This window comes from Methylobacterium oryzihabitans, assembly GCF_004004555.2.
GTDB lineage: Bacteria > Pseudomonadota > Alphaproteobacteria > Rhizobiales > Beijerinckiaceae > Methylobacterium > Methylobacterium oryzihabitans.
In genome coordinates, this window is the sequence record NZ_SACP01000038.1 from 1 (window position 1) to 56,975 (window position 56,975).

Annotated in this window: 46 protein-coding genes, 3 tRNA genes, 3 pseudogenes, 1 CRISPR repeat array and 1 other annotated feature; of the genes and pseudogenes, 31 read left to right on the forward strand and 21 right to left on the reverse strand. The window is 71.7% G+C overall.

Annotation, left to right across the window (positions count from 1 at the left end):
• A partial coding sequence (locus EOE48_RS25205; RefSeq protein ID WP_127733644.1) for an RsmB/NOP family class I SAM-dependent RNA methyltransferase occupies positions 1-862 on the reverse strand: 862 nt, incomplete at its 3' end.
• Positions 863-973: 111 nt separating this feature from the next.
• Here EOE48_RS25205 and EOE48_RS29365 point away from each other — a divergent pair.
• Positions 974-1,138 (forward strand): hypothetical protein, encoded by a 165-nt coding sequence (locus EOE48_RS29365; RefSeq protein ID WP_187371542.1) that lies wholly within the window; start codon positions 974-976, stop codon positions 1,136-1,138.
• Positions 1,139-2,420: 1,282 nt separating this feature from the next.
• On the opposite strand, the gene EOE48_RS25210 is transcribed toward EOE48_RS29365, so the two are convergent.
• The gene (locus EOE48_RS25210) at positions 2,421-3,230 is read right to left on the reverse strand and encodes an alpha/beta hydrolase (RefSeq protein WP_127733645.1); all 810 of its coding nucleotides are present in this window, start codon (positions 3,228-3,230) and stop codon (positions 2,421-2,423) included.
• A gap of 157 nt (positions 3,231-3,387) precedes the next feature.
• On the opposite strand from EOE48_RS25210, the gene EOE48_RS25215 reads away from it, so the two are divergent.
• From EOE48_RS25215 to cas2, 9 genes and pseudogenes are all read left to right on the forward strand, one after another.
• Entirely contained in the window at positions 3,388-3,633 is a 246-nt protein-coding gene (locus EOE48_RS25215) for a hypothetical protein (RefSeq protein ID WP_187371543.1), read from the forward strand.
• Entirely contained in the window at positions 3,630-4,700 is a 1,071-nt protein-coding gene (locus tag EOE48_RS25220) for a DHH family phosphoesterase (protein WP_127733646.1), read from the forward strand. The genes EOE48_RS25215 and EOE48_RS25220 overlap by 4 nt, the downstream gene beginning before the upstream one ends.
• A gap of 149 nt (positions 4,701-4,849) precedes the next feature.
• Positions 4,850-4,987: pseudogene (locus EOE48_RS25225) on the forward strand (DNA polymerase ligase N-terminal domain-containing protein); the annotation flags it as partial.
• Between the two features lie 54 nt (positions 4,988-5,041).
• Positions 5,042-6,269 (forward strand): annotated as a pseudogene (locus tag EOE48_RS25230) (IS3 family transposase).
• Positions 5,323-5,439 (forward strand) — a sequence feature (AL1L pseudoknot). Its footprint overlaps the pseudogene before it by 117 nt.
• A gap of 116 nt (positions 6,270-6,385) precedes the next feature.
• Complete coding sequence (cas5c, locus tag EOE48_RS25235; RefSeq protein WP_127733647.1) at positions 6,386-7,093, forward strand: type I-C CRISPR-associated protein Cas5c; 708 nt, start codon at positions 6,386-6,388, stop codon at positions 7,091-7,093.
• Positions 7,090-8,922 (forward strand): type I-C CRISPR-associated protein Cas8c/Csd1, encoded by a 1,833-nt coding sequence (gene cas8c, locus EOE48_RS25240; RefSeq protein ID WP_127733648.1) that lies wholly within the window; start codon positions 7,090-7,092, stop codon positions 8,920-8,922. Before cas5c ends, cas8c begins: the two co-directional genes overlap by 4 nt.
• The gene (gene cas7c / locus EOE48_RS25245) at positions 8,912-9,847 is read left to right on the forward strand and encodes a type I-C CRISPR-associated protein Cas7/Csd2 (RefSeq protein WP_127733649.1); all 936 of its coding nucleotides are present in this window, start codon (positions 8,912-8,914) and stop codon (positions 9,845-9,847) included. Before cas8c ends, cas7c begins: the two co-directional genes overlap by 11 nt.
• Positions 9,848-9,883: 36 nt before the next feature.
• Positions 9,884-10,312 (forward strand): CRISPR-associated endonuclease Cas1, encoded by a 429-nt coding sequence (cas1, locus tag EOE48_RS25250; protein WP_281292800.1) that lies wholly within the window; start codon positions 9,884-9,886, stop codon positions 10,310-10,312.
• Positions 10,313-10,383: 71 nt separating this feature from the next.
• Complete coding sequence (cas2, locus tag EOE48_RS25255; protein WP_246154869.1) at positions 10,384-10,617, forward strand: CRISPR-associated endonuclease Cas2; 234 nt, start codon at positions 10,384-10,386, stop codon at positions 10,615-10,617.
• Positions 10,618-10,801: 184 nt separating this feature from the next.
• A CRISPR array of direct repeats spans positions 10,802-11,096; the repeat unit is 32 nt; unit sequence GGTCGCCCCCTCACGGGGGCGCGGATCGAAAC.
• A gap of 136 nt (positions 11,097-11,232) precedes the next feature.
• Here the strand turns inward: cas2 and EOE48_RS25260 are convergent.
• Positions 11,233-13,572 (reverse strand): CRISPR-associated endonuclease Cas3'', encoded by a 2,340-nt coding sequence (locus tag EOE48_RS25260; protein ID WP_210249600.1) that lies wholly within the window; start codon positions 13,570-13,572, stop codon positions 11,233-11,235.
• 189 nt (positions 13,573-13,761) lie between these two features.
• Between EOE48_RS25260 and EOE48_RS25265 the strand changes: the two genes are divergently transcribed.
• Positions 13,762-13,838 (forward strand) — tRNA-Arg (locus EOE48_RS25265).
• A 350-nt stretch (positions 13,839-14,188) separates the two neighbouring features.
• Here EOE48_RS25265 and EOE48_RS25270 read toward each other — a convergent pair.
• Together EOE48_RS25270 and EOE48_RS25275 are read right to left on the reverse strand one after the other, a co-directional pair.
• On the reverse strand, positions 14,189-14,737 hold the full coding sequence (locus tag EOE48_RS25270; RefSeq protein ID WP_127733651.1) for a protein phosphatase CheZ: 549 nt from the start codon (positions 14,735-14,737) through the stop codon (positions 14,189-14,191).
• 520 nt (positions 14,738-15,257) lie between these two features.
• Positions 15,258-15,458 carry a hypothetical protein gene (locus EOE48_RS25275; RefSeq protein WP_127733652.1) on the reverse strand — a complete coding sequence of 67 codons (201 nt, stop codon included), beginning with the start codon at positions 15,456-15,458 and terminating at the stop codon, positions 15,258-15,260.
• Positions 15,459-15,665: 207 nt separating this feature from the next.
• On the opposite strand from EOE48_RS25275, the gene EOE48_RS25280 reads away from it, so the two are divergent.
• Positions 15,666-15,842 (forward strand): DUF1328 domain-containing protein, encoded by a 177-nt coding sequence (locus EOE48_RS25280; protein WP_127733682.1) that lies wholly within the window; start codon positions 15,666-15,668, stop codon positions 15,840-15,842.
• Between the two features lie 46 nt (positions 15,843-15,888).
• On the opposite strand, the gene EOE48_RS25285 is transcribed toward EOE48_RS25280, so the two are convergent.
• Positions 15,889-16,119, reverse strand: a complete 231-nt coding sequence (locus tag EOE48_RS25285) for a NepR family anti-sigma factor (protein ID WP_127733653.1) — start codon at positions 16,117-16,119, stop codon at positions 15,889-15,891.
• A 203-nt stretch (positions 16,120-16,322) separates the two neighbouring features.
• On the opposite strand from EOE48_RS25285, the gene EOE48_RS25290 reads away from it, so the two are divergent.
• The 3 genes from EOE48_RS25290 (at position 16,323) to EOE48_RS25300 (ending at position 18,286) form a co-directional block, all read left to right on the forward strand.
• A complete protein-coding gene (locus tag EOE48_RS25290) occupies positions 16,323-17,126 on the forward strand; it encodes a response regulator (RefSeq protein ID WP_127733654.1) in 804 nt (267 codons plus the stop codon).
• A gap of 419 nt (positions 17,127-17,545) precedes the next feature.
• Entirely contained in the window at positions 17,546-18,043 is a 498-nt protein-coding gene (locus EOE48_RS25295; RefSeq protein ID WP_127733655.1) for a hypothetical protein, read from the forward strand.
• Positions 18,044-18,082: 39 nt separating this feature from the next.
• The gene (locus tag EOE48_RS25300) at positions 18,083-18,286 is read left to right on the forward strand and encodes a hypothetical protein (protein WP_127733656.1); all 204 of its coding nucleotides are present in this window, start codon (positions 18,083-18,085) and stop codon (positions 18,284-18,286) included.
• Here the strand turns inward: EOE48_RS25300 and EOE48_RS30410 are convergent.
• Positions 18,283-18,402: pseudogene (locus EOE48_RS30410) on the reverse strand (KGG domain-containing protein); the annotation flags it as partial. The gene EOE48_RS25300 and the pseudogene EOE48_RS30410 overlap by 4 nt on opposite strands.
• Before the next feature lie 224 nt (positions 18,403-18,626).
• Between EOE48_RS30410 and EOE48_RS25310 the strand changes: the two are divergent.
• The 6 genes from EOE48_RS25310 to EOE48_RS25330 all read left to right on the forward strand — a co-directional run bounded on the left by EOE48_RS25310 (position 18,627) and on the right by EOE48_RS25330 (position 27,073).
• Positions 18,627-18,851 (forward strand): hypothetical protein, encoded by a 225-nt coding sequence (locus EOE48_RS25310; RefSeq protein WP_127733657.1) that lies wholly within the window; start codon positions 18,627-18,629, stop codon positions 18,849-18,851.
• An 82-nt stretch (positions 18,852-18,933) separates the two neighbouring features.
• Positions 18,934-21,906: an ABC transporter transmembrane domain-containing protein gene (locus EOE48_RS25315; protein WP_127733658.1), complete on the forward strand. Its 2,973-nt coding sequence runs from the start codon at positions 18,934-18,936 to the stop codon at positions 21,904-21,906.
• Entirely contained in the window at positions 21,903-22,349 is a 447-nt protein-coding gene (locus tag EOE48_RS25320; RefSeq protein WP_127733659.1) for a Crp/Fnr family transcriptional regulator, read from the forward strand. The genes EOE48_RS25315 and EOE48_RS25320 overlap by 4 nt, the downstream gene beginning before the upstream one ends.
• A gap of 51 nt (positions 22,350-22,400) precedes the next feature.
• Positions 22,401-23,162, forward strand: a complete 762-nt coding sequence (locus tag EOE48_RS25325) for an SDR family NAD(P)-dependent oxidoreductase (protein WP_127733660.1) — start codon at positions 22,401-22,403, stop codon at positions 23,160-23,162.
• An 804-nt stretch (positions 23,163-23,966) separates the two neighbouring features.
• Complete coding sequence (locus EOE48_RS29370) at positions 23,967-24,662, forward strand: hypothetical protein (protein ID WP_187371544.1); 696 nt, start codon at positions 23,967-23,969, stop codon at positions 24,660-24,662.
• On the forward strand, positions 24,659-27,073 hold the full coding sequence (locus EOE48_RS25330; RefSeq protein WP_187371545.1) for a hypothetical protein: 2,415 nt from the start codon (positions 24,659-24,661) through the stop codon (positions 27,071-27,073). The genes EOE48_RS29370 and EOE48_RS25330 overlap by 4 nt, the downstream gene beginning before the upstream one ends.
• Positions 27,074-27,083: 10 nt before the next feature.
• Here the strand turns inward: EOE48_RS25330 and EOE48_RS25335 are convergent, their stop codons facing one another.
• Complete coding sequence (locus EOE48_RS25335; RefSeq protein WP_127733661.1) at positions 27,084-28,280, reverse strand: sensor histidine kinase; 1,197 nt, start codon at positions 28,278-28,280, stop codon at positions 27,084-27,086.
• Positions 28,281-28,510: 230 nt separating this feature from the next.
• On the opposite strand from EOE48_RS25335, the gene EOE48_RS25340 reads away from it, so the two are divergent.
• Positions 28,511-30,901 (forward strand): EAL domain-containing protein, encoded by a 2,391-nt coding sequence (locus tag EOE48_RS25340; protein WP_127733683.1) that lies wholly within the window; start codon positions 28,511-28,513, stop codon positions 30,899-30,901.
• Between the two features lie 761 nt (positions 30,902-31,662).
• Here the strand turns inward: EOE48_RS25340 and EOE48_RS25345 are convergent.
• From EOE48_RS25345 to EOE48_RS25355, 3 genes are all read right to left on the reverse strand, one after another.
• Positions 31,663-33,615 (reverse strand): calcium-binding protein, encoded by a 1,953-nt coding sequence (locus tag EOE48_RS25345; RefSeq protein WP_187371546.1) that lies wholly within the window; start codon positions 33,613-33,615, stop codon positions 31,663-31,665.
• 605 nt (positions 33,616-34,220) lie between these two features.
• Positions 34,221-34,296 (reverse strand) — tRNA-Glu (locus tag EOE48_RS25350).
• Between the two features lie 169 nt (positions 34,297-34,465).
• Positions 34,466-35,509, reverse strand: a complete 1,044-nt coding sequence (locus EOE48_RS25355; RefSeq protein ID WP_127733663.1) for a glutamine synthetase beta-grasp domain-containing protein — start codon at positions 35,507-35,509, stop codon at positions 34,466-34,468.
• A gap of 447 nt (positions 35,510-35,956) precedes the next feature.
• Between EOE48_RS25355 and EOE48_RS25360 the strand changes: the two genes are divergently transcribed.
• Positions 35,957-36,142, forward strand: a complete 186-nt coding sequence (locus EOE48_RS25360; RefSeq protein WP_127733664.1) for a DUF2735 domain-containing protein — start codon at positions 35,957-35,959, stop codon at positions 36,140-36,142.
• 12 nt (positions 36,143-36,154) lie between these two features.
• Here EOE48_RS25360 and EOE48_RS25365 read toward each other — a convergent pair whose 3' ends face one another.
• Positions 36,155-37,084, reverse strand: a complete 930-nt coding sequence (locus EOE48_RS25365) for a glutaminase (protein ID WP_127733665.1) — start codon at positions 37,082-37,084, stop codon at positions 36,155-36,157.
• Positions 37,085-37,241: 157 nt separating this feature from the next.
• Between EOE48_RS25365 and EOE48_RS25370 the strand changes: the two genes are divergently transcribed.
• Positions 37,242-37,772, forward strand: a complete 531-nt coding sequence (locus tag EOE48_RS25370; protein ID WP_127733666.1) for a (2Fe-2S)-binding protein — start codon at positions 37,242-37,244, stop codon at positions 37,770-37,772.
• On the forward strand, positions 37,769-41,281 hold the full coding sequence (locus tag EOE48_RS25375) for a molybdopterin cofactor-binding domain-containing protein (protein ID WP_127733667.1): 3,513 nt from the start codon (positions 37,769-37,771) through the stop codon (positions 41,279-41,281). The genes EOE48_RS25370 and EOE48_RS25375 overlap by 4 nt, the downstream gene beginning before the upstream one ends.
• Positions 41,282-41,291: 10 nt before the next feature.
• Here the strand turns inward: EOE48_RS25375 and uraH are convergent, their stop codons facing one another.
• The 5 genes from uraH to EOE48_RS25400 all read right to left on the reverse strand — a co-directional run bounded on the left by uraH (position 41,292) and on the right by EOE48_RS25400 (position 46,314).
• Positions 41,292-42,128: a hydroxyisourate hydrolase gene (gene uraH, locus EOE48_RS25380; RefSeq protein ID WP_127733668.1), complete on the reverse strand. Its 837-nt coding sequence runs from the start codon at positions 42,126-42,128 to the stop codon at positions 41,292-41,294.
• Positions 42,125-42,961, reverse strand: coding sequence for a factor-independent urate hydroxylase (pucL, locus tag EOE48_RS25385; RefSeq protein ID WP_127733669.1), 837 nt, complete (start codon positions 42,959-42,961; stop codon positions 42,125-42,127). The genes uraH and pucL overlap by 4 nt, the downstream gene beginning before the upstream one ends.
• A 16-nt stretch (positions 42,962-42,977) precedes the next feature.
• Entirely contained in the window at positions 42,978-44,378 is a 1,401-nt protein-coding gene (locus EOE48_RS25390; protein WP_127733670.1) for a nucleobase:cation symporter-2 family protein, read from the reverse strand.
• A gap of 117 nt (positions 44,379-44,495) precedes the next feature.
• On the reverse strand, positions 44,496-45,617 hold the full coding sequence (locus EOE48_RS25395) for an NADH:flavin oxidoreductase/NADH oxidase (protein WP_127733671.1): 1,122 nt from the start codon (positions 45,615-45,617) through the stop codon (positions 44,496-44,498).
• A 623-nt stretch (positions 45,618-46,240) separates the two neighbouring features.
• A tRNA-Gly gene (locus tag EOE48_RS25400) sits at positions 46,241-46,314 on the reverse strand.
• Between the two features lie 204 nt (positions 46,315-46,518).
• Between EOE48_RS25400 and EOE48_RS25405 the strand changes: the two genes are divergently transcribed.
• The gene (locus tag EOE48_RS25405; protein WP_187371547.1) at positions 46,519-46,704 is read left to right on the forward strand and encodes a YdcH family protein; all 186 of its coding nucleotides are present in this window, start codon (positions 46,519-46,521) and stop codon (positions 46,702-46,704) included.
• A gap of 193 nt (positions 46,705-46,897) precedes the next feature.
• On the opposite strand, the gene EOE48_RS25410 is transcribed toward EOE48_RS25405, so the two are convergent.
• Positions 46,898-48,535 (reverse strand): acyl-CoA synthetase, encoded by a 1,638-nt coding sequence (locus tag EOE48_RS25410; RefSeq protein ID WP_127733673.1) that lies wholly within the window; start codon positions 48,533-48,535, stop codon positions 46,898-46,900.
• A 170-nt stretch (positions 48,536-48,705) separates the two neighbouring features.
• Here EOE48_RS25410 and EOE48_RS25415 point away from each other — a divergent pair, with 170 nt between their 5' ends.
• Positions 48,706-50,388: a dihydroxyacetone kinase family protein gene (locus EOE48_RS25415; RefSeq protein WP_127733674.1), complete on the forward strand. Its 1,683-nt coding sequence runs from the start codon at positions 48,706-48,708 to the stop codon at positions 50,386-50,388.
• Positions 50,389-50,403: 15 nt separating this feature from the next.
• On the opposite strand, the gene EOE48_RS25420 is transcribed toward EOE48_RS25415, so the two are convergent.
• Positions 50,404-50,904: a GNAT family N-acetyltransferase gene (locus EOE48_RS25420; protein ID WP_127733675.1), complete on the reverse strand. Its 501-nt coding sequence runs from the start codon at positions 50,902-50,904 to the stop codon at positions 50,404-50,406.
• The gene (locus EOE48_RS25425; RefSeq protein ID WP_127733676.1) at positions 50,892-51,176 is read right to left on the reverse strand and encodes a type II toxin-antitoxin system TacA family antitoxin; all 285 of its coding nucleotides are present in this window, start codon (positions 51,174-51,176) and stop codon (positions 50,892-50,894) included. Before EOE48_RS25425 ends, EOE48_RS25420 begins: the two co-directional genes overlap by 13 nt.
• Positions 51,177-51,455: 279 nt before the next feature.
• Between EOE48_RS25425 and EOE48_RS25430 the strand changes: the two genes are divergently transcribed.
• Entirely contained in the window at positions 51,456-53,372 is a 1,917-nt protein-coding gene (locus EOE48_RS25430) for a propionyl-CoA synthetase (protein ID WP_127733677.1), read from the forward strand.
• 205 nt (positions 53,373-53,577) lie between these two features.
• Here the strand turns inward: EOE48_RS25430 and EOE48_RS25435 are convergent, their stop codons facing one another.
• Complete coding sequence (locus tag EOE48_RS25435; RefSeq protein WP_127733684.1) at positions 53,578-54,558, reverse strand: LysR family transcriptional regulator; 981 nt, start codon at positions 54,556-54,558, stop codon at positions 53,578-53,580.
• 106 nt (positions 54,559-54,664) lie between these two features.
• On the opposite strand from EOE48_RS25435, the gene EOE48_RS25440 reads away from it, so the two are divergent.
• The 3 genes from EOE48_RS25440 (at position 54,665) to EOE48_RS25450 (ending at position 56,912) form a co-directional block, all read left to right on the forward strand.
• Positions 54,665-54,868 carry an SDR family NAD(P)-dependent oxidoreductase gene (locus EOE48_RS25440; RefSeq protein WP_342791889.1) on the forward strand — a complete coding sequence of 68 codons (204 nt, stop codon included), beginning with the start codon at positions 54,665-54,667 and terminating at the stop codon, positions 54,866-54,868.
• A 375-nt stretch (positions 54,869-55,243) separates the two neighbouring features.
• Entirely contained in the window at positions 55,244-55,777 is a 534-nt protein-coding gene (gene tssJ / locus EOE48_RS25445; RefSeq protein WP_187371548.1) for a type VI secretion system lipoprotein TssJ, read from the forward strand.
• 22 nt (positions 55,778-55,799) lie between these two features.
• Entirely contained in the window at positions 55,800-56,912 is a 1,113-nt protein-coding gene (locus tag EOE48_RS25450) for a serine/threonine-protein kinase (RefSeq protein WP_127733679.1), read from the forward strand.
• Positions 56,913-56,975: the final 63 nt, after the last annotated feature.

Consider the following 56,975-nt stretch of genomic DNA (forward strand, 5'->3'; position numbering starts at 1 on the left):
GGGGCGTGCGCACCTCGGCGGCGGCACCGGCCCGGCGCAGGCGCTCGTGGATCGGCGCGAGCCGCCGCGGGTCGCCGTCGCTGGCGACGAGGCGGCCGCGGTTCTGCATCATCGCGGCGAGCGCCAGGGTCTTGCCGCCGCCGCCGGCGCAGAGGTCGACCACCGTCTCGCCCGGCCGGGCGCCCGACAGCAGGGCGGCGAGCTGCGAGCCCTCGTCCTGGATCTCGAACCAGCCGTCGAGGAATTCCGGCTCGACATGCAGGGCCGGGCCGCGGCCGTCGTCGCCGACCGGCACCCGCAGGCCGTGCGGCGCGTGCGGCGTCGCCGCGGCGCCGAGATGCGGCAGGGCCGCCAGCACCGCGTCGCGGTCGGTCTTCAGGGTGTTGACCCGCAAATCCAGCGGCGCCCGGCGGGCCAGCGCCCTCAGCTCGGGCAGCAGGTCGTCGCCGAGGGCGGTCTTCAGGGAGGGCAGCACCCAGTCCGGCACGTCGCCGGCGACGTGGACCGGCGCGTCGGCGAGCGACCCGGCGTCGAGCCGGGCGCGCTCGGCCCCGGTGAGGGGAGGGGGCGCGAAGCGCTCGCCGCTGAACAGCTCGGCGATGGTCGGGGCGGCCAGGCCCCGCTGGAGCCGCAGCATGCCGACGAGGACGGCGCGGGAGGTGTCCTCTCCCATGATCCAGGCGGCGGAGGCGCGCCGGCGCAGGGCGTCGTAGACGAGGCTGGCGATCGCGGCGCGGTCGCCCGAGCCGGCGAAGCGGTGGGCGAGACCCCAATCCTTGAGCGCGTCGGCGGCCGGGCGGCGGCGGCCGGCGACGTCGTCCAGCACCTCGATGGCGGCGGAGAGGCGGGCGGCCGGCGTCACCGCGAAACCGCCACGCTCGCGCCGGGATGGCGGCCCGATACGGCCAAGCTTTCGGCCCGCGCAGCGGCGAAACCGTCACGGTGCATCCCGCACCACCGGAGCCCTGAACCCATGTTCCCTGCCTTACACCTCGCCCTGGCCGGCCTGATCCTCGCGGTGGTCGCAGCCTGCGCCACCTCGCCGGCCTCGACGCCGGACTTCGCTCCCCCGCCGCCCCGGGCCCCCGACGCCAAGACCCAGCTCGAATACGGCACGCCGGCGCCCCGGCGCTCCTGACCATCGCTCACCGCGCGAGCAGGATCCGTCCCGCGAGGACGAGCCCCGCCGCCATCGGCACCCCGGTGAGAACGGCCCGGAGGCTCGTGAGAGGCATGGCAGATCGGCGTGGCGGACGTCCGGCGGGACCTCATCCGCCAGCCGGCGCCGGAACGCAAGCGAAACGGCCCGGCGCCCCCCTTAGGCGCCGGGCCGCGATGTCGTCCTCGGGATCCGGTACGGCTCCGGCGACGAATTGCAGGTCGGTGTTGCCGGCGCCCGCCGACAGGTCGAGGTCTCCGTCACGAGATCCTCGCCGGCCTCGGCGCTGATCAAGGGGCGCAGCTCGACCGGGCATGGCAACTGGATCCGGATCACGGATCGCAAGCGGCTCGGCGATGTGCTGCGCGAGCGCGACGTTTTGGGTGATGGGGGAGGGCTCGTGCAGCAAGCTGGCCCGTGAGCGCGGTTCCGATGTGGCATGATCCACGCCGATCACATCAAGGGGCGGACCTCCTGCAGGGCACGCCCGTCGCACGGCTCCGACGAGTTCGCAGGCAGAGCGGCACAGGCGCAGCCGGCACATCAACGGCACTCGGGATCGACCGCGCCACACGCCATCCGCATCCGAGGCGCACTCTAACCGCCCACCGACTCGGCCAAGCCTGCGCCCGGCGCGCGCGACACGATCCGACCGTGTGACCTTTGCCGCAGGAGCCTTCGCCCGGATCCCTTTGAGCCGACTCCCTGATCCGAACCCGGTTGCGCCGCCCGTCGACCTGCGCTGGTGAGATCCCGCGGTCAGCACCCGTAGCTCAGCTGAATAGAGCGTTGCCCTCCGAAGGTCAATGACCCGCTCAGCTGACGTATAATCTGCTCCGCGTAGCCTCAACAACTTAGCGAGTCAGCTAGTCGAGCTTGGGGCCGGCGGAAAGCGCCCGCGGCGCAACTGGGCCACATCGGGCCTGTCTCGTCGATCCGTATGAGAGCGGCCCTGGAGCGCGGCTGTCCGCAATAGCTTTGAGCTTGCGTGGCAGCATTTTCGCTGCCGGAGTGGCACATAGACCACAGAGGGAGCACGAAGTCCCAGAAAATTCGCATTGTCGCCTGGGGGATGCATCCAGGACCCATGAGGATATCGTGTTCATCCTTGGCAGGCTTGACCCGTCACGGAGACAGCAAGGGCCGTGTCGCCTCCGGATAGCGGTATCTGCCACTCGCTGCCTCGACACACGCCTTTCCCGGATGAGGCAGATGCATCTGCCCCATCGCGAGCGGCCAGAGAGCTGACCCAGGGGCCTCTCTATCCGATGCCCACCAACAGCTCGACGACCTTCTCGGGCATCGGCACCTCGACGTCGTGCGGCACGGCCAGCTCCCGGTAGTCCCAGCCGGTCTTGGCCCTGGCGCGCTGTCGGCTCGGCTCGATCGAAGCCAGGGCGGGGTTCGTGTAGGCGACGTAGGTCACCGGCAGACCGGCGCCCGCGGGCTTCGACAGGCGCACCGGACTCTCGTAGGTGCCGATCGGGTGCGGCCGCAGGCGCTGCATGAACCAGTCCTTGGCGGGACCTGCCGGGATCGGAAACGCATCCGGGCCCGGCACCGGCAGCCCGACGCCGGCGCCCTGGTCGAGGGCTGCCTTGCGGCGCGCATCGGCCATCCCGGCCGGCAGGATCGTGAAGGCGGTGTCGCCATTCTCCGGGATCAGGGCGTCGAGGTAGACGATGTGCCGGATCCGGTCGGTCAGGCGATCGGCGACCCCGGTGACCGCCATGCCGCCGTAGGAATGCCCGACCAGGATGACGTCGCGGAGTTCGTCCATCTCGAAGACGGCGGCCACATCCTGGATGTGGGTCTCGACGGTGATCTGGCGCGACAGCAGGTGGCTACGTTCGCCGAGGCCCGTCTGGGTGGGCGTCCAGACCCGATGCCCCTGCTGGCGCAGCCCTGCCGCGACGTCCCGCCAGATCCAGCCGCCGCCATAGGCTCCGTGCACCAGCACGTAGGTCTTCGAGGCACCCGGCGCCGATTGGGCGCGGGCGGCCGTGCCCGAGAGCGCCGCGGCTCCGAGTGCCGAGAGGCCGGCGAGTGCCGCTCTGCGATCGACCGTCATGGTCACCTCCCTCCGTCGTCGATTGTTTCTGGGAAGCGATGTAGAGGCAGATTGCCTCCGTTCCACTACAGGGTGTCGGCTGCACGGCCTGAAAGCGGTGCGTCCCCGTGCCTCGCTTGGAGTGAGAACCGCCGACGAGGGCGGGTGTTGTGCCGGCATGACTGACCCACACACCCCATCGGCCACAGCGACGCAGGCCCGCAAGCGAGAGATCGCCGTCGAGCACTTGCTGTTCACCACCATCCGCTTCGTCGCCGAGCGGCATCCCGAACTGCTGGACGTGCTCGAACGCAGCGTCGATCGCCTCGGGGATCCTGCTGACGACGCGACCCAGGACAATGAGGCAGTCCGCGACATCGCACGCCGGTTCGTTGCAAGCCTTCGAGCCGAGACGCGATCGTGACGTCCGGCGGCTCCGGGGGCTTTCTGCCGACGTTGGCTCGCTTCGGCGCCGGCGCGCCGGTGGTGCTGTGCCACGACGACGCCGACGGCCTCTCGGCTGGGGCGATCTTCGCTCGGGCTTGCTCGCAGGCACCCCACGGCCCAGCGCGGGTGCGAGTCATCGGGCGCGGCGAGAGCGCTTGGTCCGACGCGATTCGAGCCGAGCTCGCTGCCGGCCCGCCGGTCGGCGGCTTGATCGTCACCGATCTCGGCGTGCAGGCGGAGCCGATCCTGCCCGGCGTGCCGACGATCATCGTCGATCATCACGTGCCGCGCAGCGAGCCGGCTTCAAAAGTCGCGACCGTCGTGTCCGGCTTCGGTGCGGAGCCGACGCCGACCTCCAGCCTCCTCGCCCAAAGCTGCGCGGCAGCGTTGCTCGGCGAGGCGGGCGCCGACGACCTCGTCTGGCTCGCTGCTCTCGGGGCCGTGGGCGATCTCGGGGAGCGCGCGAGCGCGGCGCGGTTTCCCAACGTGATGACCGGTGCCCGACGCTTCGGAACCGTGAAGGCCCTGCGCGAGGCAGTGAGCCTCGTCAACGCCCCGCGCCGCTCCAGCCGCGGCGACGCCTCGCCCGCCTTGCGCCTGCTGCTGCGAGCGGACAGCCCTAGCGACGTGGTGTCGGATGTCTCGCCCGACGGTGAGGCGTTGCGCTCCGCTCGCGCTGAGGTGAAGGAGGCACTCGACGCTGCCCGCACGGTGCCGCCGCTCTTCGCGGGCCCGGTCGCACTGATCCGCTGCGATTCGCCCTGCCAGATCCACGCCCTCATCGCCCAATCATGGACCCATCGCCTGCGCCGACAGGTGGTGATCGGCGCCAATGCAGGCTTCCGGGAGGGCTTCGTCCACTTCGCCGCACGCAGCGCCTCGGTGCCGGACCTGATCGCCTTTCTGCAGGACCGCGCCCCGACCCTTGGCCCCAAAGACCACTTCGCTCAAGGCCACCAGCGCGCGACAGGCGGGCAGGTGACGCGGGAGACCTGGAACCGCTTCGTCGCCGGGCTCGGGTTCGGACAAGAGGCCCTGGCTTGACGTCATCCGCCGGACCCCGAGCACGACCTCGCACCTCGGGTTGAGGTTCTCTGGAGAAGCAACCTGAGGATCGATTCGTCGTTGCGCCTGTAAGGGGCAACGCTGACTGGAGGCGCTGCCAGACCGGATTGATTGCCGTTCACATGCCGTCCTTCGTCGTCCAGAAGCACGCTGCCCGTCGGCTCCACTACGACTTCCGGCTGGAGGTCGACGGTGTGCTGAAGAGCTGGGCGATCACCCGCGGTCCGAGTCTGATTGCCGGCGAGAGACGACTTGCCATCGAGGTCGGGGTGAATCGCCCCGGGTTTCCCGGAGGCTCCCCCTTCTGAGAGGATGGAGCCATGACGAAGCGAACAGCCCCGTTTTCCCCCGAGGTGCGCGAACGCGCCGTGCGGATGGTGCGCGAGCACGAGGGCGAGCACGGCTCGCAGTGGTCGGCGATCCAGTCGATCGCGGCTAAGATCGGCTGCTCGGGCGAGACGCTGAGGAACTGGATGCGCCAGTCCGAGCGGGATCAGGGTGTACGTCCTGGCCAGACGACGGACGAACGCGAGCGGATCAAAGCACCCGAGCGGGAGAACCGCGAGTTGCGCCAGGCCAACGAGATCCTGCGCAAGGCGAGCGCGTATTTCGCCATGGCGGAGCTCGACCGCCGGTTTCGGCCATGATCCGCTTCATCGACGATCATCGAGAGGTCTACGGGGTCGAGCCGATCTGCAGGGTGCTGCCGATCGCCCCGTCGACCTACTACGTGCACGCTGCCCGACGTGCTGACCCCGACAAGCAACCAGTTCGTGCTCGCAGCGACGCCGTGTTGATGATCGAGATCAAGCGCGTGTTCGAGGCGAGTTTCTGCGTCCACGGCGTGCGTAAGATCTGGCGGCAACTGGCCCGTGAGGGGATCGTGGTCGCTCGATGCACGGTGCGCGGTTGATGCGCCGATTGGGCTTGGCGGGGGTGGTGCGGGGCAGGACCGTGCGCACCACGATCCCCGACCCGGCCGCAGCTTGCCCCCTCGACCGCGTCAACCGTCAGTTCAAGGCTCCACGGTCGAATGCCTTGTGGGTCAGCGACTTCACGGACGTGGCGACGTGGTCGGGCTTCGTCTATGTGGCGTTCGTCATCGATGTGTTCGCCCGGCGCATCGTCGGCTGGCGAGCCTCACGCAGCGCTCATGCAAGCTTCGTGCTGGATGCTCTGGAACAGGCGCTGCACGAGCGTCGTCCCGTTCAGGGCAGCGGGCTGGTGCATCACTCGGACCGCGGCTCGCAAGACTTGGCTTTGCGCTACACCGAGCGTCTGGCCGGAGCCGGTATCGAGCCGTCGGTCGGCAGCGTCGGCGACTCTTACGACAACGCCTTGGCGGAGACGATCAACGGCCTGTTCAAGGCAGAGGTGATCCACCGACGCGGACCCTGGCGTTCCTTCGAGGCCGTCGAGTCCGCCACCCTGGAGTGGGTCGACTGGTACAACCACCGTCGCCTCCTCGCGCCCATCGGCAACGTCCCTCCCGCCGAGGCCGAAGCGCGCTATCATGCCCACGTCGACGACCAAGCCCTGGCCGCCTGACGCAAGTCAATCAGCCTCCGAAAAACCCGGAGCGGTTCAATTGTTTTTCGGAAATTATTCATGGAAGATCTTAATAGTAACGACTGTTTCTTTGTAGACTTTTAGAAATTTGAATAATGCCGCACCATCGGGTTCGTTGGAGGCCAAGCGTGGGATACGGTATCAAGCTACACGTTTGGGGTGACCGGGCCTGCTTCACGCGACCGGAAATGAAGGTCGAGCGTGTCTCCTACGACGTCATGACGCCCTCTGCGGCCCGCGGCATCCTCGACGCCATTCTCTGGAAGCCGCAGATGCGCTGGATCGTCGAGCGCATCCACGTGCTCAGGCCGATCCGCTTCCAATCGCTGCGGCGCAACGAGGTCGGGGACAAGGCGTCGTCGGCGCTGACGGAGCGCGCCATGCAGACGGGCTCCACGGCGGGGCTCGGCCTCGTCGTCGAGGAGAAGCGCCAGCAGCGGGCCGCGACCCTGCTCACGAACGTCGCCTACGTCATCGAGGCGCGGTTCGAGCTCACCGACAAGGCGGGCCGCGACGACACGCCGGCCAAGTATCTGAGCATGTTCAACCGCCGCGCGGCGTCGGGGCAGTGCTTCCATCGGCCCTGTCTCGGCACGCGCGAGTTCCCGGCCGATTTCGCCCTGCTGACCGAGGACGCCCCGCTGCCCGCGAGCACGCTACCCGCCGAGCACCGCGACCGCGATCTCGGCTGGATGCTCCACGACATCATGGGGCCGGGGCGGGTGTCGCAGTTCTTCCGCGCCCGCCTCACGGGCGGGGTGCTCGACGTGCGGGCCTGCCTCGCCGAGGGGACGGTGACGTGACCGTCCTGCAGGCCCTCGACCGCTACTACGACCGCATGGCGGCGCGGGGCGAGGCGGAGGCGCCGGGCTTCTCCCGCGAGAAAATCGGCTACTGCCTCGTGCTCGCGCCGGACGGTTCCGTCGTCGAGATGCAGGACATGCACGAGATGGTGCGCCGCAAGCGCCAGCCCCGCCTCGTGGAGGTGCCGGCCGCTGTCAAGCGCACCGCAGGCATCCTGCCCAACCGGCTGTGGGACAAGACCGCCTACGTTCTCGGCCGCACCGCCGGCCCGGGCCGACGAACGGCGGAGGAGCACGCCGCCTTCAAGACCCTGCACCGCGACCTGCTGGCGGGGACCGACGATCCGGGCCTGCTAGCGCTCGCCCGCTTCCTCGAAACCTGGGACCCGGCCGCCTTCGACGCTGCCCCGTTCGAGCCGGAGATGCTCGACGCCAACGTCGTCTTCGCCCTGGCCGGCGAGCGCCGCTGCCTCCACGAGCGGCCGGCGGCCCGGCTCCTCGTGGCAAGCGGTCCCGCCGCGGAGGCGACCGGCCCGGTCTGCCTCGTCACCGGCAAACCCGCCGCCCCGTTGCGACTGCACCCGACGATCAAGGGCGTGGAGGGCGCGCAATCCTCCGGCGCCGCCCTCGTCTCGTTTAACAAGGACGCCTTCACCTCCTATGGCAAGTTGCAGGGCGACAACGCGCCGGTCTCGGCAGAGGCGGGGTTCCGCTATGGGGCGGCCCTCAACCGGCTGCTTGACCGCCACAGCCGCAACCGCCTGCGCCGTCCGCTCGGCGACGCCACTGTGGTGTTCTGGGCCGACACGTCTGCGACGGTCGGCGAGGACGCGGCCTTGGCCGCGGAAGACACCTTCGCCTCGTGGTTCGATCCCGCCCCCGGCCCAGCGCCCGACCAGGATGCGGCCGAAGCCGCGCTGATCCGCGACGTCCTCGCGGCCCTGGCCGCCGGCCGGCCGGTCGAATCGGTGGCGCCGAAGGTCGCGCCCGGCACCCGCTTCCATGTGCTTGGCCTCGCGCCCAACGCCGCGCGTCTGTCGGTGCGGTTCTGGCTGGAGGATTCCTTCGAGGTCCTCGCCCGGCGGCTGGCGCAGCACCATGCCGACCTCGCGCTCTCGCCCCGCCCGCGCCACTGGGGCAAGCCGCCCTCGATCGCCCGCCTGCTCGTCAAGACCACGGCGTTGCAAGAAAAGTTCGACACCATCCCGCCGCTGCTCGCCGGCGAGGTCGCCCGGGCAGTTCTCTCCGGCACGCGCTACCCACGCAACTGGCTCGCCGCCGCCCTGATGCGATTGCGGGCGGGGGACGATCCCGCGACTGGCTGGCACGCCGCCGCCATCCGCGCCTGCCTGGCGCGGGACCTGCGCCTGAACGGAGACCGAGGGGAGATTCCGGTGAGCCTCGACAAGGACGATCCCAGCCCCGCCTACCAGCTCGGGCGCCTGTTCGCGGCGCTCGAAGCTGCGCAGCGCCTCGCCCTCGGCCGGGGGATCAACGCCACGATCCGCGACCGCTACTTCGGCGCGGCCTCGGCGACGCCGGCGAGCGTCTTCCCACTGCTCTTGCGCGGAGCGCAGAACCACGTCGGGCGCCTGCGCAAGGACCGCAAGGATTACTGGATCGAGCGCGAGATTGGCGAGATCGTCGAGCGGCTGCCCTCGTCGCTGCCCCGCGTGCTGCGGCTCGACGCGCAGGGGCGCTTCGCCATCGGCTACTACCACCAGCGCCAGGCGCAGTTCGCCAGCCGGCCGGCCCTCGCCTCCGTGGACGGGACGGAGTCCGGCCAGACCGAAGACACCACGATCGAGGACAGCCAGGATGACGTCTGAGACCGCCGGCGTGACCCGCCGCCACGAATTCGTGCTGTTCTTCGACGTGCAGAACGGCAACCCGAACGGGGACCCGGATGCCGGCAACCTGCCGCGCCTCGACCCCGAGACCAGCCAGGGCCTCGTCTCGGACGTCGCTCTCAAGCGCAAGATCCGCAACTACGTCGCCCTGGCCCGCCCCGACGCCCCGGGCCACGAGATCTACATGCGCGACGGCGCCACCCTGAACCTCGAACACCGGCGGGCCTGGGCCGCGGTGATGCCGGAGGCCAAGCCCGAGGACCAGAAGAAGCTGCCGAAGGAGGCCAAGGCGCGGGAGCTGACGCGCTGGATGTGCGCCAACTTCTGGGACATCCGCACCTTCGGGGCGGTGATGACCACCGGCGTCAATGCCGGCCAGGTGCGCGGCCCGGTGCAACTCGCCTTCGCGCGCTCGGTCGAGCCGGTCCTGCCGCTCGAGATCGCCATCACGCGCCTCGCCGCCACCACGGAGTCCGACGCCGAGACCAAGGGCGGGCGCACCATGGGTCGCAAGCACATCGTGCCCTATGGCCTTTACCGCGCCCATGGCTTCGTCTCGGCGCCGCTGGCCTCGCACCCGGTGAAGGGCACCGGCTTCTCTGACGACGATCTCGCGCTGTTGTTCGAGGCTCTCGGGCAGATGTTCGACCACGACCGTTCGGCCGCCCGCGGCGAGATGGCGACCCGCAAGCTCGTGATCTTCCGCCACGCCACGGCGCTCGGCAACGCGCCCGCCCACACCCTGTTCGACCGGGTGCAGACCCTGCGGGTGCACAAGGGCGAGGCGCACGAGATCGGCGCCGACGCCACCGACAACTGGCCCCCGGCCCGCAGCTTCTCGGATTACCGCGTCACCGTGGACCGGGAGGGACTGCCGGCGGGGGTCGAGGTGATCGAGCCGTAGCGCCGGGATGACGGCCCGACTGCCCTGCGCGACCGGATCAACGCCCTGTTGTCGTTCCTCTACGCGCTGCTCGGCCACGATTGCCGGTCGGCGCTGGAGGCGCACGGCCTGAATCCGCAGGTCGGGTATCTGCATGCCGACCGCCCCGGCCGCGCCAGCCTCGCCCTCGACCTGATGGAGGAACTGCGCGCGGTCCTGGCCGACCGGCTCGCGCTCAGCCTCGTCAACCGGCGGCAACTCGGCGCGGAGGACTTCGTCGTCGAGGAGGCGGGTGGCGTGCGCCTCACCGACGAGGCCCGCGAGCGCGTTCTCGTCGCCTGGCAGGAGCGCAAGCGCGAGGAACTGCGCCACCCCTTCCTCGACGAGACGATGCCGCTCGGCCTCGTCTGCCACGCCCAGGCGCAGATGCTGGCCCGGCACCTGCGCGGAGACCTCGACGGATACCCGGCCTTCGTCTGGAAGTGAGGCGGTGCCCTGCTGATGCTCGTGGCCTACGACGTGAACACCCAATCCGCTGCCGGACGGCGGCGCTTGCGTTGCGTCGCTTCGCGCGAGCCTGCCTCGATTACGGCCAGCGGGTGCAGAACTCGGTCTTCGAGTGCGAGGTCGAGCCCGCGCAATGGACGGAGCTGCGCGCCCGCCTCGTCGGCGAGATCGATCCGCAGCGCGACTCGCTCCGCTTCTACCGTTTGGGCGCCAATGCGCGCGGACGGATCGAGCATGTCGGCGCCAAGCCGATCCTCGATCTCGACGGGCCGCTGCTCTTCTAGCCGCTTGCGCGAACCCGAAGCGGACGGCCTTCGCCCGGAGCGTTCGCGCATCGCCGAACCCCTTGCGGAACGGCACTTTTCGACACCGTGTCGGTTCCCGCTCCGGCCCGGACCGCCCCGGCAGGAGGCGTTCGCGCAAGTGGGTCGTATTTCGTTTTCCGAGCAGGCGGTTAGAGTGCCGGCCGGTCGCCCCCTCACGGGGGCGCGGATCGAAACACCTTCGAGGGCCAGTCCAAGAAGGAGGTCGCCGCGGTCGCCCCCTCACGGGGGCGCGGATCGAAACAGCGTGAGCAGACGTGGATCATCAGGTTCGCGAGGGTCGCCCCCTCACGGGGGCGCGGATCGAAACTTGTAGAGCAGGTCGCCGTCGTTGAAGAGCGGGTGGTCGCCCCCTCACGGGGGCGCGGATCGAAACGGGGCGATCATGCGGCAGCCTACGGTCCCGTAGGTCGCCCCCTCACGGGGGCGCGGATCGAAACCACGACGGGATCCGCCGTCCCATGGGCGTCACGCGTCGCCCCCTCACGGGGGGCGCGGATCGAAGGGCGTCGGGCCGCCGATCCGCGAGCGGCCTCACGCGATGATGTTGTCCTCCGGCGCGCGGTAGGCATCGTCCTACAGCCTCAGACCGGTCCGCGGATCGTAGAAATCCATGTCGTCGTCGAGGCGCAGCAGAGCCCCTTCGAGCAGGGGGTGGACGGGCCGCAGGCGGCCGAGCGCTAGCCAGCGCGCCCGCAGCGTCGGCGGAACGGGCACGACGTAGGCCTGCAGACGGCGCAGGTCGTCGCCGAGGGGACGGTCCATGGCGGCGATCCGGGACAGGAGGGTCTGCGCCCGGTCGTCGTCCGGGCTGGCCGGCCACGGCACGATGACCGGCTCCATTGTGTCGTCGATGAGGCGGAAGGCCCGGGCGATGCTGTCGAAAGGGAAGGCCTGCGTCCTCGCCCGTTCGGCGATGGCCGGCAGGATCGGCCAGGTGTCGCCGTCCAGCCGGGGACTGTCGAACAGGTGCGGGCCCTTGCGCCAGTAGACTCCCCGGAAATAGGCCCGGATCGCGTCCGGCGCGAGCGGATCCGCATGCGTCCGCAAGACCTCCTCGGCAGCGTGGCGGAACGCGTCGAGCTCCCGGGGCGGCGGAGCGTCGGCCGGCTCGAACACCACGACGCGCCCGGCGCCTGCCAGAGCTCCCTCGCGGTTGCACCGGCCGGCGGCCTGCGCCACGGCGTCGAGCCCGGCCGTCGCGCGCCAGACCTCCGGCAGGTCGATGTCCACGCCGGCCTCGATCAGCGACGTGCTGACGATCCGCACCGGCGCGCCGTCGCGCAGCGACGCTCGGGCGGCATTGAGCACGGCCCGGCGGTGGCGGGGGCACATCAGAGTGCTGAGATGGACCGCCCCCGGCAGGGACGCGATCCGATCGAACAGGGCCTTCGCGTGCCGGCGCGAATTGACGATGCAGAGCATCTGCGGGACCTCGACGAAGCGCCGCGCCACCGTCTCGTCCGGGGTCAAGCCGGCGAGCCGCTCGACCGCGACCCGCCGCAGCACCCGGTAGAGCCGGGGCGGATCGGGAGCGAGTTCGCGGGTGTCGTCGACCGGCAGCCCGGCCTCGAAGCCGTCGACCTGCCGCAGGGCGGGCTGCGTCGCCGTGCAGAGCACGACGCTGGCGCCGTAATTGCGGGCCAGTTCCTCGATCGCGGCGAGGCACGATCTCAGCAGGGGCAAGGGCATCGCCTGCGCCTCGTCGAGGACGATGACGCTGCCGGCGAGGTTGTGCAGCTTGCGGCAGCGCGATGTGCGGTTCGCGAACAGGCTCTCGAACAGTTGCACCGCCGTGGTGACGACGACCGGCGCGTCCCAGTTCTCGGCGGCGCGGCGTAGCCGGGAGGCTGGATCGAGACCGATCCCATCGTCGCCAATGCGGCCGGCAGCCTGCCAGTCGAAGGTGGCGTGATGTTCGAGGACGCCGGCCTCCTCCTCGAGGGCGGTGCGGAACACCGCGGCGGTCTGCTCGATGATCGCAGTGAACGGCGCGACGTGGACGACGCGCCGCAGGCCGTGCCCCACGGCATGATCGAGGGCGAAGCTGAGCGAGGCCAGCGTCTTGCCGCCGCCGGTCGGGACCGTGAGGGTGAACAGCCCTGGTGCCAGCGCCGCCCGCTCGCGCACGGCCGCGAGCACCTCGGCCCGCACGGCGTTGACGGGGCTGGGCCGCGCCCTGGCCGACAGCCCGTCGAGATGGGCCCGTAGCCGCGCCTGCAGGACGGCGATCGTGGGGTAGCCGCCCCGGGAGACCGGCCGCGCGCCGGCATAGAACCGCTCGGTCTCCAGGAAGTCGGCATCAACCAGACAGGAGAAGAGCATCCGAGTCAGGAACGCGTGGGTGAAGCCCGGCACCGCGCTCTGGGCGAAACGCCGCGTGGGGACCAGCCGCGCCATCGGCGGGAGTGGTGCGGCGTGGCTCCGCCACCCCTCGAAGGCCGGGATGTCGCGCTGGCTCGGATCGAGCCGGCTGTCGATCCCATCGCCGTCGTCGAGACCCGCATGATGACCCGCGATTATGGTGGCGAGCATCCGCCCGAGCGGGAGGGGATACTCGGCTACGGCCACGCGTGCGCCTGCCGTCGAGTGGTCGCAGCTTGGGGCTTGGGCGTGCAGGTAAGCCTGAAATGCCTTCGATGCCTTGCCGACATCGTGGAGCGTGCCGGCGAGCCGCGCCAGCTCACCCCAGCCAAAGACGTCGGCGAAGCGTGCAGCGATCTCGCCTACCCGAGAGAGATGGTCCGCCAGGGGCTCCCATTGCGTTACCGGCTGGCCTGGCACGGAATGGGCGTAGATGCTGGTCATGCCTGCTGCGGTCCCCGCCCTAGGGGCCTCTCGATCGTCGGTGCGCTCATGCCAGACTATCATGGGCGCAGCCGGCACATCAGCGGCACGCAGCGGCAGACGCGCCACATGCCGTCTGGATCCCGGGCGCAATGCCGGCCCCGCACGGCTCAGTCGCCCTTCTCCCGGCGCGCCCGACACGATTCGACCGTGTGACCTTTGCCGCAGGAGCCCTCGCCCGGATCCCTTTGAGCCGACTCCCCGATCCGAACCCGGTTGCGCCGCCCGCCGACCTGCGCTAGTGAGGTCCCGCGGTCAGCACCCGTAGCTCAGCTGGATAGAGCGTTGCCCTCCGAAGGCAAAGGTCACACGTTCGAATCGTGTCGGGTGCGCCACTTTCATCTGACCTGCCGCACAATCAGTTGACCTGTTGAACGGCGAGATCGGATTTGCCGCTCCTTTGCGGTGCTTGAGCGAAGCCGGTTTCCGAAACGCGGGAGCGACTGCACCGCAGCCGCCCTTGTAGGGCCGTTGCTCGATCCCCACCGCGTTCGATCTCGCAGACCGTCACGAGGCGCCCGAGAACGAGGATGTCCGACGTGCCGAGGATCGGGGAGGGCACCTGACATCCCGAGGTCGTGCACAGGCGCCGCCCTGGCAAGGCGATGTCGCTCGCCGTTACCCAGACCGGGCCGCGGCGTTCCGGTGACAGGATCCCGCCCGTCGGTTCACCCGGAAGGCGAGGCTAGGGAAACATCGCGTCGACGGCGTCCTGGCAGACGGCGGCGGCGCCGGGCAGCGCGGGACCGTTCAGGAGCGCGTCGTCGCCGGTGCGCCGGTCGCCCATCGGCTTCGTCGGGGGCGCGGCGCCGGATCCCGACCACAGGTTGAGCATCTCGCCGACTCGCTCCTCGACCAGCATGATGGTGCGAACGACCTTCGAGATCCGCTGACCGGTCAGGTCCTGGAAGTTGCAGGCTTCGAAGATGGCCTGCATCTGAGCCTGAATGGCGAGAGCGTCCGTCCGGGTCGCGTCGTCCCCGGCCCGCATGGCGATCCCGCGGGCGAGGCTCTCGACGGTTTCGGAGGCCGTGAGGATGGTGTCGGTGGCCTGCTCGGTGCCCTGGACGACGGCGTGGAGTTCGTCGCGAGCGCGACTGGCTTCCTGCTCGTGCCGGAGATCGGCGATCTCCTGGCGCGTCCGGACGATGGCCTCCGAAATCGAGATCAGGTGACGCTGAAGCACAGCGGTGTGCTCTTCGAGCGCGGGTGGAGCTGACGAACTGCAGATCATGGCACCTGACGCCGTTTCGACATGATCGTGCCACCATGGGCGAGGTCGCGGTCCGTATCAACACCACACGGGCGAGGATCGCTCAGCAGTCTTAATAATGCGATCGAGCGAGTGTCCTCCGCTCATCATCGTCTTCATGGTAGCGGCGCCAGGAGCACGCGACGAATTCTGTGGACAATCCGGTCTGCCGCCGGACAGCCCGGATCGACCTGTCCTGGCCTCGGCCGTCGCGTGACCGGACCGGCGCCACCTTCCGGGGACCGTTCGCGAGGTCTCGGCTGGCCGCCGTGCCGACCGCTGACGTCTCGCCGGGATCGTCACGGTTCCGGGCGAGGTCCCGGGGGCGACGTTCGACCGGTCGAGCCATGCTCTGGGCCGGCTCGCCCAAGCATCGGGGAACTGCGGAACCTCCACGCGGTGGCGACCGTGATCCTCGAGCCCCGTGGCCGGCATCATCGGACGAACGGCAGACTGGGGGTGGGCCGGCGCGAACGCAAGGCGGCCGGCCCGGGCCGCGACCTCAGCGCCGACGGCGCACCCGCACCGGGACCAGGACGGGAGCGGACGCCCTTTCCGTCGACATCAGCGACAGGCAACCGGCGAGACCGAGCGCGCCGACGGCCGCGAGCACGACGACCGGGGCGGCGACGAAGGCGGTCAGAAGGGCCATTGTCAGGGCGAGCAGGACGAGGCCGGTTCGCAGGGCAACGGATCGATTCATGAACAAAGCCTCCATCCATCAGGCAGGGCAACGTAGAGTGCGACACCGCGGTTCCGCGGCCAAGCTCTCATTGCCCTCCATCATACGATGGGGTGTCTGAATCGGATCTGCACCTGCGACATAGCGGAACCCAAAATCAGGCTTGACGTTAAAGCACCGCGAATCGCGGCGATCCCGCCGATGATTCGCTCCAAGGAGGATCAGGCCGTGCTGGGTTGGGCGATCACGTTCCTCGTCGTGGCTCTCGTGGCCGCGCTGTTCGGCTTCGGCGGCATCGCCGGCACCGCCGTCGAGGCGGCCAAGCTCGTCTTCTTCGTGGCCGTCGTGCTGTTCGCGATCTCGGCCGTGGTCGGGCTGCTGCGCGGGCGCTCTCCGACGCTCTGACCGGATGCCGGGACGCGCTGCGGAAGCGTGTCCCGGGCGCGCGGTCTCAGCGGATTTTGGCGTCGGTCGCGTCGGCCTCGCCGCGGTCCAGCCCGGCCAGCAGGTCGATGAACCGGTCGGGAATCGGCTGCTGCATCAGCTCGTCGTACATCGCGCGCAGGTGCGATCCGATCCGGGTCTGGACGGTGCGGTCGAGAGCGGGCTGCTCGTCGCCGAGGGCGAGATGCGCCTCGTCCGCCGGCGCCTCGGCGCCCGGATACCCCTTGCAATCGATCATGCGCTTTCCTTGCTGCCGCCCCTGGTCGCCGGGCAAGCAGGGTTGGTCGCCCGTTGACGGGGCGCGTGCTTGCGCGGACAACGCCCGCGACGCGGCGCGGTTCCCTGCGCCGGAACGAAACCACCCGACGAACGTTGAGCGTCGAGGCCAGCGCGGCGCATGCCGTCTCGTGCGCGCGAAGAACGATACGCAAGGGGACCTGAATGTCGACAGCACAACTCGTCGTGCAGCATCTGCCTTACCTGCGCCGTTACGCGCGCGCGCTGACCGGCAGCCAGGTTGCCGGCGACGCCTATGTGGCGGCGACGCTCGAGACCCTCGTCAACGAGCCCGAGACCCTGGGCCGCAGTTCCAACGTCAAGGCCGATCTCTTCCGCGTCTTCACCCGGATCTGGAACTCGCTGTCCGTCAACGGCCAGAGCGAGCAGGTCCAGCACGATCTTCCGGCGGAGGTCCGGCTCGGGCAGATTACCCCGCTCCCCCGTCAGGCGTTCCTGCTGTCGTGCCTGGAGGGCTTCTCGGAGGAGGACGCCGCGACCATCCTGGGCGTCGAGATCGACGAGGTGCGCGACCTCGTGGACGAGGCCGGGCGCGAGCTCGCCGCCGACATGGCGACCGAGATCCTCATCATCGAGGACGAGCCGCTCATCGCCATGGACCTCGAAGCCCTGGTCGAGGGTCTCGGCCACAACGTCACCGGCGTCGCCCGCACGCGCAGCGAGGCGAGCGTGCTCGCCCAGACCAAGCGGCCGGGCCTGATCCTCGCCGACATCCAGCTCGCCGACGGATCGTCGGGCCTCGACGCGGTCAACGACCTGCTCCAGAACTTCGAGGTGCCGGTGATCTTCATCACCGCCTACCCTGAGCGCTTCCTCACCGGCGAGCGGCCGGAACCGGCCTTCCTCATCGCCAAGCCGTTCCAGCCCGCCAACGTCTCGGCGGTCATCAGCCAGGCCCTGTTCTTCCAGCAAAGCGCCAAGCGGCGCGAAGCCCGGGCGACCGCCTGACCCCCTCGGCCTCACGCCGTCCTGCCCCGAGCCGCGGATCGTCTCCGCGGCTTTTCGCTGCGTGGACGGGGTGGCAAGGTCGGCGCAGCGCATACGAAAAACGGGCCGGATCGCGAGATCCGGCCCGTGAGAGTTTCCGGCCGATGCACAAGGGGAATGCGGGGAGGACCAGGTGGCCGGGTTGTCTCATCAACGTGGCCCGGCCGCGGGAGGTTCCGGGATGCAGGCTCTGGCGCCGCTTTTTCTTGCCTGTTGCGCGCCCGCCACTCACGCCGGATCGAGAGGGTGAACGAACCGTTACCGGGTTTGCTCGCATCCCGTTGATTAACTGTGCCGTTCGAGGACAGAGGGCGGAACGACCGGCGGTGCCGGCGCGTTATGAAGATGACGTGTCAAGCTTCGCTGCGAGGGCCACGCGTATGCTTCGCGCCCACCTGTTCTTCGGCATCACCATACCGGCTGCATTCCTGGCGTTTCTGGGCCAGCCCCTGGTCGAGCACTCGCTGGAGGCGGTCGCCCGACCGGCTGGCAGCGGAATCGTCGCCAAGGGCGACCGTCTGTCGCGGGGTCCGGCCACCCAAACCGCCCAGGTTCCCGTCTCGGTCGAGATCACCGGGCTCGGGGCCGCGACGGTCACCCTGCGCAACGCCGCCGGGGAGATCGTCTATCGGACGGATCGCCTCAGCAACACCACCCTGGTCGCGCGCGACACCGAGGTGCCGCACGTCACCCTGCGCAGCCGGGACGGCGCGCCGGTGGTGCAGAAATCGCCGACGGCGAGCGAGACCCCGCCACGCCGGATGCTGGAGGGCTGCGAAGGCGCCGTCAGCAGCCTCGCCGGGCATGAGGCCCGCCGCCTTCTGCCGAGCCGCTGCCTCGCCGACGCCGTCGACCTGCGCTCCGGCCGCGACGTCTGAGGCCGACGCCCCCCGACAACACCTTTTGGAGGATCGCCGATGTTCGACATCTGCGAACCGGACGTCTCCCCTCCGCCGGCCGTCGCTCTCCGCCCCGAGCGCGATGCGACGGCGACGCACGAGGCCGAGCGACTCGCCGCTCTCCTGGAAGGCATCCTGCCGACGAAGATCCCCGATGAGGCGGTCTGCATCGCTCTCGCACAGCGCCACCTGCTCGTGACCGCACGAGACCGCGCTCCCTGACAGGAAGCCCCCCGCTCCGCCGGTACGCTGCGGCCGCCCTTGCTGGCGATCTCGCGCTGCCGTTCCAGGTCCATCGAGGCGAAGCCGCGCTTCGACGTCGAGTTGCCGGATGCCATTGTGTGCCTCCTTGCTGTGTGTTCTCAGTCCGAACAACCTTCAGCGGAAATGTTGGTTCCTGCTAGGCTCCCGGCCCGGCCCCTGTGCGGAGGGCGTGGAAAAGCTGTGCGGAAGTCCGTTCCCCGCCCCGGTCCTGCCGCCGGGAACCCCTCCGCTCCCGAACCCGTTCGAGGACCATCCCGGCGCAGGCCGGCGCCCGGCCGTCACGATTAGGAGAACAGCGGTGACAAACCCCGACATGGTGAAGCGCGCCGCGGCACAAGGCGGGCCGGGAGCGCCGTCGCCCAACCGCCAGCCGACGCCGCCGGTGCCGGCCGCCGAGGGCGACGCCCACCCGATCGCCCGCGAGGAGCCGGAGGACTCGCCGACCGCCGACCGCCGGGTTCCGGCGCCCAATCCGCAGTTCCGCGGGCCTCCGAAGAGCGGGCTGTCGACCCGCAAGGACTGAACGCCCGCGGGTGCGCGCGTCGCCCCCGTTCCAAGCCCGCCCCGACCGCTTTACAGAGGCAAGCGTGGGGGCGGGCGGTCGCATGAGCGCGGTGGACGGCAACGACAGGGACAGGGGCCGGGACGACGGCCGCGGGAGCCGCGACGGCGACGCCGAGGCGCGCGACGCCCAGGGCGGGCTCGACCGCAGCCTGTTCCGCTACGTCTGGCGCCACTCCAAGCGCGATCAGATCATGATCTGCGCCGTCGTGCTGGCCTCGCTGCCGCTCTATTTCGCCTCCCTCGACCTGCCGCGGCGCATCGTCAACGAGGCGATCCAGGGCCACGCCTTCGAGAAGGGCAATCCGACCACCTCGTTCCTCGTCCTGCGCCTGCACCTGCCGGACATGCTCGGCGGCGACAAGGCGGTGTTCGACGGCTTCGACGTCGACCGGTTCGGGCTGCTGTTCGGCCTTTCGGTCCTGTTCCTGCTCCTCGTCCTCGTCAACGGCGCGTTCAAGTACTGGATCAACGTCGCCAAGGGCACCCTCGGCGAGCGCATGCTGCGCCGGCTGCGCTTCCAGCTCTTCTCGCTGATCCTGCGCTTCCCGCCCGAGGCCCTGCGCCAGACCAAGTCGTCGGAACTCGCCACCATCGTGCGCGACGAGGTCGAGCCGGTCGGCGGCTTCATCGGCGACGCCTTCATCCTGCCGGCGCATCTCGGCACCCAGGCCGCCACCGCGATGACGTTCATCCTGCTCCAGAACGTCTGGCTCGGGCTGATGGCGGCGGGCGTCGTTGGGGTGCAGTTCGTGGTCATCCCGCGGATGCGGCGCGAGCTCCTGCGCCTCGGCCGCCAGCGCCAGCTCGCCTCGCGCCGCCTCGCCGGCCGGGTCGGCGAGGTCGTGGACGGGATCGAGGCGGTGCATTCCAACGGCACCGAGGCGTGGGAGCGGGCCGAGATCGGCCACCGCCTGTTCCACCTGTTCGACCTGCGGCTGCGCATCTACCAGCGCAAGTTCATGGTCAAGTTCCTGAACAACCTGCTGGCGCAGATGACGCCGTTCCTGTTCTATTGCATCGGCGGCTACTTCGCGCTCAAGGGGCAGCTCAGCATCGGCCAGCTCGTCGCGGTGATCGCCGCCTACCGTGACCTGCCGCCGCCGCTCAAGGAGCTGATCGACTGGGACCAGCAGCGCCTCGACGTGCAGGTGAAGTACGAGCAGGTGCTGCAGCAGTTCCTGCCCGAGCGCCTGCGCCCCACCCGCACCGAGGGCTGCGACGGCGCCCTGCTCGGGCCCCTGGCGCTGGAGGAGGTCGGCGTGCGCGAGCCCGCCGGCCCGGTGCTCGAAGGCGTCTCGCTCGCCGTCGCGCTGCCGACCCGGCTCGCCATCGTCAGCGACGGCACGCCGTCCGCGAGCGCGCTCGCGCGCGTCGTCGCTCACCGCCTCGCGCCGACCGGCGGCCGCGTGACGGTCGCCGGCCGCGACCTGTCGGACTGGTCGTCGTCCTCCCTCGCCCGCCGCATCGCCTATGCCAGCGTCGAGCCGGTGCTGTTCCCGGGCTCCCTGCGCGACAACATCGTGTACGGCCTCAACCGCCCGCCGCCGGGGGGCCAGGCGGCGTCGCGCGACGCCGAGGAGCAGCGCCGGATCGGCGAGGCGCGGCGCACCGGCAACCCGCTCGACGGCCTCGGCGACGGCTGGGTCGACTACGTCCGGGCGGGCCAGCCCGACGAAGCCGCCCTCGACCGGGCGATCCTCGATTGGCTGCGCCGGATCGGGATGGGGGACGAGGTCTACCGCTTCGGCCTGCTCGGGCAGGTCGATCCCGACCGCCACCCGGACCTCGCTGCCCGGGTGATCGAGGCCCGGGCCGGCCTGCGGGCGAGCCTCGCCCGAAGCGGCCGCGACCACCTCGTCGAGCCCTTCGACGTGGCGCGCTACAACCGGCAGGCGACGGTGGCGGAGAACCTGCTGTTCGGCGTGCCGACCAGCCCGGCCTTCATCGGGCGCGCCCTGGCGGAGCACCCGGTGGTGCGGGCGGTGCTCGACCGCTGCGACCTCACCGATTCCCTCGTCCTGATGGGCGAGCAGATCGCCTCGACGATGCTCGAGATCTTCCGCGGCCTGCCGACCGGGCACCCGCTGTTCGAGCAGTTCTCGTTCCTGTCGGCCGACGAGCTGCCGGAATACGAGGCGATCCTGGCCCGGCGCACGGCGGTCGAGGCCTCGGTCGCGCGCCATCGCGGCTCGCGCCTGTCCAAGGCGCGCCGGCGTCTCATGGGCCTCGAACGCTACGGCAGCGCCGACGCGACCCGGCTCATCGCCCTGCCGCTGGCCTATATCGAGCCGCGCCATCGCCTCGGCCTTATCGACGACGACTTCCGCGCCCGGATCGTCGAGGCGCGCGGCCTGCTGCACGGCACCCTGGAGGCCACCGACGAGGGCGGGGTCGACTTCTACGATTCCGAGGCGGTCTGCGTCGCGGCGCCGCTGCGCGACAACCTGCTGTTCGGCCGCATCAACCAGTCGGTGGCGGATGCCGCCGGGGCGGTCACCGCCGCCATCACCGAGACGGTCGAGGAACTCGACCTCGCCGACGCGATCGCCCGGGTCGGCCTCGACCATCAGGTCGGTCCCTCGGGCCGGCTGCTGTCGGGGCCGCAGCGCGCCGCCGTCAGCCTCGTGCGGGCGCTGATCCGCCGGCCCGACCTGCTGGTGCTCGACGGCGCCCTCTCGCCGATGGGCGAGAACCGCGCCAAGGCGGTGCTGGGACTGCTGCTGGAGCGCTCCGGCGACGAGCGCAGCCTCGTGGTGGTGCTGCCGAGCGAGCGAGCGGCCGGCCTGTTCGACGTGGTCTGGCGCGCCCAGGGCACCCGGATCTCCGTCCAGGCGCCGGAGGCCGGCGGGACCGGTGCGCCGGAGACCCCGGGGCCCGATGACCGGGGAGAGCCGGGCGACGGGGCTGGCGCCGGGCGCGGCGCTGCGGCACTCTCCGGCGACGCGATGACGGAGCCCGGCGACGGCCGGGCCGCGCGGCCGGTGCTCGCCGGCCCGCCGGGGAACGACGCATGACGCTCGAAACCGAGGTGCAGTCGCTGCGCCAAGTGCCGATGTTCCGGGAGGTCGATCCGGCCCGCCTCAAGCTCCTGGCCTTCACGAGCGAGCGGGTGCATTTCGCCGCCGGACAGCGCTTCTTCGACCAGGGCGACGCCGCCGACGCCGCCTACCTGCTGCTGGAGGGGGAGGCCGCAGTCACCCTCGACGGACCGCAAGGGGCGATCCAGGTCGCGGTGCTCGGCGACAATGCGCTCGTCGGCGAGATGGGCATCCTCGCCGACCAGCCGCGTTCCGCCACCGTGACGGCGGTCGGGCCGACCACCGCCTTGCGCATCGACCGCCGGGTCTTCCTCGAACTGCTGAGCCAGTTCCCGCAGATCGCCATCGCGGTGATGCGCGAACTCGCCCACCGGCTCGAACTCACCAACCAGCAGCTCGCCCAGACGCGGGCCCGCTGAGGCCAGGTCCGGCCCGGGACCCGAACAAGAATCCGCAGACGGGGAAACGCCATGGATCTCGCCGCCGGCCTCAAGGGCCGCCACGTCCTCGTGACCGGTGCGTCGAGCGGGCTCGGCGACCATTTCGCCCGGCTCTGCGCCGCCGGCGGTGCCGCCGTGACGGTGGCGGCCCGCCGCCGCGACCGCCTCGACGCCCTGGTCGCGGCCCTGCGCGAGGCCGGTGCGCTCCGGGCCCGGGCGGTCTCCCTCGACGTCGCCGATCCGGATTCCGTGGCCGCCGCCTTCGCCGACCTCGACGCGCCCCTCGACGTGGTGGTCAACAATGCCGGCATCGCCGAGAGCGGCGCGGCGATCGACCTGCCGCGCGACAGCTTCGACCGGGTGATCGACACCAACCTGCGCGGCGTCTGGGCGGTCTCGACCGAGGCGGCACGGGCGTGGCGCGACGCCGGCCGCGGCGGCGTCATCGTCAACGTCGCGTCGATCCTCGGCCTGCGGGTCGCCGGCGGCGTCGGCCCCTACACGGTGTCGAAGGCCGCCGTGGTCCAGCTCACCCAGGCGCTCGCCCTCGAATGGGCGCGCTACGGCATCCGGGTCAACGCCCTGGCGCCGGGCTACATCGGCACCGACATCAACCGCGACTTCTTCGAGACCGAGCCCGGCCGGGCGATGCTCAAGCGCATCCCGATGCGCCGCCTCGGCCGGCCGGAGGATCTCGACGGCGCCTTCCTGCTGCTCGCCGGCGACGCCTCGGGCTGGATGACCGGCGCGACCATCCCGGTCGACGGCGGGCATCTCGTGTCGAGCCTCTAAATGGAAACTCGCTGAAAACAACTGGTTTTGCAGTCGAAATTTTGAGCGCGGGATCCCCTCTCCCGAGTGGGAGAGGGGTAGGGGTGAGGGTGGAGACGGTTCCGCAATGTCCCTGAACCGTCGAGCTGCGCGGCTCGACGCTTGTCGCTCAATCCTGAAGCCGAGCCACCCTCACCCCTGTCCCCTCTCCCACTCGGGAGAGGGGGACCCGCGCCAAGAGGAAAACCGTCTTCGATGGCCGCAACGGGTGCAAAAAAACCGCGGCTCCGTTTCATCCGCGAGGGACCGCGAAGCCGGTGTGCAACTGATACGGTTTTCGGACGATCAGTTCCGAAAATCGTCTCGAAGCCCGCGCGGCGAATGAGCGAAGCCGGTTTCCGCATCGCGAGGCGATCAATCAGAAACCGTATGAGACCGACCGCCCAAGATGCTGACGCATCGACTCGATCTCGGGCAGGCCCGAGGTCGACGGGGCCGTTGACCCCTCCCGAATTTTCCGATGCCAAGCCAAGGGCTTGATGAAAATTCGAGAACGGAGCCAAGGGTCTTTTTCAACGACCGTTGGTACGAAAACGTATGGGGCAGGACGGGGCGACCCGCGGCGGAGCCGGACCCGTCCTCGACGGATCCCGGCAACCGTCACCCCGCCCGACCCGCATCGAGGCGTCGAACCCGAAGCCGGGCCGGACTCCGGGCGCGGATGCGCGATCGACGGCCGGCCGCGTCCCTCCGGCGCCCGACCTTAATCCGGCATTAGCCGTGACGCCGCATTCTGCCGGGCCGAAGGATGCGGCGGGACGCGGGATGGGTCGCAGGGGCAAAGGCGCGGGCGGAGCGGTGCTCCTCGTCGCCCTGGCGGGGATCCTCGCCGGTGCGCCCGTTGCCGTGGCCGCCCAGCTCGTCGCCATCGAGGGTCGCGAGCAGCGCAATTTCGGCCGTATCGCGCTCACCTTCGACCGCGGCGTCAAAGTGACGGCGAAGCTGTCCGGGACGGTGCTGGTGCTGTCGTTCCGCGAGCCGGCGCCGGTGCGCGCCGAGCGCCTCGCCGCCGAGATGCCGGCCTATGTCGGGCAGGTGCGGCGCGACCCCGACGGCAGCGGCCTGCGCCTCGCGCTCCAGCAGCCGCTGAAGGTCAACGTGCTGGAGGCCGGCGAGCGGGTGTTCGTCGACCTGCTGCCCGAGACCTGGAGCGGCCTGCCGCCGGGCCTGCCGCCCGATGTCGTCGCCGACCTCGCCCGCCGGGCCGCGGAGGCCGAGGCGCGCCTGCGCCAGGAGGCCCGCCGGGCCGAACGTCCGGTGCCGCTGCGCCCGGAAGTCGCCGAGCTGCGGCCTCCGGCCCGGCCCCTGCCGCGGCGGTTCAGGAGCCGCCCGCGGTGCCGGCGCCGGTCCCGGCCCCCCGGAGCCCTGCCGTCGCCCCGGCCCGCGCTGCCGCGCCGGTTCCGACGCCCGAGCCTCCGGCCCCGGTCGTCCCCGCCTCCGGCCCGGTCCAGGCGCGGGTGACCCGGTCGGGCGACGGGCTGCGGATCGGCTTCCCGTTCGCGGTCCGGCCCCCCGCCGCCCTGTTCGAGCGCGGCGGCGTCGCGACGCTGGCCTTCGAGAGCCCGCTCCTGATCCGTCTCGACGCCGACGCCCTGCCGGGGGGGGCGGCCGCGCGCCTGCTCGATGCCTCGCGGGAGGGCGGCTTCGCGGTGCTGCGCTTCGCGCTCGCCGGCGGCGCCCTGTCCCAGCTCGTCGCCGGGGAGGGCGGGGGCTGGGACCTCGTCCTCGGCGACGGCTCCGCCCCGGGCGCGGTGCCGCTGGTGCCGCGCCGGGCCGCCGACGAGGCCGGCAAGCCCGCCATGGCGGTGCCGCTGCCGCGGCCCGGCGGCGCGTTCTGGCTCGACCGCGACGGCGAGCGGATCGCCGTCGTGACCGCCTTCGGGCCGCGGACCGCCGGCGTCGCCAAACGCGGCCGCTTCGTCGAGTTCGAGATCCTGGCCAGCCGCCAGGGCGTCGCGGTGCTGGCCGGAGCCGACGACCTCGTGGTGCGGCCCGGCCTCGACGAGGTCGCGATCACCCGGCCGGGCGGCCTCGCGGTCTCGCCCGTCGTGGCCGATCCGCTCGATGCCGGTGCGCCGGTCGGTGCCGAGGCGCTGGCCATCGACACCGCGCGCTGGCGCGAGGACCGCCGCGGCCAGGGCCTCGCCCGCATCCACGACGCCGCGGTGGCGGCGGCGACCGCCGAGAGGACGGCCCGGCCGGCGGCGCGGGTCGATCTCGCCCGCGCCCTGATGGCCAACGGCCTCCATGCCGAGGCCGCCGCGGTGCTCGCCACCGCCTTCAAGGACGACCCGATCCTGGCCGCCGACCGCCGCAGCCGGGTGCTGGCGGCGATCGCCGCGGTGCTGCTCGGCCGCGACGCCCGCGCCCTTGACCTCCTCGGCACCGACGCCCGCGCCGGGCAGGACCCGGAGACCCGCCTGTGGCGGGCGATGCTCGACGCCCGCGCCGGGCGCGGCGTCGCCGCCCTCGCGGCGTTCAAGGCCGGCCTGCCGCTGATCGAGAGCTATCCCGACGACCTGCAATCGCCCCTGCTGCTCGCCGGCGCGCGGACCGCCCTGGATGGCCGCGACCCGGCCTTCGCCCAGAAGCTGCTGACGCTGGCCGCGCCGCTCGCCGAGACGCCGCTGGCGCGCGATCAGGTCGCGTTCCTGCGCAACCGCTTCGCCGAGGAGATCGGCCAGGACGAGGCGGCGATGCGGGAGTACCGGCGCCTGTCCGAGGAGGGCGAGCGGCCGGTCGCCGCCGAGGCGGCGCTGCGGCTGGTCGATCTCGGCCTCGCCTCGGGCAAGCTCGGCCGGGACGAGGCGATCGACCGGCTGGAACGCCTCGCCCTGACCTGGCACGGCGCCCCGCTGGAGCCGGCGGCCCTCGGCCGCCTCGGCCGGCTCTACGCCGAGGCGGGGCGCTGGCGCGACGCCTTCGCGGTCGCCCGCAAGGCCAACCGGTTCTATCCCGACGATCCCGCGACCCGCGACCTGCACGAGGCGACGGTCGCGCTGTTTGCCGGGCTGTTCCTCACCGACAGGGGCGCCGGGCTCGGAAAGGTCGAGGCCCTGGCGCTGTACTTCGACTTCAAGGAATTCACCCCGATCGGCCGGCAGGGCGACGAGATCGTCCGCCGCCTCGCCGACCGCCTCGTCGCCCTCGACCTCCTCGACGCCGCCGGCGACCTGCTCCAGCATCAGGTCGACAAGCGCCTCGCCGGCGCCGCCCGGGCGGCGGTGGCGGCGAAGCTCGCGACGGTCCGGCTGATGGACGGCCGCCCGCTCCAGGCGCTGCAGGTGCTCCAGGCGACCCGCCTGCCGGAACTGCCGCCCTCGGTGCGCGACGCCCGGCTGCTGCTGGAGGCCCGCGCCCTGTCCGACCTGTCGCGCACCGACCTCGCCCTCGAAAAACTCGACGGGGTCGACGGCCCGGAGGCCGGGCGGCTGCGCGCCGACGCGCTGTGGGCGGCCCGCCGCTGGCGCGAGGCCGGCGAGGCGCATGAGGCCCTGGTCGCGACCCGCTGGCGCGAGCCGGGGCCGCTGCGCGACGACGAGCGCGCCGACGTGCTGCGGGCGGCGATCGCCTACGCGCTCGGCGAGGAGGCGATCAGCCTCGACCGGCTGCGCACCAAGTTCATGCCGAAGATGGCCGAGAGCGCCGACGCCCGCGCCTTCGCGCTGCTCTCGTCCCCCAACGCCGCCGGCACCGCCGCCTTCCGCGACCTTGCCCGGCGGGCGATCACCGCCGACACCCTGTCGGGCTTCCTCGCCTCCTACCGGGCGCGCTACCCCGAGAGCGCGGCCCCGGCGCGCCCGAATGCGCCCGCCGCCGAGACGCCACCCGCCGCCGAGGCGAGCCGTGGTGCGGGGCCGCAGCCGGGGTGAATGCTCCGCGTCACGCGCCCTTCGCCAGCACCGTCCCGGCCGGCAGGTCGAGGACGAACGTCGCGCCGCGCCCCGCCGGCACCGCGAGGTGGCCGCCGAGCTGGCGGGCGAGGCGGGTGACCACCCGCATGCCGAGGCTCTTCGAGGCGAAGGTCGCGATGTCGAACCCCGCCGGCATGCCGACGCCGTCGTCGGCGACGACGAGCCGCAGGGCGCCGTCCGGGCCCTGCTCGGCCTCGACCCGGACCGGACCGCCCCCGGACGGATAGGCGTACTTGATCGCGTTGGTGACGAGTTCGTTGACGTAGAGCCCGAGCGGGATCGCGGTGTCGGCGGCGAGCGCCGCGTCGGGCACCCGGCAGGTCACCGTGTGGTGCGGCGCGCTCTCGCCGAGGCGTCCGACCAGGGTTCCGAGGAAGTCCGGCAGGCGCACCCGCGTCGCCCCCGGCTCGCGCCAGAGCTGGTCGTGGACCTGCGCCACCGCCTCGACCCGGGTCTGGGCGTCGGCGAGGGCGGCGCGCACGTCGGCGTTCTCGCTCGCCCGCGCCTGGAGGGTCAGCAGCCCGGCGACGATCGACAGGCTGTTCTTGACCCGGTGGCTCATCTCGCGGCTGAGCAGTTCCTGCCTCTCCACCGCCTCCCGCAGCCGCGCCTCGGACCGCTGCCGCTCGATGGCGCCGCCGAGCAGGTTGGCGAAGCCCTGCATGAAGGCGACGTCGCCCTCCTCGAACACCCCCTCGCGGGCGTCGTCGACCTCCAGCACGCCGTAATGGCCGTCGCGGTTGGAGATCAGCACGTTGATCGCCCGGCGCACGCCGTGGTCGGCCATCAGCTTGGGCGTGCGGAACCGGGTCTCGTTCTCGAGGTGGTTCGAGATCACCGGCTGGCCGGTCTTGAGGGCGAAGCCGGCCGGCGAGGCGAGGTCGGCCCCGACCACCGCCCGGCCGATCACGTCCGGCCCCCAGCCGACCCCGGCGCAGACGAGGAGCGTGTCCCGGCCGGGTTTGTATTCGAGCGCCTTGCAGAACTGCGCCTGCATGCCCTCGGCGCACAATTCGGTCGCGCGCTGGAGCAGCGCATGGATCTCCGGCTCGCGCAAGGCCTCGACCCCGAACTGCGACAGGATCATCTGCTGACGCAGGCGCAGGTCGAGCGGCGTGGCCGGCGTCGGCGGCGGCAGGACGGCATCCTCGCGGGGTGAAGGCATGATGGTTGGTCGAGCGGTCCGGCAATGATCGGAAGAGGATAGGCGCCCGATCGCCGGAGACCAGGGCCTCCCGCGCCGCGGATGGCGGCCGGAGCGGGTCGTCCGGCCGAAGCTGGGGGTCGGATCATCGATCGGTTCGGTTGAGGACAATTCAGCTGTACAACCTCATGGTGTGTTCACGATTGTTGCGCCTGATGCACGGGCCCCCGATCCGCGACAGGAACTCCTCGGTGCTGAACGTCCTCGGCTGCTTCGTCGATGCCCACGACCTGCGCCTCGTCGCGCTCGCCGCCGGGGTGTGCGCCCTCGCCTCGGTCACCGCGGTCTGGCTGCTGTGCCACGCCGCGCGCACGCTCGGCCGGACCCGGTACGCCTGGCTCGCCGTGGCGGCGGTGGCGGGGGGATCGGGGATCTGGGCGACGCACTTCATCGCCATGCTGGCCTTCTCGCCCAACATCCCGGCCGCCTACGCGGTCGGCCGCACGGTCCTGTCGCTGGTCCACGCCGTCCTGCTGACCGGGATCGGCCTCCTCGTCGCCCTGTGGCCCGGGCCGCGGGCCCTGCGCGGGCTCGGCGGCGCCATCGCCGGCGGCGGCATCGCGGCGATGCACTATACCGGCATGGCGGCCTTCGAGGTCGCCGGGCACGTCCGCTGGGACGCGGCGCTCGTCGCCGCCTCCATCGCGCTCGGGGCGGCCTTCGGCGCCGCCGCGGTGACGGTCGCCCTGTCGGGCCCGGGCCTGCGGCCCCGCCTGGCCGGCGCGCTGCTGCTGCTCGTCGCGATCTGCGGCCACCACTTCACCGCCATGGGGGCGGTCACGATCGTGCCGGATCCGACGGTCGAGATCCCTGTCGAGGCGATCCCGTCGGAGTGGCTCGCGGTCGCGGTGGCGCTGGCCAGCCTCACGATCCTGCTCCTCGCCTGCGCCGCCCTCGCCCTCGACCTACGCGACCGGCGCCTCTCGACCCAGGAGGGCGAGCGCCTGCGCAGCCTCGCCAACGCCGCCGTCGAGGGGCTGGTGGTGTGCCGTGGCGACCGGATCGTGAGCGCCAACCACAGCTTCGCCGCCCTCGCGGGCTGCACGACCACCGATCTGGCAGGGCTCGCCCTGTCGTCGTTCCTGCCGGGCGACGCGACCCGTCTCGCCCTCGCGGCGCAGCCCGAGCAGCCGGTGGAGGCCGACCTGCGCCGGGCCAGCGGCGAGACCGTCCCGGTCGAGCTGATCCTGCGCCCGGTCGAGTATGCCAACCAGCCGCACTACGCCGTGGCGGTGCGGGACCTGCGGGCGCGCCGGCGGGCCGAGCGGCAGATCCAGTTCCTCGCCCATCACGACCCGCTCACCGGGCTCGCCAACCGCGCGAGCTTTCACGGCCGACTCGACCAGGAGATCCGCCTCGCCGAGGTCGGCGGACGCAAGCTCGCGGTGCTGTGCCTCGATCTCGACCGCTTCAAGGAGGTCAACGACCTGTTCGGCCACGCGGCGGGGGACGCGATGCTCGTCGGCGTCGCCCGGGTCGCCGACGGCCTGCTGGCCGAGGGGCAGATGATGGCCCGGCTCGGCGGCGACGAGTTCGCGATCCTGGCGAGCTTCGAGCACGCGGTCGGGGCCGGGCGCCTCGCCGAGGCGCTGCTCGAGGCGCTGCGGCAGCGCAACCTCGACGCGCCGGGCGGTCCGCTGGTCGCCACCAGCATCGGCATCGCGATCTATCCCGACGATGCCGCCGACCGGACGACGCTGCTCAGCTACGCCGACACCGCGCTCTACCGGGCGAAGTCGGAGGGGCGGGGCACCTACCGGTTCTTCGAGGCGGCGATGGGCGTCGAGGTCCGCGAGCGGCGGATGCTGGAGCACGGCCTGCGCCACGCGATCGCCCGCGGCGAGATGCGGATGGTCTACCAGCCCCAGTGCCATGTGGCGGGCGGCGAGGTGACCGGCTTCGAGGCGCTGCTGCGCTGGCGGCGGCCGGGCCACGGCTCGGTCTCGCCGGCGGTGTTCATCCCGATCGCCGAGGAATCGGGCCTGATCCTGCAGATCGGCGAGTGGGTCCTGCGCGAGGTCTGCCGCGAGGCGGCGGGCTGGCCGCGGGCCCTGGCGGTCGCGGTCAACGTCTCGGCGGTCCAGATCCACCATCCGGGCTTCGTCCAGACCCTGCACGACATCCTGATGGAGACGCGGCTCGACCCGGCCCGGCTCGAGATCGAGCTGACCGAGACGGCGCTGATCCGCGACCCCGAGCGCGCCCTGGCGACGCTCCAGCAGATCAAGCGCCTCGGCGTCGGCATCGCGATGGACGATTTCGGCACCGGCTACTCGTCGCTGTCGAACCTGCGCGCCTTCCCGTTCGACAAGATCAAGATCGACTCGTCGTTCATCCGGTCGGTCGACCGCAACACCCAGACTGCCGCGATCGTCCGCTCGGTCCTCGGCCTCGGGCGCGGCCTCGACCTTCCGGTCCTCGCCGAGGGCGTCGAGACCGAGCAGGAACTGCGGTTCCTCGAAGCCGAGGGCTGCCAGGGCATGCAGGGCTACCTGATCGGGCGTCCGGCCGCGATCACCGAGTTCCACGACCTCACCCACGGCACGCCCGCGGCGAAGCACGGCGCCGTCCGGGCGGCCTAAACGGAAACTGGCTCCAACCGATTGATTTAGCAGTCGAAATTTCTGAGCGCGGGATCCCCCCTCCAGGCGATCCCAGACTTGCCCGGGATCGCTGCAAGAAGTGGGAGAGGGGTAGGGGCGATCGAAGATCGCGCAGGGTGCTCGGTTCCAGAATCAGGCACCAGCGGTTGAGCTGCGCAGCTCGACGCTGGTCGTTCATCTCGGAACCCGAGCCGCCCTCACGCGGGCCACAGGCCCGTGCGGGATCTTCGATCCCCCGGCTCCTCTCCCACTCGGGCTAGCGGATTCACACTTCTCCTTTGAAAGCTAACCCGTTGGAAGTTAACGCGCTTCCCCTCCCCAGGCGATCTCGGGCCTGCCCGAGATCGCTGCAAGTTGTGGGGAGGGGCCAGGGGTGGGGGTGGTGCCGGACAACCCTGACCGGTGCCTCCTGCACCACCCCCACCTCCACCTCCTCCCCACAAGGGGGAGGAGAGGCGCACGACCTTCCAGGGTGAGAACATTCAGAGCGAGTTATGTGCATGTTTTAGCCCACTCGGGAGAGAGGAGGCGCGCCACACCGCAAACCGCCTTCCACCGGGGCAGCGGGTGCAGACGAACACCGGTCCGTTTCATCCGCAAGGGACCGCAAAGCCGGTGAGCAACTGATACGGAATCCGCATCGCGAAGCGATGGCACGGCGATCGCCACGATCCCGCGGGGACCGCCCGACGCAATCGATCGGATTTCGCATGACCGATCGGCGCATCCGGCCCGCGGGCTCAGGCGACGACGATGTCGTCCGCCCCGAGCCGCGGGGCCCCGTCGAGGAGGGCGAACCGGACCGCGGTCCGGTTGCCGCTGCCGTCGGGATCGTAGGAGAGGATGCCGGTCAGGCCATCGTAGAGAATGCGGTCGCCGGCGTCGACCGCGCCGAGGGAGGTGTCCTTGAACGCCTCGGGGGCGAGCGGTCCCGCCGGGAGGGCGCGGAACACATGCTGGCCCAGGAGGATGCGGTCGTCGTCGCCCGGCCGGGTGCCGAAATCGGCGATGCGGTCGACCACGCCCGGAACGAGGCCGTTGACGAACATGAAGGTGTCGTCGCCGGCGAGACCGGTGAGGATGTCGGCTCCGCCGCCGCCGTTCAGCACGTCGTTCCCGACCGTGCCCGAAACGGTATTGTTGAACTCGTTGCCGGTGAGCTTCAGGCCCGAGGCGACGTAGGCATAGGCCGTGAGGCGCTCGATCTCCTGGCCGACCTGCAGCTTGTAGCTCACCGCGGTGCGCACCTGATCGATGCCGCCGCCGGCCGCCTCGACCACCACGTCGGTCGGACGGTCGACCTCGTAGACGTCGTTGCCGGCTCCGCCGACGAGGGTGTCGAGCCCCGTTCCGCCGACGAGGGTGTCGTTGCCGTCGCCCCCTTCGAGGAGGTCGCGTCCGGCTCCGCCGCTGAGGCGGTTGGCGCTCCGGTTGCCGGTGAGCCGGTTGTCGAGGGCGTTGCCGATCAGATCGAACGCATCGGTCCCGGCCACGACGCCGTTCTCGATGGCGGCGCCCAGGGTGTAGGCCGTGAAGAACCGGATCTCGTCGGCGACCTCGCTGATGTCGCGCCCGACCACGACGGTGTCGGTGCCGCCGCCCTGCGCCTCGACCACCTCGTCGTAGGAGAACCCGGTGCCGCCCCAGGCCGGCTGGGACGTGCCGTCGAGGATGTAGATGTCGTCGCCGGGGCCGCCGATCAGCGTGTCGAGGCCTGGGCCGCCGATCAGCCTGTCGTCGCCGAGGCCGCCGAACAGGGTGTCGGAGCCGCCGTCGCCGCGCAGCTCGTCGTTCCACACGGTTCCCTGAAGCCGGTCGTCGGCGTCGCCGGCCTGCGCGAGCGACAGGTTGTCGGAGGTGAGCCGGTAGACCGTGACCGAACCGGGCCTGGAGACCGGCCCGTCGTAGTCGGCCCGATGCTCCGAGATCCGGTTGCCGATGTTGTCGACGACCTGGATCTGCCCGGCCGCGTCGAGGCCGGAGGTGACCGTGAAGGTGTGGCCGCCCGAGCCGTTCGCCCATTCCAGGCGCACGATGTCGCCCGGTTGCAGCAGCGCCTGCCAGTTCTGGAGCGCGGCGTCCGAGCCCCGATGCGCCACGCGCCAGTAGCCTCCGGCCTGATTCCGGGCGGGGTTGAAGGCGTAGGACAGGGTCGGGAGGCTGGCGCCGGCCGCGGACGCGATGGCGTTGGCGATGTAATGGCAATCGTTGACGTTCGCGACGCCGTCGTATCTGGCGGCGAGGGCCCGGGCGGCCGAAACGATCTCGCCGGGCGAGACCGTGCCGTCGAGGGCCGCGGCACCGGCGAGGCCGGCGGGCACGGTCTGGAGCGTCAGGACCTGGTAGGCGTCCGTCGGCGCCTCCGCGGTCCGGACCGCGATGCGGACGTTGGCGTAGATGAGGTTGCCGGCTCGCAGGGTGATGCGGTCGAGATCGTCGGCCGCGACGACGGTCTCGGTGTCGGCATCGAGGGGCAGGCCGTCGCGGAGAAGCTGCGTGACCGAGGCATCGTCGGATTTCCAGTATCCGAAACTGTCGTAGTCGGCGCCGGACCTGTAGCTGAGCGTGACAGCATTCCAGCGCCCGACAGCCTCGGCACCGTAGGCCCGTTCAAGCAGGACGCGCAGGCTCACCGTCTCACCCGGATCGGCGAACAGGGGGACCGGCATCCCGGCCTCGGTGTACCAGCTCATGATGCAGCTCCGGCGTGGCGTTCTTGCTTGTGTGGCGACGCACGCGCGCGGGCCGCGTGCAGTTCCTCCGAGCATAACCTAGCACTTGTCACGGATTTGCATCGTCCCGAAGCCTGATTGATCACAGGAATCAGACGGGCTCCGGTCGATGGCTCGCCGACTGCGCTGCAGTCCCTGTCTCGATGCAGAGGCCGGCTTCGCCCAGACGCCGCGCGGGCTGGTGATGCGCGTTCCGGAACGACTCGTCCGAAAAGCGTATCATACGATTTCCGATTGATCGCTTCGCGATGCGGAAATCGGTTTCGCTCATGCGCCGCGCGGGCTGGTGATACGATTTTCGGAGCTGATCGTCCGAAAACCGTATCACTGACGGCCGCATGCCCACCGACCGGGGCACGGCACCGACCTGCCTCGCGGCCGGCCGCGCAGGACCGGGCCGCGCCTCCGGCGGCGCGGGGCGGGTCGGATCCGGCGCTCCGCCGTCGAACGATCCGCGAGGAAGGGGAGGTTGCTCGCCGCGCGGCGTCGCGCGTCCAGGGACCGGAAGCAGTCCTGAAGCCGCCTGCGGGGATCGGCGTCCTATGTCTGTGAGCAGCGATGCCCGCTGGCGCGCCCTACGGGACTCGAACCCGTGTTTTCGCCGTGAAAGGGCGACGTCCTAGACCGCTAGACGAAGGGCGCTCGGTGCGGCGAGGGGAGCTATAGTGGGGTTCGGGGCCGGCGGCAACCGCCTTTCGCCGGTGCGCAAGCGGCCTGGGGACGATCGCGGGCGCAGACGCAAGAACGCCATCCGGCCGGGGAGGCCAGATGGCGCGGAAGGGGGCGCGGGTCGTTCGACGCCGCGCGGTCGTCAGGCCGCGGCCGAGACCTTCGACTCGCCGGTCGGGACCGACGCGATGGTCTTCAGGATCTGCGAGGCGATCTGGTAGGGGTCGCCCATCGAGTTCGGGCGGCGGTCCTCCAGGTAGCCCCGGTAGCCGTTGTTGACGAAGCTGTGCGGCACGCGGATCGAGGCGCCGCGGTCGGCCACGCCGTAGCTGAAGGTGTGGATCGAGGCGGTCTCGTGCTTGCCGGTCAGCCGCATGTGGTTGTCCGGGCCATAGACGGCGATGTGGTCCGCGCGGGCATCCGCGAACGCCTTCATCAGCGCCTCGAAATACTCCTTGCCGCCGGTCTCGCGCAGGTAGGCGGTCGAGAAGTTGGCGTGCATGCCCGACCCGTTCCAGTCGGTGTCGCCGAGCGGCTTGCAGTGGTACTCGACGTCGATGCCGTACTTCTCGGTCAGGCGCTGCAGCAGGTAGCGCGCCATCCAGATCTCGTCGGCCGCCTTCTTGGAGCCCTTGCCGAAGATCTGGAACTCCCACTGGCCCTTCGCCACCTCGGCGTTGATGCCCTCGTGGTTGATGCCGGCGGCGAGGCAGATGTCGAGATGCTCCTCGACGATCTGGCGCGCGACGCTGCCGACGTTCGTGTAGCCGACGCCGGTGTAGTACGGGCCCTGGGGCGCCGGATAGCCGCTCTCGGGGAAGCCGAGCGGACGGCCGTCCTTGTAGAAGAAGTATTCCTGCTCGAAGCCGAACCACGCACCCTCGTCGTCCAGGATGGTGGCGCGCTTGTTCGACGGGTGCGGGGTCTTGCCGTCCGGCATCATGACTTCGCACATCACCAGCACGCCGTTGGTGCGCACCGGGTCGGGGAAGTGGCGGACCGGCTTGAGCACGCAGTCGGAGCTCGACCCCTCGGCCTGCTTGGTCGAGCTGCCGTCGAAGCCCCACAGCGGGAGCTGCTCGAGCGTCGGGAAGCTGTCGAACTCCTTGATCTGCGTCTTGCCGCGGAGATTCGGGGTCGGCTGATAGCCGTCCAGCCAGATGTATTCGAGCTTGTACTTCGTCATAGTGCGTCTTTCACCATCTCACGATGTGAAACGTGGTCCAAATCGAACTTCCACGCGGCTGCGTAGGGCAGCACACCCAAAGCAGGGAACATGCCAGAGGCCGGCGCGTTGACCGGCCCGTTCGCGCGCCATGGACGAGCCCGCCGCCGGTCCCGCCGCCGGCGGTCAGGCTCGGGGCGAAAGCCTATCAAAAAGGCATCATGGCGATGATCGTGCCCAATCGGTCAGCATGACGCCGGATCCGGCGCCGCAATTGGGGCAGAACTCGCCCGGTTGCGTTGCCGTTGACCTGCAACCTTGATGCTGTTCGTTTTGGCAAGTGCTTATATGCACATATTGTCGTCAAATCATGTTTTTTATTCAGGCAGGTCGTTCAAAACGCGTGCGGCCGTTGCTAGGTTGAGGTCCGACCAGATGCGGGACCGACTCGAACGGAGGGCCGGCGCGATGAGCACCAGCACCCAGCGGCACACAGCCAAGATCTACCAGTTCCCCGTGCGCGGCACGGCCGCCGCGCGCGCCGCCGGCAAGGCCGTGGCGGCGCCGGCCCAGACCTACGCCGACGCCGCCTTCGGCAGCGGCTGGTACCACGAGGCGGCGATCCAGGACGCGGTGCGGGCCGGGAAGCCCTGACCCGGGCGCGGCTCAGCCGCCGAAGATCGACCAGCCCATGCGGCGGGTGAGGGCTTCGAGGGCGATGCGGCCGAGATGCGAGTTGCCGGCCGCGTCGAGCCCCGGCGACCATACCGCGATCGAGGCGCGGCCCGGCGCCACCGCCAGGATGCCGCCGCCGACGCCGCTCTTGCCCGGCAGCCCGACACGGTAGGCGAACTCGCCCGAGCCGTCGTAGTGGCCGCAGGTCAGCATCACCGCGTTGATGCGCTTGGCGCGCTCGGCCTGGACCACGAGGTGGCCGGTCGAGGGATCGCGCCCGGAATGCGCCAGGAAGCGCCCCGCCGTCGCGAGCTGGCGGCAGGTCATCGCGATGGCGCAGTGGTGGTAGTAGACGCCGAGTGTGTACTCGACCGGGCCGTCGATGACCCCGAACGACCGCATGTAGTTGGCGAGCGCCGCATTGCGGAAGCCGGTGCGCTGCTCGGAGGCCGCCACCGCCTCGTCGATGACGATCGACGAGTCCTGCGCCAGGAACTGCATGAAGCGCAGGATCTCGCCGAGCGCCTCCCGCGGCTGGTGGCGCGACAGGATCAGGTCGGTCACCGCGATCGCCCCGGCATTGATGAACGGGTTGCGCGGCACGCCGGATTCGCGTTCGAGCTGGACGATCGAGTTGAACGGGCTGCCGGACGGCTCGCGCCCGACCCGCCGCCACAGCCGGTCGCCGACCATGCCGAGAGCCAGCGTGAGGGTGAACACCTTCGAGATGCTCTGGATCGAGAACGGCACGTCGGCGTCGCCGCCGACCGCGGCCCGCCCGTCGGCGTCGATCACCGCGAGGCCGAAGGCGCCCGGATCGACCCGGGCGAGTTCGGGGATGTAGGACGCGACCGCGCCGCGGTCGGTCCGCTGCCGCATCTCGTCGGCGATCTCTCTGACGACGTCGTCCAGGTTCGGCACGGCGGTCCCTTGTCCTAGCCTTTCGGCGCCCGGAGCGGGCAAGCAACTCGACGGCCAAGCCGGATGCGGTCGCGCAAGCCGGCCGCCGTCCCGGTTGTGGCGCCGGATCATTCGTGTACGAATCGTCTCCCCACCTCTCAGGAGCGCACCGGTCCGGATGAGCACACGCGAACCCGCGTCGGCGGCGAGGAAGCCGCCGCCCCCGCCGCCGGTCCGCCTCACGGTCAACGGCCGTACCCACGAGGTCGCGGCGGCACCGGCGACCCCGCTGCTCTACGTCCTGCGCAACGACCTCGCCCTCAACGGCCCGAAATTCGGCTGTGGGCTCGGCGAGTGTGGCGCCTGTACGGTCTGGGTCGGGGCCCGGGCGGTGCGCGCCTGCACGGTGCCGCTCGGGGCGGTCGGCGGGCGGCCGGTCGTCACCCTCGAAGGGCTCGCGGCGGACGGGGCGCTGCACCCGGTCCAGGCCGCCTTCGTGGCCGAGAACGCCGCGCAATGCGGCTACTGCCTCAACGGGATGATCATGACCAGCGCGGCGCTGCTCGCCCGCAACCCCGATCCGAGCGAGGCCGAGATCCGCGAGGCCCTGCGGCACAACCTCTGCCGCTGCGGCACCCATGTCGAGATCCTGCGGGCGGTGCGCCGGGCCGCCGCCGGGCCGCGCGACGCCGCGGGGGAGGGCGCATGAGCGCGACGACGCCCCCCGGCCCCGACAGCCTCACCTGGCTCGACGCCCCGGACGGCCTCGTGGTCGTCGAGCCGGGGACCGGCGCGCTCTACCTCGCGGTCGAGCCGCAGGGCCGGGTCGTCGCCTTCAACGGCCATGTCGATCTCGGCACCGGGATCCGCACCGCGCTCGCCCAGATCGTCGCCGAGGAACTCGACCTCGCGGTCGATGGGGTGACGATGGTGCTCGGCGACACCGCGGCGGCGCCGAACCAGGGCGCCACCATCGCCAGCGAGACGATCCAGGTCGCGGCGATCCCGCTGCGGCAGGCGGCCGCGACGGCGCGCCGGCACCTCGTCGCCGAGGCGGCGCGGCTCCTCGGCCTGCCGCCCGAGGCCCTCGCGGTCGAAGACGGCGTGGTGCGCGCGCCGGGCGACGACAACCGCCGCATCGGCTACGGCGCCCTGGTGCGCGACGGCCGCACCGTCCTGAGCATCGACCCCGCGGCCCCGGTCAAGCCGGTGGAGGAGCACCGGGTCGTCGGCCGGTCGGTGGCGCGCACCGACATCCTGCCCAAGGCCACCGGCACCTGGACCTACGTGCACGACGTGCGGGTGCCCGGCATGCTTCACGGACGGGTGGTGCGCCCGCCCTATGCCGGCATCGATGCCGGGCCGCATGTCGGCACCAGCCTGATCGCGGTCGACGAGGATTCGGTCGCCGACGTGCCGGGCCTCGTCGCCGTGGTGGCGCTCGGCGACTTCGTCGGCGTCGTCGCCGAGCGCGAGGAGAACGCGGTGCTGGCCGCCCGCCGGCTGCGGCTGCGCTGGCGCGACGCGCCGGGCATCCCGGACCTCAACGACCCGGAGGCGGCGCTTCGCGCCAACCCGGCGACGCCCCGGCGCCTGCTCGACCGCGGCGACGTCGACCGGGCGCTCGCCGCCGCCGAGACCGCGATGGACCGGACCTATGTCTGGCCCTACCAGATGCACGGCTCGATCGGCCCCTCCTGCGCCGTCGCCGACTGGCGCGACGACGGCCTCACCGTCTGGTCGGGGACCCAGAACCCGTTTCCGCTCCGGGCCGACCTCGCCCGGCTGCTCGACCTCCCCGAGGAGCGCATCCGGGTCGAGCGCCACGAGGCGGCGGGCTGCTACGGCCGCAACTGCGCCGACGACGTGACGGCGGATGCCGCGCTGCTGTCGCGTGCCGTCGGCCGGCCGGTGCGGGTGCAACTCACCCGCGAGCAGGAGCACGCCTGGGAACCGAAGGGCGCCGCCCAGGTGATGGACGTACGCGGCGGCCTCGACCGCGAGGGCGGTCCCGCCGGATACGACTTCGAGACCCGCTATCCGTCCAACGGCGCCCCGACCCTGGCGCTGCTGCTGACCGGAACGATTCCGGCGGTGCCGGCGGTGTTCGAGATGGGCGACCGCACCGCGATCCCGCCCTATGCCTACGGCGATGCCCGGGTGACGGTGCACGACATGCCGCCGATCGCCCGGGCGTCGTGGTTCCGCGGCGTCTCGGCGATGCCGAACAGCTTCGCGCACGAATCGTTCATCGACGAACTCGCCACCGCGGCCGGCATCGATCCGATCGACTACCGCCTGCGCTACCTGCCCGATTCCCGCGGGGCCGACCTGATCCGCGCGGTGGCCGAGAAGGCGGGCTGGGTGCCGCACGCCGCGCCCCGCAGCCACGGCGGCTCCGGCGACATTCTCTACGGCCGCGGCTTCGCCTACGCGGTCTACGTCCACGGCAAGTTTCCCGGCACCGCGGCGGCGTGGTCCGCGTGGGTCGCCGACGTGGCGGTCAACCGGGTCACCGGCGAGGTCGCGGTGACCCGGGTGGTGGTCGGCCAGGATACCGGGCTGATGGTCAACCCGGACGGGGTGCGCCACCAGATCCACGGCAACGTCGTCCAGTCGACCAGCCGGGTGTTGAAGGAGGCGGTCGGGTTCGACGCCACCGGCGTCACCTCCCGCGAGTGGGGCGCCTACCCGATCCTCACCTTCCCGGACCTGCCGGCGATCGACGTGGTGATGATGCCGCGCCAGGACCAGCCGCCTCTCGGGGCCGGCGAATCGGCCTCGGTGCCGAGCGCGGCGGCGATCACCAACGCGCTGTTCGACGCCACCGGGGTGCGCTTTCGCGAGCTGCCGCTCACCGCCGAGCGGGTGCGGGCGGCCCTGAACCCGCCGGCTCTGGCCGGGCCCGACGCCCCGAAGCCGCGCCGCCGCGGCCTGCTCGGCTGGATCGCCGGGGCGACCGGGGCGGCGCTCGGGCTCGCCGCGACGGCGCTGCCGTGGCGGCCGGCCTACGCCCCGATCCCGCGGCCCGATGCCGGGGTCTATTCGGCGGCGACGATCGCCCGGGGCCGGCTCGCCGCCGCGGCCGGCGCCTGCAACGTGTGCCATGCCGGCCTCGACGGCACCCCGCTCGCCGGCGGCCGCGGCCTGGAGACGCCGTTCGGGGTCGTCTACGCCTCGAACATCACCCAGGACGCCGCCAGCGGCATCGGCGCGTGGTCCTACCCGGCCTTCGCCCGGGCGATGCGCGAGGGAGTCAGCCGCGACGGCCACCACCTCTACCCGGCCCATCCCTATCCGAGTTTTTCGCGCGTCGGTGAGGCCGACCTCCAGGCGCTCTACGCCTACCTGATGGCGCAGGCCCCGGCCGCGACCGTGGTGCCCGAGACCGCCTTGCGGTTCCCGTTCGGCTATCGGCCGCTGATGGCGGTCTGGAACCTGCTGCACCTGCGCCCAGAGGTGCTGCCGCAGGACTCGGCGCTGCCGCAGGACCCGGCGCGGTCGGAGGCGTGGAACCGCGGCGCCTACCTCGTCGAGGGGCTGGGCCATTGCGGCGCCTGCCATACCGGCCGCGGCACGCTCGGGGCGGAACTGCGCGGCGAGGCCCATCTCGGCGGCGGCATCGCCGACCGTTGGGAGGCGCCGGCGCTCAACGGCCTGTCGCGGGCGCCGGTTCCGTGGGACGAGAACCAGCTCTACGCCTATCTGCGCACCGGACACGCCGACCGCCACGGCGGCGCCGCCGGTCCGATGGCCGAGGTCGTGGCGGCCCTGGCGCCACTGCCCGACGCCGACATCCGGGCGATGGCGGTGTATCTCGCGAGTTTCGCCCCGCCGGCCCGCGCCGCCCCGGCCGAGAGCCCGGCCGCCGAGGCTTTGCCCGGCGCCCGGCTGTTCGCCGGCGCCTGCGGCGGCTGCCACGAGGGCGGCGCCGGTCTCGCCACCGCCCTGTCGCTGAACACCAGCCTGCACAGCGACCGGCCCGACAACCTGCTCCAGGTCGTGCTCAACGGCGTCCAGGCTCCTGCGACCCGGATCGCCGGGGCGATGCCGGAGGCGGCGCCGGTCTCGGCGATGCCGGGGTTTCGCGACAGCCTCGACGACGGTCAGGTGGCGGCGCTCGCGTCCTATCTCCGGGCGCGCTTCGCGCCGGGGCGCCCGGCCTGGGACGGGCTCGCGGCGGCGAGCGCCCGGATCCGGGCGGCCTCGGCGCCGTGAGGCGGGGCGGTCAGCTCCCGCGGTAGCAGGTATAGCTCCACGGCGTCGCGATCAGGGCGACGTGGTAGTGCCCTTCCGGCTCGTCGATGCCGAAGCGCAGCGGCACCGTCTCCAGGAAGAGGTTGCCGACCGTCTCCGGCACCCGGTCGCGGAAGTACGGGCCGAGATCGAACTCGATCTCGTAGCGCCCGGCCCGCAGCGGCGCGCCCGACAGCAGCGGCGCGTCGGTGCGCCCGTCGCGGTTGGTGGTGGTGGCGGTGACCAGCCGGCGCCCGGCGCCGAGGGCGTAGAGCCGCAGCGCCACCCCGGCGGCCGGGCGGCCGCCATGGGTGTCGAGGACATGGGTCGAGAGCCGGCCGTTCACCCCCGGCAGGCCGGGCCCGTCGACCGACGCGGCGAGGCGCTGGCGCAGCAGGTGGCCGAGTTCCGCCAGGGCGGCGGCCTGCGCGGCCGCGGGATCGTCGGCGAGGCGCGCGGTCAGCCGCGCCAGGGCCGAGGCCGGGTCGTGCCGGGTGGCGCAGAGCACGAAGGGCAGCCCGAAGCGCGCGCGATGGGCCGCGACCCCGCGGGCGAGGGTCGCGGCCTGCTCCGGCGTCGGGCCGGATTCCCCGGCCGAGGCGTCGCGCAGGTCCGATGCCGAGAGGTCCGGCAGCACCCCGAACACGGCCGGGGCGTCGGCGGCGGCGGCCCGCATCAGCGCCTCGTGCAGGGTGGTCACGCTCGCGAACGGCCGCTGCGCCGCGGCCGCGTCGATCGCCGCTTCGGGCAGCGGCGCGAGCAGGCCGGCGAGGGCCGTGACGAACGCAGCGCGGTCGGCCGCGTTCAGGGCATCGAGGGTGACGCTCATCGGCCGACCGTGCACTCGATCTGGCCGTGCGGCTCGTCGGTGGCGACGAAGACCTGGTTGGCGTTGTCGAGCCCGAATGGCGCGAGGTTGAGCAGCAGGTAGTGCTTGTTGGGGCAGGCCATGGTGATGGTGTCGAGTTCCGGCACCGCGTCGAGGGCGGCCGTGCCCATCCGGTACAGGCTGTCCTGCACGCTGTGGCTGTAGGTGGTGGCGAAGACCCGCAGCATCGTGTCGAGGATCAGGGCGTTGGCCGCCGCGTAGTCGGCCGGCGCCGCGCGCCACAGCCACGACGCCTCCATGCTGGTGGCGGCGATGCGGTCGTCGGTCTCGGGAATCGTGGTGTAGGGGTCCTTGTGGTACCGGGCCCAGCCCGACTCGGTCGCCTTGAGGAAGGTGAAGCCCGCCACGCCCGACTCGATCCGGGTCCCGCTCCGGCTCATCGTCACCGACGCGGTCGGCTTGCCGTTGCCGTCGAGGGTGAAGGTGTGCGGGTGGGGCGTGCCGTCGACGGTCAGGCGGGCCCAGCGGGTCTCGTGCGCCGAAACGGTCGCGGTCTCGGCGGCGTCGTAGGAATCGAGCAGGCGCTGCGCCACCGCCCGGCAGAACTCCTCGTTGCCGAGGGCGAGGTTCTCGCGGGCGACGATGTTGACGACGTTCCTGATCGTGTCGGTCGAGACGGTGCGCAGATTGTCGGCGTGGGTGAAGGTGCGGTCGAAGTCGCCGGTCAGCATCGCCTGCACGGAGAGTTCGCGCACCTCGTGGCGCCCGCCGCCGCGGTGGACCCGCATCACCCGCACCCGGCCCTTGCCGTAGGTCTTGTGTACCAGCGTCATCGTCGCTCCCTCGGGTCTAGACGTGCTCGGCGGCGGCCGCCGCCGCCGTGGCCTCGCTCCGCGCCTGCTCGGCGCTGCCGAGCCCGTTGAAGACGGCGTTGAGCAGCACCGCCACCAGGGCGGCCAGCAGGATGCCCGATTCCAGCAGCGGATGCAGCGCGTGCGGCAGGTTGCGGAAGAAGGCGGGCGCCACCAGCGGGATCATCCCGAACCCGACGGCCACCGCGACCACGAACATGTTCTTCTGGTTGGTGCGGAAATCGACGGTCGCCAGGATCCGGGCGCCGGTCGCCGCGACCATGCCGAACATCACCAGTCCGGCGCCGCCGAGCACCACCTGGGGCACCGCCTCGACCAGGGCGGCCATCTTCGGCAGCAGGCCGAGGATCAGCATGATGACGCCGCCCGCGACGGTGACGAAGCGCGAGCGCACCCCGGTGACGCCGACCAGCCCGACATTCTGCGAGAACGAGGTGTAGGGGAAGGTGTTGAACACGCCGCCGAGCAGGGTGCCGAGCCCGTCGGCCCGCAGGCCGCGGGCCAGGGCCGCCCCATCGACCGGCCGGCCGGTGATCTCGGCCAGCGCCAGGAACATCCCGAGCGACTCGATCATCACCACCACCATCACGACGCACATCGTGGCGATCGGCACGAGGTGGAAGCTCGGCCAGCCGAAGTGGAACGGCAGCACCGGCGCGAACCACGGCGCGGCGGCGACCCGGTCGAGATGCATCAGCCCGAGGAAGAGGGCGAGGACGGAGCCGGCGACGATGCCGAGCAGCACCGCGACGTTGGCGATGAAGCCGGTGCCCCACTTGATGAGGGCCAGGATGACGAGCAGCACGAACAGCGCGATGCCGAGGCCGGGGAGCCCGCCATAGGCCGGGTTGGGGAAGGTGCCGGGCACGCCGTCGACCATCCGGGTCACCGTCGGCAGCCCGCCGCCGGCCCAGTTGATGCCGACCCGCATCAGCGAGATGCCGATGACCAGGATGATGGTGCCGGTGACCACCGGCGGAAAAAGCGGCAGCAGGCGGCTGATGGAGGGGGCGACCACGAGACCGAACACGCCGGCGGCGATGACCGAGCCGTAGATGCCGAGCAGGCCGACCTCGGGCGTCGCCGCCATCGCCAGCATCGGCCCGACCGCCGCGAAGGTCACGCCCATCATCACCGGCAGGCGGATGCCGATGCCCGGCGGGCCGGCGCACTGCACCAGGGTCGCGAGACCGCAGGCGAACAGGTCGGCGCTGATGAGGAAGGCGATGTCCCCCGGAGACAGCCCGAGCGCCCGTCCGATGATGAGCGGCACCGCCACGGCGCCGGCATACATCACCAGCACGTGCTGGAGCGCGAGCGGGATCAGCTTGCCGAGGGGCGGGCGCGCCTCGACGGCATCGACAGGGTTGGCTGGCATCGGCGGCGTCTCGTCTCGCTGGTCGTCGTTGCCCTGCGCAAGGTCCCGACCTTCCGCAGAGAACGACGCCAGGGAACGGCCGGCAAGCGCCGTGCCATCTTGGACGAGACCGGCCGATCAGCGCTGACCGAAATGCGTGTCCAGGAACAGGTCCTTGTACTCCCGCGGCTGCGAGCGCCAGTACTGCTTGGGCGCCCGCACCCGGGCGCCGAGTTCGGCGGCGGCGTGCCAGGGCCAGCGCGGATCGTAGAGAATCGCCCGGGCGATCGAGATCGCGTCGGCCTTGCCCTCGGCCAGGATGCGCTCGGCCTGCCGCGCCTCGGTGATGAGCCCGACCGCGATCGTCGGCAGCCCGGTCGCGGCCTTGATCCGCTCGGCGAACGGCACCTGATAGCCCGGCGACAGGGCGATCTTCTGCTTCGTCGAGACGCCGCCGGTCGAGACGTGGATCGCCGCGCTGCCGCGGGCCTTGAGCGCCTCCGCGAAGGCAATGGTCTGCTCGACCTCCCAGCCCTCCTCGACCCAGTCGGTCGCCGAGACCCGGACCCAGACCGGGCTGCCGGCGGGAAACACGTCGCGCACGGCGTCGAAGACTTCGAGCGGGAAGCGCAGGCGGTTCTCCAGGCTGCCGCCGTACTCGTCCGTGCGCTGGTTGGAGAGCGGCGACAGGAACTGGTGCAGCAGGTAGCCGTGGGCGGCGTGGATCTCGGCCGAGTCGATGCCGAGGCGCACGGCCCGGCGGGCGGTGGCGACGAAGTCGTCGCGCACCCGCTTCAGCCCGGCCCTGTCGAGGGCGGCGGGCGCGACCTCCTCGGCGCCGTGCGGCAGCGGGGAGGGGGCCTCGGTCAGCCAGCCTCTCGGCGAGTCGGGCCGGATCTGCTGCCCGCCCTCCCACGGCGCCTGGCTCGACGCCTTGCGGCCGGCATGGGCGATCTGGATGCAGAGCGGGATCGGGGAATACTCGCGGATCGCCGCCAGCACCCGGCCGAGCTCGCGCTCGCAGGCGTCGTCGTAGAGGCCGAGATCGCCGTAGGTGATCCGCGCCTCCGGCGAGACCGCCGTCGCCTCCAGGGTGAGCAGCCCGGCGCCCGACATGGCGAGCTGGCCGAGATGCATCATGTGCCAGTCGCTCGCCTGCCCGTCCCGGGCCGAGTACTGGCACATCGGCGCGATGATGATCCGGTTGTCGAGGGCGAGACCGTCGAGGTGCAGCGGCTCGAACAGGCGGGCTTGGGTCATGCAGGCGGCTCCGGCCGGGGATACTCGCGCCGAGTGTGGCGCAACGACCCGGTCCGAGCCAGCGCGGCCGTTGCAGGGGGGCCCTGCTCGGGTCCCTGGGTCAAGCGGCGCTCGCATCGGAGATCGATCGCCGTTCAGCCGGCATCCGGGCCACGCTCGCGATGCCCCTTCGCCCCGCCCCTGCGTGGTGCCCGCCGCAGATTAACCCCCGGCCTTTTCATCTCCTGAGCGACGACGCGAAGGAGCATCCTGGTCTTCACCTGCTCCTACGATTTCCGATTGATCGCTCGGCGATCCCTGCGGGATCGCTGTCGCGATGCGGAAATCGACTTCGCTCATGCGCCGCGCGGGCTATTGATACGGATTCCGGACTGAATCGTTCGAAATCCGTATCAGCGGGGGACCAGGAGGCAGAGGACAGCCCCGATATGGCGGTCCCCACGAATCCCGCGCCCCTCCCGCGAGAGGCTTCGACGACCGGTGCTGTGCCTGGCTACGCCTGGACCCCTGAGGAAGCTGAAACTGGTCTCAGGCTGGTATCACGCAACGGCAGAGAGACCAGCCAAGAGAAAGGCCGGAACGCCAACTCCCCGTCCGGGGAGAGCTTTCCGGCCTTGAGAAGCTGGAGCGGGTGAAGGGAATCGAACCCTCGTATTCAGCTTGGAAGGCTGCTGCTCTACCATTGAGCTACACCCGCGACGGAAGGCCGATAGCACGGGCCGCCGGGTTTGAGAACCCCGTGGCCGGTCGCCGGCGACGGGACAGGGCACGACGTAGCGTTCCAGCCCGAGCGACGCCGAGCCCGCCATCCATGCTGCAATGCAGCATCGATTGGCTTCGACATGCGTCCCGGCCTGTGGCAGATTCCTCGTGTCAGGACCATGACAGGAGGTATCGGCTGATGTCGTTGCACACGCATCTGATCGAACTGGAGCGCAAGCACGAAGCGCTCGAGCGTGAGATCCAGGACGCAATCGCTCATCCCTCGACTGACGACCTTCGCATCGTCGAACTGAAGCGGCGCAAGCTTCACCTCAAGGACGAGATCAACCGGCTCCGCTCCGGCGAATCTCGGACGATGCACTAGACCATTCCCTTTATAGTTCAGCGTTATTGCAAAGCCGCCGCGCCGAGCAGCGCCCGTCGAAGCCCGTGAGGGCCGGCAGCGCGCCCCGCGGCGGCCCTTCGAATCGCACCGGACGACCCCGCAGATCGCCGTTCCGGCAGGGACCGGGCCGATCCAGGCCCGGTCCGCTTCTCCAGGGCTTCTCGGTCCGGCCTCAGCCTCCGATCGCCTTCGCCATCTCCCGCAGCACGAATTTCTGCACCTTGCCGGTCGAGGTCTTCGGCAGTTCGACGAAGACGACGTGGCGGGGCACCTTGTAGCCGGCGAGCGTCTGCCGGCACCAGCCGATCAGCTCCTCGGCCGAGACCATCTCGGAGCCCTTCAGCTCCACGAAGGCGCAGGGCGTCTCGCCCCATTTCTCGTCGGGCTTGGCCACCACCGCCGCCGCGGCGACCGCCGGATGCTTGAACAACGCCTCCTCGACCTCGATCGACGAGATGTTCTCGCCGCCCGAGATGATGATGTCCTTCGAGCGGTCCTTGAGCTGGACGTAGCCGTCCGGATGCTTCACCCCGAGGTCGCCGGAATGGAACCAGCCGCCCCGGAACGCCGCCTCGGTCGCGGCCGGGTTCTTGAGGTAGCCGCGCATCACCACGTTGCCGCGGAACATCACCTCGCCCATCGTCTCGCCGTCCGCCGGCACCGGCTGCATCGTCTCCGGGTCGAGCACGTCGAGGGCCTCCAGCGGCGGATAGCGCACGCCCTGGCGCGCCTTGCGGGCCGCCTGCTCGGGCTTGGTCAGCGCGTCCCAGTGGGCATGCCACTCGTTGACCACCGCCGGGCCGTAGGTCTCGGTGAGCCCGTAGACGTGGGTGACGTCGAAGCCGGCCTCGGCCATGCCGGCGAGCACCGCCTCGGGCGGCGGCGCGGCGGCGGTGAGGAACGCCACCCGGCCCGGCAGCGTGCGCCGCTCCGCCTCGGGGGCGTTGATGAGCAGCGACATCACGATCGGCGCCCCGCACAGATGGGTGACGCCGTGATCCGCCAGGGCGTCGTACATCGCCTTGGCCCGCACCTGCCGCAGGCAGACATGGGTGCCGGCCACCACCGACAGGGTCCAGGGGAAGCACCAGCCGTTGCAGTGGAACATCGGCAGGGTCCAGAGATAGACCGGGTGCCGACCGAGATCCCCCGCCACGACGTTGCCGACCGCGAGCAGCGAGGCGCCGCGGTGATGGTAGACCACGCCCTTCGGGTCGCCGGTGGTGCCCGAGGTGTAGTTGAGGCTGATCGCGTCCCACTCGTCCGCCGGCATCGCCCAGGCGTGGTCCGGATCGCCGGAGGCCAGGAATTCTTCGTAGTCGAGGCTGCCCAGGCGCTCGCCCGGGCCGGTGTATTCCGGGTCGTCGACATCGATCACCAGCGGCTTCACCCCGGCCTGGGCCAGGGCCGGCCCCATCGTGCGGGCGAATTCCCGGTCGGTGACGAGCACCTTGGCCTCGCCGTGGTCGAGGCAGAAGGCGAGCACCGCCGGATCGAGCCGAGTGTTGAGGGTGTTGAGCACCGCCCCGGCCATCGGCACGCCGTAGTGGCACTCGATCATCGCCGGGGTGTTGGCGAGCATCACCGCCACCGTGTCGCCGCGCCCGATGCCCCGCGCCGCCAGCGCCGAGGCGAGCCGCCGGCAGCGGGCGTAGAGGTCGCGGTAGCTGCGCCGGAGCGGCCCGTGGATCACCGCGACGTGGTCGGGAAACACCGTTGCGGCGCGCTCCAGGAAGGTCAGCGGCGTCAGCGGCTGGTGGTTGGCCGGGTTCCGGTCGAGGCCGTGGTCGTAGATGGTGGCGGGGCTCATGCGTCTCCTCCTGGCGGCTCCGATGGATCGCAGGTCTGCGCTCGACATCGCGAAGGCGGCGGCCCTACTGTGGCCGGGCTCGCCGGGCGGACGCAACGGCTGCCGGCTGGATTCGTCCGCCGCTGGCGGTGTTCCCGCGGCCCGCAGCGGCCGCCCGCCGGAGCCGGGCCATGAAGAAGCTCATCAACGACCCGCGCCACGTCGTCCGCGAGATGCTGGAGGGCCTCGTCGACCTCCATCCGGGGCTCGCGCTCCTCGAGGACGAGACGGTGGTGGTCCGCGCCGGCCTGCCCGAGCCGGCGCGGCGGCCGGTGGCGGTCCTGTCGGGCGGCGGGGCCGGGCACGAGCCGGCCCATGCCGGCTATGTCGGGCCGGGCCTGCTCGCCGGCGCGGTCTCGGGCGACGTGTTCACCTCGCCGAGCACCGACGCGGTGCTGGCCGGGATCCGCGCCTGCGCGGGTCCCGCCGGCGCGGTGCTGATCGTCAAGAACTACACCGGCGACCGGCTCAATTTCGGCCTCGCCGCCGAGCTGGCCCGGGCCGAGGGCATTCCGACCGAGGTCGTGGTGGTGGCCGACGACGTCGCCCTGCGCGACCGGATCGACCCGGCCCGCTCCCGCGGCATCGCCGGCACGGTGCTGGTCCACAAGGTCGCGGGTGCGGCCGCGGAGGCCGGCCTGCCGGTCGCCGGGGTCGCGGCGGCGGCCCGCGGCGCGGCGGCCCGGCTCGGCACGATGGGCGTGGCGCTGACGCCCTGCATCGTGCCGGCGGTCGGCCGGCCCGGATTCACCCTCGGCGAGGAGGAGATCGAACTCGGCCTCGGCATCCACGGCGAGGCGGGCTCGCAGCGGGCGACGGCGCAGGCCGCCGACGCGCTGGTCGATGTCCTGATCGACCGGATCCTCGCGGCGCTCGACCTCGGGACCGGTGCCCGCGCCGCGCTGCTGGTCAACGGCCTCGGCGCCACGCCGCCGATGGAACTGGCGATCGTCGCCCGCCGCGCCCTCTCGGCCCTGCGCGGGCGCGGGGTGACGGTGGAGCGCGCCTGGGCCGGCAGCTTCCTCACCGCCCTCGACATGGCCGGCTGCTCGGTGTCGGTCCTGGCCGCCGACGACGCCGTGCTGGCGGGCCTCGACGCGCCCGCCTCCGCCCCGGCCTGGCCGGGCGGCGGCCGGGCGGCGCCGGAGCGCGTCACGGTGCGCGGGCCGGCCGCCGCGGCACCGGCCGTGTCCGGACCGGCCTGCGCGGCGGCCCCGCGCTTTCGCGCCGCGCTCGCCGCCGTCGCGGCGGCGCTGCGCGCCGACGAGGCCCGGCTCGCCGATCTCGACGGCCGGGCCGGCGACGGTGACCTCGGGGCCAGCATGGTGCGGGCCGCCGACGCGATCGAGGGCCTGATGGATTCCGCCTGGACCTCGCCGGCCGCTGTGCTGGCGGGACTCGGCGACGCCCTGCGGCGGGCGATCGGCGGCAGTTCCGGCCCGTTCTACGCCACCGCGCTGCTTCGGGCCTCGCGCCGCCTCGGCGCCGAACCGGATCTCGCCGCCTGGGCGGCGGCGTTCGAGGAGGCGGTCGCGGCGATCGCGGATCTCGGCGGCGCCCGGCCGGGCGACCGCACGATGCTCGACGCCCTGCACCCGGCCGCCGGAGCGTTCCGGGCCGCGGTCGCGGCGGGGCGGAATGCCGGAGACGCCCTGGCGGCCGCGGCCGAGGCCGCCGAGGCCGGTGCCGCGGCGACCGCCGGGATGACGCCGCGGCTCGGCCGGGCGAGCTATCTCGGCGAGCGCGCGATCGGGGTGCCGGATGCCGGCGCCAGCGCGGTGGCGACGTGGCTGCGGGCGCTCGCGGGGGTGTAGCAGCGTGGCGCCCCTTCAAGGGGCGAGTGCGACACCCTTGAGGGACAGGATCAGCATCATCGGATCGGTCGGGGAGCGAACGAAGCCGTAGCGCTCGTAGAACGCCCTGGCCTCCTGCGAGATGGCGTGGACGAGCAGCCCGCGGATGCCCAGGATGTGGGACGCCTGGGCGGTTCGCAGGACCGCATCCTGCAACAATGCCACGCCCAGGCCCTTGCGCTGCCAGTGGCGATCGACGGCGAGCCGGCCGAGGACGGCCACCGGGATCGGATCGGGCATGTTTCGCCGGACCGATCCCAGCGCCTGGACGACTGCGATCGCTCCCGAGGCGAGGCAATAATAGCCGACGACGTCGCGCCCGCAGGCCACCACGTAGGTGCGAGAAGCGCCGGCGATATGGTTGGCGCGGGCCCGACGTCGCAACCAGACATCGAGGCTGTCGTGCCCGCTCTCGAAGGCAGAGAGGTCGTGCTCCTGAGTCAGGAGGACAGGCGGAGCCGGTGTCACGTCCGCCATGGCGGGCGCGCCTGCATCAGACGCCGGAACCCGTCGCTGTCCGGCGCCCGGTCGAGAATGTCGAGGTAGTGCTGGTGGCTGTCCGGATCGATCCGGATCAGGGTCTGGTCGAGGAGCGCGTCTTCCGCCGCCCGGCGCGCCGCCTCGATCATGAAGTCCGACCGGCTCTTGCCATGGGCCTTCGCCGCCCGGTCGATCAGGCCGCGCAGATCCTCGCGCATGCGCAGGTTGACGGCCCGGGTCTGCGGATCGCGGGCAGGCTTTGCGGCCATGGCATGTCTCCTCGTCGTGCCATCATAGCGGCCGAGATACACGTTGTGTATCCCGAGGCGTCGATCGTCCTTCGCCCGCGCGGCCGTCCCGCGCGACACGGCCCCTTCCGGTCCGGGGACGGCTTGACCTGACCGTTCACCACGCTCCGTACGACCATCGGATGACGGCCTCCGCCGCCTCGCGGCCGAGACGGACCGGCGCGATCCCGCTAGAAATCCTGGCACAGAGCCCCACGCCGGCGCGTCCGCCCGGCCGGAAGGGCCGCCGGGACGGGAACCATGACGACGCCAAGCACGACGAGCCGCTATCCCGAGGTCTACGCCGCCTGGAAGGCCGATCCGGAGGCGTTCTGGCGCGAGGCCGCGCGGGCGGTCGACTGGGCGCGGCAGGCGGAGCGGATCTTCGATCCCGAAGCGGGGGTCTACGGCCGCTGGTTCGTCGGCGGCGAACTGAACGCCTGCCACAACGCCGTCGACCGCCACCTGCCGGAGCGGGCGGAGCAGACGGCGATCCTGTACGAGTCGCCCGTCACCGGCACCCGGCGCAGCCTCACCTACGCCGAGTTGCGCGACGAGGTGGCGGCGCTCGGCGCGGTGCTGCAGGACCTCGGCGTTGGCCCCGGCGACCGGGTGGTGCTCTACATGCCGATGGTGCCGGAGGCCATCGTCGCGATGCTGGCCTGTGCCCGCATCGGCGCGGTGCATTCGGTGGTGTTCGGCGGCTTCGCGGCGCGGGAGCTGGCGGCGCGGATCGAGGATGCCGCGCCGAAGGCGGTGCTCGCCGCCTCCTGCGGCATCGAGCCGGGGCGGGTGGTGGCCTACAAGCCGCTCCTCGACGAGGCCTGCGCCCTCTCGGCCCACAAGCCGGAGGCCTGCCTGATCCTCCAGCGCCCGCAATCCGAGGCGGCGATGACCGCGGGCCGCGACCGCGACTGGGCCGAGGCGGTCGCCGCCGCCAAGGCCGAGGGCCGCGCCGCGCCCTGCCTCCCGGTCGCCGCCACCGACCCGCTCTACATCCTCTACACCTCGGGCACGACGGGCAAGCCGAAGGGCGTGGTGCGCGACACCGGCGGCTACCTCGTGGCGCTGGCCTGGTCGATGCCGAACCTCTACGGCGTGCGGCCCGGCGAGACCTACTGGTGCGCCTCCGACGTCGGCTGGGTGGTGGGGCACTCCTACATCGTCTACGGGCCGCTCCTGCACGGCTGCACCACGGTGCTCTACGAGGGCAAGCCGGTCGGCACGCCGGACGCGGGAGCGTTCTGGCGCGTGATCGCCGAGACCGGCACGGTCGCGTTGTTCACCGCGCCCACGGCGCTGCGGGCGATCAAGAAGGAGGATCCGGACGGGCGGCTGATGCAGGGCCACGACCTGTCGCGCTTCCGCACCCTCTTTCTCGCCGGCGAGCGCGCCGACCCCGACACCGTCGCCTGGGCCGAGACGATGACCGGGGTCCCGGTGATCGACCATTGGTGGCAGACCGAGACCGGCTGGCCGATCGCCGCCAACCCGGTCGGGCTCGGCGCGCTGCCGGTGAAGCGCGGCAGCCCGACCGTGCCGATGCCCGGCTACGACGTGCAGGTGCTCGACGAGGGCGGCCGGCCGCTGCCGCCCGACACGATGGGCACGATCGCGATCCGCCTGCCGCTGCCGCCGGGTTGCCTGCCGACCCTGTGGCGCCAGGACGAGCGCTGCCGCGAGAGCTACCTCGCGACCTTCCCGGGCTACTACAACACCTCGGATGCCGGCTTCCTCGACCGCGACGGCTACGTCTCGGTGATGGGCCGCACCGACGACATCATCAACGTCGCCGGCCACCGCCTCTCGACCGGCGGCATGGAGGAGGTGCTGGCCTCGCACCCGGCGGTGGCGGAATGCGCCGTCATCGGCATCCGCGACGCGCTGAAAGGCGAGGCGCCGTGCGGCTTCGTGGTGCTCAAGAGCGGGGTCGACCGCTCCCCGGCGGAGATCGAGCGCGAGCTGGTGGCGCTGGTGCGGGAAAAGATCGGGCCGGTGGCGGCGTTCAAGCTGGCGCTGACGGTCGGGCGGCTGCCGAAGACGCGCTCGGGCAAGATCCTGCGCGGCACGATGAAGAAGATCGCCGACGGCGAGACCTGGACCACCCCGCCGACCATCGACGACCCGGCGATCCTCGACGAGATCGGCGAGCGGCTGAAGGCGCGGGGCATTGGCTGACGCGACGTCGAGCGGGGGCACGGTGGCTCGAGACGGGCTTATGGGCGGGAATGCCGATCCGGGCCATCAACGCCGCACTCGCGCGCTGAAGCTCAACCGGCAACACCCTGCCCCCGGGCGGCGCCGCGCTTCCCGTCCACGCGATCCGCAAGGCCCGACCGGGCACACGTCCGGCGGCCCGCGCGCGAGCATGTCTCGTGGCCCATCAAGCGGGTTTCGCGTCCGTCGAAGCGCTCTCCTCGTCTGCCGCGGGCACGGTGACCAAGATGTCCCACGGAGCCGGCGACGGGAACACCTCTTCGAGGAGGGCCAGGAAGGCCTTCACGTTCGGGTTGCCGCGCCGACTCTCCGGCCACAGCGCCGTGATGACGGAACGCTCGACCGCGAACTCCTGCAGGACCGGCACCAGCGCACCCCGCGCGACATACGGTGCGGCAATGTAGGTCGGCGAGATGCCAATGCCGCCGCCGGCCACCAGGACGGCCGCGACGGCGTCGCTGAAGTCCGTGACGATGCCGGCCGGGGGCGTGATCTCCACGACCCGGCCCCCGATCCGGAACGGCCAGCGCAGGGCTTGGCCGGTGCTCTGGAACCGGAAGTTCACGCAGTCATGGCGGGCCAGCTCGTCCGGATGACGGGGGGTTCCGCGCCGCTCCAGGTAGGCCGGCGCGGCCAAGGCGCAGAGGCGGTGCGGTGCGAGGCGCCGGGAGATCAGCCGCGAATCGGAGAGCTCGCCCACGCGGATGGCGACGTCGATGCCCTCCTCGATCAAGTCCGCGAAGCGGTCGCCCAGGCGCAGGTCGACCGCCAGCTTCGGGTAGCGCTCGCGGAACCGCGGCAGCGCCGGGGCGAGCAGGTGCACGCCGACCGGGAGCGGCGCCGTCACCTTCAGCGTGCCGGCCGGCTCGGAGCGCGCCGCCACGGCGGCCTGCTCGATCTCCTCGGCCTCGCGCAGGAGCCGCAGCGCCCGCTCGTGCAGGGTGTGGCCCTCCGGCGTCAGGGTGAGCGAGCGGGTGGTCCGCGTGAACAGGCTCAAGCCCAGCCGCTCCTCCAGCCGCTGCACGCTCTTGCTCACCGCGGAAGGAGAGATGCCGAGCGAGCGAGCGGCGGCCGTGTAGCTGCCGAGGGAGGCGGAGCGCGCGAAGGCGATAATGCCCGTGAGACGGTCGAGGCCGATCTGTTCCATGCTGGCATGATTGAAGCGATTTCTCGCCTGATTATCAAGGTTGGGGCCCCGAGCCATTTTCCTTCTCACCGGCGCGACACCAGCGTCTTCGAGAAGGACCATCGTCATGGGCAGCACCCTCCGGGACCGCACCGTCGTCATCTTCGGCGGCACCTCGGGCATCGGCCTCGCGGCCGCCCGGCAGGCCAAGGCCGCGGGTGCAAGCGTCATCGTCGTGGGGTTCAACGCCGCGGGCGCCGAGCGCGTCGCGGAGGAATTCGAGGGTTCGCTGTCCTTCACCCGCTCCGCTCACCCCGGGGCGCTCTCGTGAAGGCGGATCGCCGTCACTGCCGCACGGCGTCGGCTCGGGCGTGGAACCTCGCGATCCGACATCGGGGCACCGCGTCGCCCAAGCTGCTGCGCCGACGCGATGAAGCGTGTCTCGAGGTGCGGAGCCGTCGAGGGACGACGGCCCCGGCGGAAGCGGCCGGCCTGCCGGGGTGACCCGGGGTATCATCGCCGACCGGGACGAGCTTTCCAGGCTCGTGGACCGCCCCCCCCGCGGCACGGGCACTCGTCCTTCCGCTCCGGCAGGCTCGTCGGGAGCGGCAAAAATGCCGGTCCGGTTAAGCTTCCTTCACCCTGTCGTTGTACTACTCTGCGCCATGATCGCGTCTCGGACGACAGGACAGGGAAGGGCGGAACGGTGGTACCCAACCCCAGCATGTCGGCGGACGCGCCGGAACCCGGTGGCATCGCCTCCAGCCGGCGGACGCTCCTGCTCGCGGGACTGTCCCTGCTGTCGGGCTGCGCGACGCTGCTGCCGCCGAAGGAGACCAAGCTCGTCGTCCGGGTCGGCACCGCGTCGGACGTCAACCCGTCTCCCACGGGCGTCCCGTCGCCGCTGCTGGTCCGGGTCTACACCCTGCGGGCCGACACCAAGTTCCTCCAGAGCGACGCACAGTCGCTCTACGACAACGACGCCGCGGTCCTCGGCACCGACCTGCTGAGCAAGCACGAGTTCCTGCTGCCGCCTTCCTCCAAGGACGGCTTCACCGCCACGGCCTCGGCCGACGCGACGGTCATCGCGGTGGTGGCCGGCTTCCGCCAGCTCGACATCGCGCGCTGGCGGGCCGTGGCGCCGATCAAGTTCGCCGACATCAACACCGCGACGATCGCCGCCAGTGGCGTCGCCGTGACGCTGGCCGTCCAGACGGAGCCGAAGGCCTGGCCGCTCTGACGGCCCGGCGCAGGAGGGACCCGTGCGGGCGCGCAGCGACGAGGTGATCGACCGCTTCGCCTCCGGCCGCCTGTCCTTCGCGGACGCCGCCGCCGCCCTGCGCGACGAGGCGCCGGAGGCGGCGATGCTGGCGCTCCAGCACGCCATCGACGCCCGCCGGCTGCCCTACCGGCTCGCCTGCCTGCTGCACGAGGCCACGCGGGAACCGCCTCCTCACGGCCGGCTCCTGCCGTGGGAACGGGTCGGCGCGGCCGATCTTGACCGGCTGGCCGCGCGGCTGCGGGCGCTGCGGCGTCCGCCGTCCGGGGACGGCGATCGGATCGGGCACGTCCTGCGCGACCGCTTCGTCCTCGACGCCGAGATCGGTCACGGCGGCATGGGCGTGGTCTACCGGGCCGTCGACCGCCGCCGGCAGGACCTCGACGGCGTGTCGCCCTACGTCGCGATCAAGCTCCTCGCCCCGAGCTGGGCCGGCGACCGCGCGGCCCTGCGCGCCCTGGAGGCGGAGGCCCGCCACACCCAGGCCGTCCGGCATCCGGCGGTCGTCGCCGTCCACGATTTCGACCGCGACGGCGCCGACGCCTTCCTGGTGATGGAGAACCTCGTCGGCCTCCCCCTCGACGGGCTGCTGCGCCGCTACCCGGACTTCGCCGGCGGCCCGCTCGCCCGCGCGGCGCTCGCCGACCTCCTCGCCGGTCTCGCCGCCGCCCACCGGCTCGGCCTCGTCCACGCCGACCTCAAGCCCTCGAACCTGTTCGTCTGCACCGACGGCCGGCTGAAGATCCTGGATTTCGGCATCGCCGCGCTCCTGTCGGAGCCCGGCCTCGACGGCGCGGTCGAGCGCGCCGTCACCCCGGCCTATGCCAGCCCCGAGCGCCTGTCCGGCCAGCCCCGCTCCCTGCGCGACGACGTCTACGCCCTCGGCTGCCTGATCCACCTGTTCCTGACCGGCCGCCATCCCTTCGACCGCCTCGATGCGGTCGAGGCGCGGCGGCAGGGGCGGGTGCCGCCGCGCCTCGCCGGGCTGACGCCGGGGGCCGAGGCGGTGGTGGCCCGGGCGCTGTCGTTCGACCCGCCCGTGCGGCCAGCCGATGCGGGCGAGGTGGAGGCCGGGATGGAGTTCGCTTCGGGGTGATCCGATGTTCGGGACAAATCGTCCGGACATCGGATCACCCCTCCGCGATCAACCCGGCGATCC

Bases quoted from the DNA above. Each gene is read 5' to 3' on its own strand.
- EOE48_RS29365 (WP_187371542.1), top strand. From the start codon at position 974: ATGTTCCCTGCCTTACACCTCGCCCTGGCCGGCCTGATCCTCGCGGTG.
- EOE48_RS25210 (WP_127733645.1), bottom strand. From the start codon at position 3,230: ATGACGGTCGATCGCAGAGCGGCACTCGCCGGCCTCTCGGCACTCGGA.
- EOE48_RS25215 (WP_187371543.1), top strand. From the start codon at position 3,388: ATGACTGACCCACACACCCCATCGGCCACAGCGACGCAGGCCCGCAAG.
- cas5c (WP_127733647.1), top strand. From the start codon at position 6,386: ATGCCGCACCATCGGGTTCGTTGGAGGCCAAGCGTGGGATACGGTATC.
- cas7c (WP_127733649.1), top strand. From the start codon at position 8,912: ATGACGTCTGAGACCGCCGGCGTGACCCGCCGCCACGAATTCGTGCTG.
- EOE48_RS25270 (WP_127733651.1), bottom strand. From the start codon at position 14,737: ATGATCTGCAGTTCGTCAGCTCCACCCGCGCTCGAAGAGCACACCGCT.
- EOE48_RS25275 (WP_127733652.1), bottom strand. From the start codon at position 15,458: ATGAATCGATCCGTTGCCCTGCGAACCGGCCTCGTCCTGCTCGCCCTG.
- EOE48_RS25285 (WP_127733653.1), bottom strand. From the start codon at position 16,119: ATGATCGATTGCAAGGGGTATCCGGGCGCCGAGGCGCCGGCGGACGAG.
- EOE48_RS25290 (WP_127733654.1), top strand. From the start codon at position 16,323: ATGTCGACAGCACAACTCGTCGTGCAGCATCTGCCTTACCTGCGCCGT.
- EOE48_RS25295 (WP_127733655.1), top strand. From the start codon at position 17,546: ATGCTTCGCGCCCACCTGTTCTTCGGCATCACCATACCGGCTGCATTC.
- EOE48_RS25300 (WP_127733656.1), top strand. From the start codon at position 18,083: ATGTTCGACATCTGCGAACCGGACGTCTCCCCTCCGCCGGCCGTCGCT.
- EOE48_RS25315 (WP_127733658.1), top strand. From the start codon at position 18,934: ATGAGCGCGGTGGACGGCAACGACAGGGACAGGGGCCGGGACGACGGC.
- EOE48_RS25320 (WP_127733659.1), top strand. From the start codon at position 21,903: ATGACGCTCGAAACCGAGGTGCAGTCGCTGCGCCAAGTGCCGATGTTC.
- EOE48_RS25325 (WP_127733660.1), top strand. From the start codon at position 22,401: ATGGATCTCGCCGCCGGCCTCAAGGGCCGCCACGTCCTCGTGACCGGT.
- EOE48_RS29370 (WP_187371544.1), top strand. From the start codon at position 23,967: ATGGGTCGCAGGGGCAAAGGCGCGGGCGGAGCGGTGCTCCTCGTCGCC.
- EOE48_RS25335 (WP_127733661.1), bottom strand. From the start codon at position 28,280: ATGCCTTCACCCCGCGAGGATGCCGTCCTGCCGCCGCCGACGCCGGCC.
- EOE48_RS25345 (WP_187371546.1), bottom strand. From the start codon at position 33,615: ATGAGCTGGTACACCGAGGCCGGGATGCCGGTCCCCCTGTTCGCCGAT.
- EOE48_RS25355 (WP_127733663.1), bottom strand. From the start codon at position 35,509: ATGACGAAGTACAAGCTCGAATACATCTGGCTGGACGGCTATCAGCCG.
- EOE48_RS25360 (WP_127733664.1), top strand. From the start codon at position 35,957: ATGAGCACCAGCACCCAGCGGCACACAGCCAAGATCTACCAGTTCCCC.
- EOE48_RS25370 (WP_127733666.1), top strand. From the start codon at position 37,242: ATGAGCACACGCGAACCCGCGTCGGCGGCGAGGAAGCCGCCGCCCCCG.
- EOE48_RS25375 (WP_127733667.1), top strand. From the start codon at position 37,769: ATGAGCGCGACGACGCCCCCCGGCCCCGACAGCCTCACCTGGCTCGAC.
- uraH (WP_127733668.1), bottom strand. From the start codon at position 42,128: ATGAGCGTCACCCTCGATGCCCTGAACGCGGCCGACCGCGCTGCGTTC.
- pucL (WP_127733669.1), bottom strand. From the start codon at position 42,961: ATGACGCTGGTACACAAGACCTACGGCAAGGGCCGGGTGCGGGTGATG.
- EOE48_RS25390 (WP_127733670.1), bottom strand. From the start codon at position 44,378: ATGCCAGCCAACCCTGTCGATGCCGTCGAGGCGCGCCCGCCCCTCGGC.
- EOE48_RS25395 (WP_127733671.1), bottom strand. From the start codon at position 45,617: ATGACCCAAGCCCGCCTGTTCGAGCCGCTGCACCTCGACGGTCTCGCC.
- EOE48_RS25405 (WP_187371547.1), top strand. From the start codon at position 46,519: ATGTCGTTGCACACGCATCTGATCGAACTGGAGCGCAAGCACGAAGCG.
- EOE48_RS25410 (WP_127733673.1), bottom strand. From the start codon at position 48,535: ATGAGCCCCGCCACCATCTACGACCACGGCCTCGACCGGAACCCGGCC.
- EOE48_RS25415 (WP_127733674.1), top strand. From the start codon at position 48,706: ATGAAGAAGCTCATCAACGACCCGCGCCACGTCGTCCGCGAGATGCTG.
- EOE48_RS25420 (WP_127733675.1), bottom strand. From the start codon at position 50,904: ATGGCGGACGTGACACCGGCTCCGCCTGTCCTCCTGACTCAGGAGCAC.
- EOE48_RS25425 (WP_127733676.1), bottom strand. From the start codon at position 51,176: ATGGCCGCAAAGCCTGCCCGCGATCCGCAGACCCGGGCCGTCAACCTG.
- EOE48_RS25430 (WP_127733677.1), top strand. From the start codon at position 51,456: ATGACGACGCCAAGCACGACGAGCCGCTATCCCGAGGTCTACGCCGCC.
- EOE48_RS25435 (WP_127733684.1), bottom strand. From the start codon at position 54,558: ATGGAACAGATCGGCCTCGACCGTCTCACGGGCATTATCGCCTTCGCG.
- EOE48_RS25440 (WP_342791889.1), top strand. From the start codon at position 54,665: ATGGGCAGCACCCTCCGGGACCGCACCGTCGTCATCTTCGGCGGCACC.